We start from the raw sequence: 57,671 nt of genomic DNA on the forward strand, positions 1-57,671 counted from the left end.
TACCAGATCCTTTTTCCGTTCCGTTTCCGGTTCGGATTCTGTTTCCGGTGGCCGTTGGAGGGCCTTTGCCTTTCGGCTGATCCGACTTTATCAGAGATTCTGAGTCGGAATTCCCCGCTCTTCCTGGGCACCCTGCGCGGCACGCGAATGTGCCGGGTTCCCGATCTGGCGGAGCCGTAAACGTACTGGAGCGGGGCGCCTCGATGCAAATCGAGGGGCCCCGCTCCAGAAGCGACCTGGTGGGGCGTCAGACCTCGACGACCACCGGGAGGATCATCGGGCGCCGGCGGTAGGTGTCGGAGACCCACTTGCCGATGGTCCGGCGGATCAGCTGCTGGAGCTGGTGCGGCTCCGCGACCCCGTCGGCGGCCGACTTGGCGATGGCTTCGTGCACCTTGGGGAGGACCGCGTCGAACGCGCCGTCCTCGATGCCGGAGCCCCGGGCCTGGATGTGCGGGCCCCCGACGACCTTGCCGGTCGTGGAGTCCACCACCACGAAGACCGAGATGATGCCCTCGTCGCCCAGGATGCGGCGGTCCTTCAGATGCACCTCGGTGACGTCGCCCACCGAGAGGCCGTCGACGTACACGTACCCCGCCTGGACCTTGCCGACGATCTTGGCCTTGCCGTCGACGAGGTCGACCACGACGCCGTCCTCGGCGATGACGATGCGGTCCTTGGGGACGCCCGTCAGGGCGCCGAGCTCGGCGTTGGCGCGGAGGTGGCGCCACTCGCCGTGGACGGGCATCAGGTTCCTCGGCCGGCAGATGTTGTAGAAGTACAGCAGTTCGCCGGCCGAGGCGTGGCCCGAGACGTGGACCTTGGCGTTGCCCTTGTGGACCACGTGGGCGCCCCAGCGGGTGAGGCCGTTGATCACGCGGTAGACCGCGTTCTCGTTGCCCGGGATCAGCGAGGACGCCAGGATCACGGTGTCGCCCTGGACGATGCGGATCTGGTGGTCGCGGTTGGCCATGCGGGACAGGGCCGCCATCGGCTCGCCCTGCGACCCCGTGCAGACCAGCACGATCTCGTGGTCCGGGAGGTCGTCGAGGGTCTTGACGTCGACGACCAGCCCGGCCGGGACGCGCAGGTAGCCCAGGTCCCGGGCGATGCCCATGTTCCGGACCATCGATCGTCCGACGAAGGCGACTCGTCTGCCGTACTCGTGGGCCGCGTCGAGGATCTGCTGGATGCGGTGCACGTGGCTGGCGAAGCTGGCCACGATGATGCGCTTCTGGGCGCCGGCGAAGACCGAGCGCATGACGTTGGAGATGTCACGCTCGGGCGGGACGAAGCCCGGGACCTCGGCGTTCGTGGAGTCCGACAGGAGGAGGTCGATGCCCTCCTCGCTGAGCCGCGCGAAGGCGTGCAGGTCGGTCAGACGGTTGTCCAGCGGGAGCTGGTCCATCTTGAAGTCGCCGGTGTGCACGACCATGCCCGCGGGGGTGCGGATGGCGACGGCCAGGGCGTCCGGGATGGAGTGGTTGACCGCCACGAACTCGCAGTCGAAGGGGCCCAGGCGCTCACGGTCGCCCTCCGAGACCTCCAGGGTGTACGGACGGATCCGGTGCTCCTGGAGCTTGGCCTCGATCAGCGCGAGGGTCAGCTTGGAGCCGATGAGCGGGATGTCCGGCTTGAGCCGGAGCAGGAAGGGGACGCCACCGATGTGGTCCTCGTGACCGTGCGTGAGGACGATGCCCTCGATGTCGTCGAGGCGGTCCTTGAGGCTGGTGAAGTCCGGAAGGATCAGGTCGACGCCGGGCTGCTCCTCCTCGGGGAAGAGCACGCCGCAGTCGACGATCAGCAGGCGGCCGCCGTACTCGAAGACGGTCATGTTCCGGCCGATCTCGCCGAGACCGCCGAGCGGGGTGACGCGCAGGCCGCCCTCGGGCAGCTTCGGGGGCGCGCCCAGTTCAGGATGCGGATGACTCAAAAGACTCTCCTCACCACACGCGCCACGTACCAGTGAGGCACGTGGCGCGCATGACATTCGTGCACTTGCTGTTGTCGGATGGACATTCGTATTCAGTTATGAAGTCTGTGACTACAGCTCTACCCCGCCGGCGGCGAGGTCGACCTTGAGCTGGGCGGTTTCCTCCGGGGAGAGCTCCACCAGCGGCAGGCGCAGAGGCCCGGCGGGGAGGCCCTGGAGGGCGAGGGCGGCCTTGGTGGTGATCACGCCCTGGGTGCGGAACATGCCGGTGAAGACCGGGAGCAGTCGCTGGTGGACCTCGGTGGCCTTCTGGACGTCACCGGTGAGGTGGGCGTCGAGGAGGGCGCGGAGTTCCGGGGTGACGACGTGGCCGACGACGGAGACGAAGCCGCAGGCGCCGACGGAGAGCAGCGGCAGGTTGAGCATGTCGTCACCGGAGTACCAGGCGAGGCCGCTGCGGGCGATGGCCCAGCTGGCGCGGCCGAGGTCGCCCTTGGCGTCCTTGTTGGCGACGATCCGCGGGTGGGCGGCGAGGCGGACGATCGTCTCGGTGTCGATCGGGACGCCGCTGCGGCCGGGGATGTCGTAGAGCATCACCGGGAGGCCGGTGGCGTCCGCGATCGCGGTGAAGTGGCGGAAGAGACCCTCTTGCGGGGGCTTGTTGTAGTACGGGGTGACGGCGAGCAGGCCGTGGGCGCCGGCGCGCTCGGCGGCGCGGGCGAGCTCGACCGAGTGGTGCGTGTCGTTGGTCCCGATGCCGGCGACGACGTGGGCGCGGTCGCCCACCGCCTCCAGGACGGCCCGTACGAGCTGGTCTTTCTCCACGTCGCTGGTGGTCGGTGACTCGCCGGTGGTGCCGTTGACGACCAGGCCGTCGTTGCCTGCGTCGACCAGGTGGGCGGCGAGCCGCTGAGCGCCGTCGAGGTCGAGTGCGCCGTCCGCCGTGAAGGGCGTGACCATGGCGGTGAGGACCCGCCCGAAGGGGGTCTGCGGAGTGGAGATCGGAGCCATGGGTAACACGCTACTCGCTGCTCTGTCCGCCGGGTCCCCTCGGGGGACGTGAGGGAGGTGGAGCCCGGCACTGCCTGCTCGGGGGTTCAAGCAGTGCCGGGTCCGTTTGATCAGCCTAGATGAACTTCTCGAACCCCCGCAATACGGACACTTCGGGCGGATGATCCGCACATCTGTGCCGCGCCGCGATCCGCGGGGCTACGGGGCGACGCGACCGTTGGCGTTGAAGGCCGCGTACGTCAGCGGCATCAGCCGGGCCCACTCCTGCTCCATCTTCTCGCCGACCATCTCGATCTCCCGCTGCGGGAAGGACGGGACCTTGGCCAGTTCGTGCTGCGTGCGCAGGCCGAGGAAGTGCATCAGCGAGCGGGCGTTGCAGGTGGCGTACATCGACGAGAAGAGGCCGACGGGGAGGACCGAACGGGCCACCTCGCGGGCGACACCCGCGGCGAGCATCTCCTGGTACGCCTCGTACGCCTGGACGTACGACGTTTCCATCGTGCGCTCGACGAGGGCCTGCTGCTCCTCGGTGCCCTCGACGAAGACGTACTTGCCGGGGCGGCCCTGCTGGACGAGCCTGCGGTCGGCGCCCGGCACGTAGAAGACCGGCTGAAGCTCCCGGTAGCGGCCGGACTCCTCGTTGTACGACCAGCCCACCCGGTGCCGCATGAACTCGCGGAAGACGAAGATCGGAGCACTGATGAAGAACGTCATCGAATTGTGCTCGAAGGGGCTGCCGTGCCGGTCCCGCATCAGGTAGTTGATCAGCCCCTTGGAGCGCTCCGGGTCCTTCTGCAACTCCTCCAGGGACTGCTCGCCGACCGTGGAGACGCGGGCCGCGAACAGGACGTCGGCGTCGGCCGCGCTGTGCTTGACAAGCTCGACGGTCACATCGCTGCGGAAGCTGGGCTTGAGGTCTTCGGCGGGGGTGTCGCTCACCGGCGGGGTCCTTCCAATTGCATCGCTCGGGCGGCGCCCACTCTACGGCCCGGCACCGACAGCGGAGGACGGGGCGGCGGTGGCCGACATCGTTCGATCATCGCGGGGAAATCGGGCACCAAAGCGCCGCTTCGCGCGTCTGATCCAGTAGCAGTGTCCACCACGAGTTTCCCAGGAGGAGTTCTCCCATGTTCCGCCGGCGTGAGGCAGTCCCGTTCGCGTTCGTCGCCGAGTCCGACCGCTTCCGCAGTAACGTCACTCCCCCGGCTCGGCAGCGTCCCAGCATTTCCGAGGTCACCGGTCGTACGCTGATCGGGCTGACCGTCGTGGCCGGCCTGGTCGGGTCGCTGCTCTTCGGCCTGCCGGCGATGGAGGCGGGTCCCGCCGCCGGTCACGGTCAGCAGTCCGAGGCGTCCCACGGGCGTTGACGCGGGCCCTGCCCCGTACGGGCACCCTGGGGTGGCCGGTCGGCGGACCGCTGGGTAGCCTCACCCGGCACAGCCCCATCGAGCGTGCGTATGAGTGAGGATCAGCCGTGCCCCTGCCCTTCCTGACGGCCGACCGTGGTTTCGACACCGACGAGGACGTCGCGCTTCCGTTCGACGACCACGATCAATGGCGCCGTCCGTACCGTCCGGGGCCCTGGCGGGTCGCGGCGGCGGCGGTGGCCCTGCTGCTCGCCTCGTTCATTCTGCTGGCCACCATGATCATCGGCTTCGCGGGGGGGCTGCCGGCCGCCGCCGTGTGCTTCGCGCTGGCGTCCCTGGTGATCATCTGTGCGCTGCGGATGCTCCGCATGGGGGCCTGGGTGAGCCGGCACGGGCTGCGACGCGTCTCCTTCTTCCGGACGACGACGCTCCCGTGGTCGCAGTCCGGGGGCGTACACACCGTGCAGCAGCCCGTGCGGTGGCTGGGGCTGCCGCGGACGGTGCAGGGGCAGGCCCTCGTGGCCGTACGCAAGGGTGGTGAGCAGCTGGCGCTGCTCACCGACCACAACGCGGACTTCCTTGCCAGGGTCGAGGCGTTCGACCGTGCCGCCGACACCGTCGAGGCCTGGAGCTCGGAGTACGCGGTCAGTTCCTGACCGGCTGCCTGCCCTCGTGGAGGGCGATCGCGCGCTGCATGGCCTTGCGGGCGCGCGGGGTGTCGCGGGCGTCGTGGTAGGCGACCGCCAGCCGGAACCAGCAGCGCCAGTCGTCCGGCGCGTCCTCGGTCTCCTCGCGCCGCCTGGCGAAGACGGCGTCGGCCGAGTCGCGGTCGATGCGGCCGCCGGGGGTGCGCTCCAGCTCGTCGACGGGCAGGCCGCCCTCGGCTTCCAGCTCGGCGGCCAGGCGGTTGGCCCGGGTGACGAACCGGGTGTTCTTCCACAGGAACCAGACGCCGATGGCCGGCAGGACCAGCACCGCGCAGCCGAAGGTGACGGTGAGCGCGGTGCCGTGCTGGATGAGCAGCACGCCACGGCTGCCGACCAGGACGAAGTAGACGACCAGGACGGCTGCCGTGACGAAGTACGTGATCTTCGCGCGCATGGCGGTGATCAGCCCAGGTCCAGGAAGTGTTCCAGGCCGAAGGTCAGGCCGGGAGTGGTCACCACGCGGCGGGCGCCGAGGAGGATGCCCGGCATGAAGCTGCTGTGGTGCAGCGAGTCGTGGCGGACGGTGAGCGTCTCGCCCTCGCCGCCGAGGAGCACCTCCTGGTGGGCCAGCAGGCCCCTCAGGCGTACGGCGTGGACCGGGACGCCGTCCACGTCGGCGCCCCGCGCACCGTCCAGCGCCGTGGTCGTCGCGTCGGGCTGCGGGGCACAGCCGGCCTCGGCGCGGGCGGCGGCGATGAGCTGGGCGGTACGGGTGGCGGTGCCGGAGGGGGCGTCCACCTTGTTGGGGTGGTGCAGCTCGACGACCTCGACCGACTCGAAGTACGGGGCGGCGATCTGCGCGAACCTCATGGTGAGGACCGCGCCGATGGAGAAGTTCGGCGCGATCAGGACGCCGGTCCCGGGCGAGGCCTCCAGCCAGCCTTTCAGCCGGCCCAGGCGGTCCTCGGTCCAGCCCGTGGTGCCGACCACGGCGTGGATGCCGTGCCGGACGCAGAAGTCGAGGTTGCCCATGACGGAGGCGGGGGTGGTGAGCTCCACCGCCACCTGGGCGCCGTTCTCGGCGAGCGTCTCCAGCTTGTCGCCCCGGCCGAGGGCCGCGACCAGTTCCATGTCGTCGGCGGCTTCGACGGCGCGTACGGCTTCGGAGCCGATGCGTCCCTTGGCGCCGATGACCGCGACCCGCAGCTTGCTGCTCATGCTCGTACTTCCTTCGGTTCCGTCCAGGAGTGGCGTTACGCGACCGCGGTGTGGAGGCGGTCCGCCTGCTTGTCCTTCAGGGGGCCGATCACCGACAGCGACGGGCGCTGCCCCAGGAGCTCGGCGGCCACGTCTCGTACATCATCGGGGGTGACCGCGGCCATCCGGGCCAGCATGTCGTCGACCGACATCTGGTCGCCCCAGCACAGCTCGCTCTTGCCGATGCGGTTCATCAGCGCGCCGGTGTCCTCCAGGCCGAGGACGGTGGAGCCCTTCAGCTGGCCGATCGCCCGGGCGATCTCGTCGTCGGTGAGGCCCTCGCGGGCGACCCGGTCCAGCTCGTCGCGGCAGATGCTCAGGACGTCGTGGACCTGGCTGGGGCGGCAGCCCGCGTACACGCCGAACAGGCCGCAGTCGGCGAACCCGGACGTGTACGAGTAGACGCTGTAGGCCAGGCCGCGCTTCTCGCGGACCTCCTGGAAGAGGCGCGAGGACATGCCGCCGCCGAGGGCCGTGTTCAGCACGCCCAGGGCCCAGCGGCGGTCGTCGGTGCGGGCGAGGCCCGGGACGCCGAGGACCACGTGGGCCTGCTCGGTGCGGCGGCTGAGGACCTCGACGCGGCCCGCGGTGCGGATGGCGCGCCGGCCGTCGCGCGGGGCGACCGGGACGGCGTCCGTACGGGTGAGGGCGCCGGCCTTCTCGAAGGCGCGGCGGACCTGGCGTACGACCGTGGCGTGGTCGATGTTGCCGGCGGCGGCGACGACGAGGTGCGTCGGGTCGTAGTGCTTCTTGTAGAAGCGGCGGATCCGGTCGGCGGTGAGCGCCTCGACGGTGTCGACGGTGCCGAGGACCGGGCGGCCCAGCGGAGTGTCGCCGAACATCGTCTTCGCGAACAGGTCGTGGACGACGTCACCCGGGTCGTCCTCGGTCATCGCGATCTCTTCGAGGATGACGCCGCGCTCGGCGTCCACGTCCTCCTGGAGGATCAGCGAGCCGGTGAGCATGTCGCACACGACGTCGATCGCGAGTGGCAGGTCGGTGTCCAGCACGCGCGCGTAGTAGCAGGTGTACTCCTTCGCCGTGAAGGCGTTCATCTCGCCGCCGACCGCGTCGAGGGCGGAGGAGATGTCGAGGGCGCTGCGCCGGTGCGTGCCCTTGAAGAGGAGGTGCTCCAGGTAGTGCGTGGCGCCGCCCAGCGCGGGCGTCTCGTCGCGCGAGCCGACGTGCGCCCAGATGCCGAAGGTGGCGGAGCGTACGGAGGGCAGCGTCTCGGTGACGATGCGCAGGCCACCGGGAAGGGTCGTGCGGCGGACGGTGCCGATGCCGTCCTTGCCCTTGAGGAGCGTTTGGGTACGGGCGACGGCCCGCGCCTCCGAGGAGGTGCGGGCCGTCGTCTTCGAACTACGGGACGTCACTGGTCGGTGTCGTCCTTCTTCTCGCTCTCGGCGGCGGCGTCCTCGTCCGCGATCACGGGGATCAGGGAGAGCTTGCCGCGCTGGTCGATCTCGGCGATCTCGACCTGCACCTTGGAGCCGACCGCGAGCACGTCCTCGACGTTCTCCACGCGCTTGCCACCGGCGAGCTTGCGGATCTGCGAGATGTGCAGCAGGCCGTCCTTGCCGGGCATCAGGGACACGAACGCACCGAAGGTGGTGGTCTTGACGACCGTACCCAGGTAGCGCTCGCCGACCTCCGGCATGGTCGGGTTGGCGATGCCGTTGATCGTGGCGCGGGCGGCCTCTGCCTGCGAGCCGACCTGGGCACCGATGTAGATGGTGCCGTCGTCCTCGATCGTGATCTCGGCGCCGGTGTCCTCCTGGATCTGGTTGATCATCTTGCCCTTGGGGCCGATGACCTCACCGATCTTGTCCACGGGGATCTTGACGGTGATGATCCGCGGGGCGTTGGGGGACATCTCGTCCGGCGTGTCGATCGCTTCCATCATCACGTCGAGGATGTGGAGGCGGGCGTCGCGGGCCTGCTTGAGGGCCGCGGCCAGGACGGAGGCCGGGATGCCGTCCAGCTTGGTGTCGAGCTGGAGGGCGGTGACGAAGTCCTTCGTACCGGCGACCTTGAAGTCCATGTCGCCGAAGGCGTCCTCCGCACCGAGGATGTCGGTGAGGGCGACGTAGTGCGTCTTGCCGTCGATCTCCTCGGAGATCAGGCCCATGGCGATACCGGCGACGGGGGCCTTGAGGGGCACACCGGCGTTCAGCAGCGACATGGTGGAGGCGCAGACGGAGCCCATGGAGGTCGAGCCGTTGGAGCCGAGGGCCTCGGACACCTGACGGATCGCGTACGGGAACTCCTCGCGCGTCGGCAGCACCGGCACGATCGCGCGCTCGGCGAGCGCGCCGTGGCCGATCTCGCGACGCTTCGGCGAGCCGACGCGGCCGGTCTCACCGACGGAGTACGGCGGGAAGTTGTAGTTGTGCATGTAGCGCTTGCGGGTCACCGGGGAGAGGGTGTCCAGCTGCTGCTCCATGCGGAGCATGTTGAGGGTGGTGACGCCCAGGATCTGGGTCTCGCCACGCTCGAACAGCGCGGAGCCGTGCACGCGCGGGATGGCCTCGACCTCGGCGGCGAGCGTACGGATGTCCGTCAGGCCACGGCCGTCGATGCGGACCTTGTCCTTGATGACGCGCTCGCGGACCAGCTGCTTGGTCAGCGCGCGGTACGCGGCGGAGATCTCCTTCTCGCGGCCCTCGAACTGCGGGAGCAGCTTCTCGGCGGCGATCTCCTTGACGCGGTCCAGCTCGGCCTCGCGCTCCTGCTTGCCGGCGATGGTGAGCGCCTGCGAGAGCTCGTTCTTGACCGCGGTGGCCAGCGCCTCCAGGACGTCGTCCTGGTAGTCGAGGAAGACCGGGAACTCGCCGACCGGCTTGGCGGCCTTGGCGGCGAGGTCCGACTGGGCCTTGCAGAGGACCTTGATGAAGGGCTTCGCGGCCTCGAGACCGGCGGCGACAACCTCCTCGGTGGGGGCCTCGGCGCCGTCCTTGACGAGCTGGATCGTCTTCTCGGTGGCCTCGGCCTCGACCATCATGATCGCGACGTCGCCGTCCTCGAGGACGCGACCGGCGACCACCATGTCGAAGACGGCGTCCTCGAGCTCGGTGTGCGTCGGGAACGCGACCCACTGGCCGTTGATCAGGGCGACACGGGTGCCGCCGATCGGGCCGGAGAAGGGCAGGCCGGCCAGCTGCGTGGAGCAGGAGGCGGCGTTGATCGCGACCACGTCGTACAGGTGGTCGGGGTTGAGCGCCATGATCGTCTCGACGATCTGGATCTCGTTGCGCAGGCCCTTCTTGAAGGAGGGGCGCAGCGGCCGGTCGATCAGGCGGCAGGTGAGGACGGCGTCCTCGGAGGGGCGGCCCTCACGGCGGAAGAAGGAGCCGGGGATCTTGCCGGCCGCGTACATCCGCTCCTCGACGTCCACCGTCAGGGGGAAGAAGTCGAGCTGGTCCTTGGGCTTCTTGGAAGCGGTGGTGGCCGACAGCACCATGGTGTCGTCGTCCAGGTACGCCACGGCGGAGCCGGCGGCCTGCTTGGCCAGGCGGCCCGTCTCGAAGCGGATGGTGCGGGTGCCGAAGGTGCCGTTGTCGATGACGGCCTCGGCGTAGTGGGTCTCGTTCTCCACCAAAGCGAATTCTCCGTTGCTTGTCGTCTTTGCGTCCCGGTACGCCCGTGTGGCGGGGGACGGGGCGGAGAAGTGCGCCGTGTGTGCGGGGCCGGTCTTCGATCGAAGCGCCCGGGGTGATCTCTCCCGGGGGCCACTACCGAGGACCGGCGACGGCGCCGGGGCACCTCTCCAGTATGTGGTTGTCGCTTTTCCGTTATGGCGTTGTGTAAGCCAGCCTACAAAGGAGGGGCGACACTCCGCATGTACAGCAAAGGGAGCGGCCCCCTGTGCGTGGGAACCGCTCCCTTCACGGCGTCTTACTTGGCGCCGCCGGCCGCACCGCGGCGGATGCCGAGGCGGTCGACCAGCGCGCGGAAGCGCTGGATGTCCTTCTTGGCCAGGTACTGCAGCAGGCGGCGGCGCTGGCCCACCAGGATCAGCAGACCACGACGGGAGTGGTGGTCGTGCTTGTGGGTCTTGAGGTGCTCGGTCAGGTCCGAGATGCGGCGGGAGAGCATCGCGACCTGGACCTCGGGGGAGCCGGTGTCGCCCTCCTTGGTGCCGAACTCGGCCATGATCTGCTTCTTCGTAGCGGCGTCGAGAGACACTCGGTACTCCTCTTGGTGTTCGATGCGCCCGCGAGTGCCCCTGGTCTTGGTCTCAGGGGAGCTTCCGTGACTCGGAGGCGAAGGTCCGATGAGCGCTGCTTCCAGATCATCCGGAAGCGCGTACACAAACGGCCGTTACACAGCGTACCAGCCCGCTCAGGACGTCAGGGCCCGGATCGAGTGGTACACGTCGAAGACGGCGAGGCACAGCGGGATCGGCGTCAGCAGGACGAACGTCTCCGCGATCTCCAAGAAGCGGCCCCAGAAGGGGGTGACGCCCTTGCGCGGCACGATCAGGCCGATGGCGGTGATCAGCGCGGCGACCCCGGCGACCGCGGCGGCCAGCCACACCGTACGGATGTCCAGCGCCGTGGCGTCGCGCCACAGTCCGGCGGGCGGGCGGAGGCACAGCCCCAGCCCCAGCAGGACGAGGGCGCCGAGGCCCGCCGCGAGGGCGCAGCCGACCTGGGCGGTGTAGCGGAAGAGGTGGGCGCGCATCAGCATGGCGACGCCCGTGGCGAGGGCCAGCAGCTGCCCCCAGACGTCGTCGGAGAACCCGAGGACGGCGGCGGAGCACACCGCGAGGAGCGCGCAGCCGCCGACGAGGCCCACCAGCAGCTCGTGCCCTCGCCGGACCTGGGCGGCGATGCGCTCGGCGTCCACCGGCCCCTGCGGCTCGGGGTCGCCGCCGTAGCCGGTGACCGCGGTGCGGGGCGGCTCGAAGCCGATGGGGAGCCGGGCGAAGCGGGTGGACAGGCCCGGGAGGAAGGCCAGCGCGCCCACCGCGAGCGGCGCGCACACGGCGGCCATTTCGGTCGCGGACATCGTGGTGAGGATCGCGGCGAAGGTCACCAGGGCCCCGACGCCGGAGGCGAGGACGAACGCGACGAAGGGCCCGTCCCCGCCGGGTGAGACGAACGTGAGGATGACGGACACCACGAGCACGGCCCCGCAGGCCAGCAGGAACTGCAGCTTGCCGTTGCCCTGCCCGGCGGCCGGCGCCAGCAGCCCGGCACCGGCGACCCCGGCGTTCACCATCGCGCCGATGCCCAGCGCCACGGCGGAACCGCGGTCGTCGTACACCCGGGCCCGGACACCGGCGAGCGCCAGCAGCAGTACGCCGGCGACCGCGGCCAGGATGCCCGGCAGGCCGTGCATGTCGTGCCCCGGACCGGACGACCACAGCACGAAGGCCAGCAGGACCAGCAGGACCGAGCCGCCGAACAGGCCGGCGCCGCGCATCAGGTCGTCGGTCCACAGGGTGCGGTCACGGGCGACCGCCGAGGCTACGGCGTCGGACACGTCGTCGAAGACGGCGGGCGGCAGCGACTCGGCGAAGGGCCGCAGGGACAGCAGTTCGCCGTCGAGGATGCGCTGGGCGGCGAGGGAACGCGCGCTGTCGAGCACCGTGCCGTCACGGCGCACCAGGTGGTAGCCGACCGGGGCGCCGGGCGCGGGGCTCTGGCCGGACAGCCGGAGGATCTCCGGGTAGAGGTCGGCGACGGGGATGTCCTCGGGCAGTGCGACGTCGACACGGCCATCCGGTGCGACGACAGTGACACGGCAGAAACCCGTTCCGCCGGCGGACGGAGTCGCGGGTGCCGGGTGCCCGGTCCCGGTGGCCGCGGCTGGGGCCGTCATACTCACCTGCTGCATCCCCTCGTGGTGTTCGTGGATCGTCGGCCTGGCACGGTCGAGATGACCCGGAATTTGCGTTGGTTCATGCCCGCGCCCACACGTCGCGTCACCCTACCGCCCACCCGTCGCGCCCCCCGCCAGTAGGATCCCCAGCGCGGATGGAGCCCGTCGCCACGGGGGCGCCGATAGGAACATTTCCGTCCGGCAAGGGAATTGGTGAGCTGTGAGTCAGATCGTCGTCAAGCGCCCACCACGGGCCCTGCCCTCCGAAGTGCCGGGTGATCCGGTGCAGCTGCAACCGCCGCCCGAACTGCCGAGGGGACAGCAGGAAGGCGTTCTGATGCAGCTGTTGCCGACGCTCGGCATGGGCGGGTCGGTCGTCTTCTTCTTCATGACGCCGAACCCCGTCATGCGCATCATGGGCATGGTGATGATCGCGTCCACCGTCGCCATGGTCGTCGCGATGCTCGTGCGCTACCGGCGCGGGACCCAGGGGCAGCTCGCCGACCTGCGGCGTGACTACCTCAAGTACCTGACGCAGACCCGGCGTTCGGTGCTGCGGACCGCGCGTCTGCAGCGGGACGCGCAGTTCTACCTCCACCCGTCGCCCGAGCAGCTGTGGGCGCTGGTCGCCGAGGGCAGCCGTGTCTGGGAACGGCGCGTCGGCGACGACGACTTCGGGCAGGTACGCATCGGCCTGGGCGCCCAGCAGCTCGCCACACCGCTCGTGGCACCCGAAACCGCCCCCGTGGACGAGCTGGAGCCGCTCACGGCGGGCGCCATGCAGCAGTTCCTGTCGGCGCACGGCATGCTCGACGGCCTGCCGATGGCCGTGTCTCTGCGGGCCTTCTACCACCTGACCGTCAGCGGCGACCCCGACTCGGTGCGCTCGTCGACCCGGGCCGTGCTCGGCTCCCTCGCCGCCCTGCACTCCCCCGAGGACCTGGTCATCGCCGTGGCCGCCGACTCCGCCGCGGCACCGCACTGGGAGTGGGCCAAGTGGCTTCCGCACGTCCAGGCCCCCGGCCCCGGTGACGGCGCGGGCAGCCGGCGCCTGATCACCACGGACGCGCGGGACCTCCAGGACATGCTGGCCGTACGCCTGGAGGGGCGCCCCCGCTTCCAGGCCGGCGGCCAACCGCTGCTGGACCAGCCGCACATCGTGGTCGTCCTCGACGGCCAGTCGGTCCCCGCGACGTCCGCGCTCGCCACGCCCGAGGGCATCCAGGGCGTGACCATCATCGAGGTGGTGCCCGGTGAGCCGCACGGGCCGCGCGGCGGCCTGTCCGTGACCGTACGCCCCGACTCCCTGCAGCTGGAGTCCGGCCACGGCCTCGTGTACGACGGGACGCCCGACCACCTCGGGCTCGAGTCCGCGGAGGCCCTCGCCCGACAGCTCGCCCCGCTGCGCATCGCCTCCGGGTCGGACGACGACGAACCGCTGCTCGCCAACCTGGACTTCACCGACCTGCTGAACCTCGGCGACGCCGCGTCGGTCGACGTCAGCCGCACCTGGCGGCCGCGGTCGCAGTCGGAGCGGCTGCGGGTGCCGATCGGTGTGGGCGAGGACGGCTCGCCCGTCATGCTGGACCTGAAGGAGGCCGCGCAGGAGGGCATGGGCCCGCACGGCCTGTGCGTGGGCGCGACCGGCTCCGGCAAGTCCGAACTGCTGCGCACGCTGGTGCTGGGCCTGGCGGTCACGCACTCGTCGGAGACCCTCAACTTCGTCCTCGCGGACTTCAAGGGCGGCGCGACCTTCGCCGGCATGTCGCAGATGCCGCACGTCGCGGCGGTCATCACCAACCTGGCGGACGACCTGACGCTGGTGGACCGCATGGGCGACTCCATCCGCGGCGAGCTCAACCGGCGCCAGGAGATGCTGCGCGACGCGGGCAACTACGCCAACATCCACGACTACGAGAAGGCGCGCGCCGCGGGGGCCCCGCTGCAGCCGATCCCCTCGCTGGTCCTGGTCATCGACGAGTTCAGCGAACTCCTCACCGCCATGCCGGACTTCATCGAGATGTTCGTGCAGATCGGCCGCATCGGCCGGTCCCTCGGCGTCCACCTGCTGCTGGCGTCCCAGCGACTGGAGGAGGGCCGGCTGCGGGGCCTGGAGACGTACCTGTCGTACCGGATCGGTCTGCGGACGTTCTCCGCGGCCGAGTCCCGGGCCGCGATCGGCGTGCCCGACGCGTACTCGCTGCCGAACGTCCCCGGCTCCGGGTACCTCAAGTACGGCACCGACGAGATGGTGCGGTTCAAGGCGGCGTACGTCTCCGGCGTGTACCGCTCCCACCAGCACGCCGCCCTTCCGGGTGGCCCGCTCCCCGTGGACCGCCGGCCGGTTCCGTTCACCGCCGCGCCCGTCCCGGTGCGTTACGTCGAGCCGGCCGCCCGGGCGCAGGTGCCCGCGGCGCGTCCCGCGGAGGACGACGCGCTGGCCGACTCGGTGCTCGACGTGATCGTGCGGCGGTTGGAGGGACGCGGCGCCGAGGCGCACCAGGTGTGGCTGCCGCCGCTGGACAACCCGCCGCCGCTGGACGAGATCCTGCCCGGCCTCGCGGGCGTGGACGGCCGCGGGCTGACGCAGCCGGGGTACGAGGGCGCGGGCCGGCTGGTCGTGCCCCTCGGTGTGGTCGACAAGCCGTTCGAGCAGCGCCGGGACGTGCTGTACCGGGACTTCTCCGGTGCGGCCGGCCACATGCAGATCATCGGCGGCCCGCAGTCGGGCAAGTCGACGCTGCTGCGTACCCTCGTCGCCGGCTTCGCGCTGACGCACACACCGCAGGAGGTCCAGTTCTACGGCCTGGACTTCGGTGGCGGTGGTCTGTCGTCGATCGCGGAGCTGCCGCACGTGGGCGGGGTGGCGTCGCGGCTCGATCCGGAGAAGGTGCGGCGTACGGTCGCCGAGGTGTACGGCGTCCTGTCGCGGCGCGAGGAGTACTTCCGCAGCACCGGCATCGACTCGATCGCCACGTACCGCAGACTGCGGGCCCGCGGGGAGATCTCGGTGACGGACCAGCCCTGGGGCGACGTCTTCCTCGTCATCGACGGCTGGGGCAACTTCCGCGCCGACTACGAGGGCCTGGAACCGGCCGTCCTGGACATGGCGGCGCGTGGTCTCGGCTACGGCATCCACGTGATCCTCACGGCGTCGCGTTCGATGGAGGTGCGCTCCAACATCAAGGACCACCTGATGAACCGGCTCGAACTGCGGCTGGGCGACACCATGGACTCGGAGGTGGACCGCAAAATCGCCGTCAACGTCCCCAGCGGTGTGCCGGGCCGCGGTCTCATCCCCGAGAAGCTGCATTTCATGGCCGCCGTGCCGCGCATCGACGGCATCAACTCGGACAGCGACCTGGCCGAGGCCACGGCCGCGATGGTGAAGGAGATCAGCCGCCACTGGGCCGGCCCCGCCGCCCCGAAGGTACGTCTGCTGCCCCGCGAGCTGCCGGCGGGGAAGCTCCCGGCCGGGTACGCGGAGCCGCAGCGGGGTGTGGCGTTCGCCATCGACGAGAACAACCTGGAGCCGGTCTTCGTCAACTTCGACCGCGACCCGTTCTTCCTGGTGTTCGGTGAGAGCGAGTCGGGCAAGTCGAACATGCTGCGGCTGCTGATCAAGCAGGTGTGCGAGCGGTACGACGGGGACTCCGCGAAGTTCTTCGTCATCGACAACCGGCGTGCGCTGCTGGACGTGACCCCGGCCTCGCACCTGGCGGAGTACGTCCCCATGTCCAACAACATGGACCACCACGTGGACGCGCTGGCCGACCTGATGCAGCGCCGCACCCCGTCCGCCGACGTCACGGCCCAGCAGCTGCGGGACCGCAGCTGGTGGCGCGGCCCGTCGGTGTACGTGGTGGTCGACGACTACGACCTGGTGTCCACGTCGAGCGGCAACCCGCTGGCCAAGCTCACGGAGCACCTGCCGTTCGCGCGGGACGTGGGCGTCCGGTTCATCATCGCCCGCAGCGGGGCGGGCGCCAGCCGGGCCGCCTACGAGCCCTTCATGCAGCGGATGATGGAGCTCGGTGCCCAGGGCGTCCTCCTCTCCGGTGACCCGCAGGAGGGCGACGTGCTCGGCGGTGTGCGGATGCGGCCGATGCCGGCGGGCCGGGGCGTCTTCGTGTCGCGTCAGCGGGGGAACCCGCTGGTGCAGACGGGGCTCATGCCGGAGCTCTCCGGGTGATCGGCGCGGCGGTGTTCGCGGGCGCGTTCGCGGTGGCGTTCCTCGCCCTGGCGCTGTTCGTCGACCCGCGGGCGCTGTGGTGGCGCTTCCGGGCGCCGCACTTCGAGCACCCGGAGGCGCACGAGCCGTCGGCGGCGTCGTTCACGGGGCGGCGGATGGTGCTGGGTGCGCTCGCGGTGTTCCTGGGCTGGCAGGCGGTCGGCATGCTGCGGCTGGCGGGCGTCTTCGAGACGGAGCCGGACCATGCGGAGGTGCTGGAACGGGTGCGCTCGGTGGCCCGGTCGGTCGACGGCTCGATGAGGTCGCCGCTTCCGGGCAGGGAGGACGGGTCCTGGTCCGCATACCTGGACCCCCAGCTGCGCGGGCCGGAGAAGGACGACCCGACGGCGGTGCTGGCGTGGCGTTCCGGCGCACCGGAGCCGGACGGCAACGTGGAGCGCTACGACGTGAGCGGCGCGGAGGGCACCGTCTGCCTGACGGTGACGGCGACCCCCGCGGCGGAGCAACCGGTCCCGGCGTACATGACGCCCATCTGGTTCGACCTGCGGGCGGAGGCCGCGGACGGGGCCTGCGCGGAGGGGTGAGGCGGGGTCCAATGGGTCGCCGCATCCGGGGCACTGCGCCGAGCGGTACGAGGTCGACCGGATCCACCTGCGGACGCCGAGCATTCCCCTGTCGGGACGGCCCAGGAGACACGCAGCGATCGCCGGTCTGCTGTGAGGGGCCGCCACCGGTGTCGTGAACGGCCCTTGCAGCGGGTCACCAGGCACCACTTAGGTTGATGTGATCGAACCGTCCATCCTTATCGGGGGAGGAGCCCTGCAGATGGCTTGGGACGAGTGGGAACAATTGAAGGCGTCGGCGGCCGAGAGGGAATCGTCGCGGATGCAGTTGAACGGGCTGCCGCCCGAGGACAGACCCAATGCCGGCAACCCGCAGGGCGATCTCCAGGTACATCAGAAGGACCTGGCGGCGATCGGTGACCACGCCTTCAAGCTCTACAACCGGCTGTGGAAGGAAGCCCGCGTCACCAGTACGGATTCCGCGGGAACCGATCTGGCCTCGCAGGGCTTCGCCCTCGGCCAGGCGTTGCAGCACGTGTCAACACGGTGGGAGAAGCAGCTCGGCTCCGTCATGGACGCGTGTGCGTTGATCTCGAACCACATGGACTTCACGAAGAACGCGCACGCCGGTGACGAGATCTTCATCGAGCGGCATGTCAGCAGCATCCACACGCTCGACGCCGGGTTCGACGAGGACTGGGCGAAGCGGGGCGAGAAGAATGAGATCTACGGGACGAAACCCACGAAGGACAAGGACTGACCCTCATGGATTTCGACGCTCTGCACTCGGCCAACTTCAAGCTGCTCGACGACACGGTCAGCGACTGGACCAGCATGCTGACAAAACTGGAGGCCCTTGAGAAGGACGCCGAGGACGGCCTTCACAAGCAGGCGAACAAGGCCAACTGGGCGGGCTATAACGCCACGGTGTCGCGGGAGTTCATCGGCAAGACCGCCGGCGAGTTCGGTGACGCCGTCACCCAGGCGACTTCCATCCGGAACATCATGCGGGACACCCGGGACGAGTTGAAGACGCAGCAACGGCTGCTCAAGGAGGCCATCGAGCGTGGCCGGGGCAAGAACCTCACCGTCACCGTGAACGGTGGGGGCTTCACCGTGCGCGAGAACCCGGACCAGAAGGCCCCGGGCGGGCAGACGGACGTGGACGCTCTGCGGGACGAGCTGCAGGGGATCCTCAACAAGGCCACCGAGATCGACACCACGGCGTCGACCTCCCTCAAGGCGCTGGTCGACCTCACCGACCACGGCTTCTCGGACGCCGCGTACAAGAACAGGGACGAGGCGGCCAACGCGGTGAAGGAGGCGGAGCGGCTCGCCGCCGTGGCCAGGAAGAAGCCGGAGGACCTCACGGCTGCGGACTTCGACACCTTGAAGTCCGGTCTGGAGAAGTACTCGGGCGACGAGATCTTCGCCGAGCACTTCGCGACGTCTCTCGGTCCCAAGGGGACGCTCAACTTCTGGGCCGACATCAACAACCCTCACGCCGCGTACAAGGTCGGTAGTGAACGAGTGGACCAGTACGACGACCTCCAGAAGCACCTGAGCCTCACGCTGGCCACGGCCTCCCAGGCGGACACCCCCGAGATGTCTCGCTGGAAGTTCGACATGGTCGGCATGGGCGACCAGCCCATCTCCAGGAACAGCACCAGCATGGGCTTCCAAGTCATGAGCAACCTGATGCGCTGGGGTGACTACGACGACCAGTTCCTCAAGTCGTACGGCACCGAGCTGATCCGGGCGGAGAAGAAGTTCAGCGACAACGGTCGGCACGTGGCGTTGGCCTGGCAGCCCATGGGCATGGACCCGTACCTCAACCGGACAGGTACTGATTCCGGCTCCGACCCGATGACGGGCTTCCTCAAGGCGCTGTCCAACAGCCCGGACGCCGCGACGGTCTTCTTCAACGACCCCTTCGTCTCGAAGGACGAGGACCACGAGTTCACGACGAAGGACAAAGACGGCAAGGAAGTCAAGCGCGAGCTGTCGAACTTCGACTACCTCTTCGAGGAGCGCGACTGGCCGATCGACCGCGACAACGAGGGCAAGGACAGCATCGAGGGGCGAAACAACCTCGCTCTGGCGCTTGAGGCAGCGACGACCGGCCACCGTGCGGGTGAGATGCCCACAGCCGACACTCCCCCGCACACCGAGGAACAGGCGGAGCTCATGCAGAACATTGTCGCGTCCGTGTCGGACAGTCCCAAGCGCCTGACGGATCACGCCTACATGTCCGACAGCCTGGGGCAGATCGCATCGGAGTACCTGCCGGACATCAACAGGGCCATGTCCGACGACCCGCACGGAAAGACGCCGCAGCTATTCCCCATCGCCGGGACGGCGGCCGACCTCGATCACGCGGACATCACTCGGTTCCTTTTCACCGTGGGGCAGAACCCGGACGGCTACGCCGCCGTCGAAGTGGGACAAAAGGCTTACTTGGGCAACCTCATTGACTACCACACGAACCCGGACCTGCCGGCCGATCAGCGGTACTCGTCCTCACCGCAGGACACCATCACCGCCCTTTCCACCAAGTCCGCCGAAGTCAGCGGGACGCTGGCCCTGGGGCGTCAGGAGGCCGTCGTCGGTCCGGCGGCCAAGGAGGCCAAGGATTTCGCCGACTCCGTCGCCCAGCGGAAAAACGCCTGGTCCGGCGCGGTCGGAACCGGCATCGGTGTGGGTGTGAGCTTCATCGCCACGCCCGCGATCGGCGCCGTGGCCAGCGGCGTGGCCGGGACGGTCAGCAGTCTCGTCCTGGAGCACGTGTTCCAGCAGGCCGAGACGGACGTGCTCAATGCCGCCGGCAAGAGTTCCTCGACTCTGTGGGAAGACAGCAGAGAAACCGGCATCAGGGTCAGCCAGGAGGCCGCCATCGCGGCCGCTAAGGCCCACGGCTCTCCGTATGCGGACGAAGTGGCCAACTGGGCACGGACGGGAACCGATCAGGGTTTCACCGACGCCTCCGCGAACGTCGATGCCATGGCCGATGACCTCACGACTGAAATTCCGGCGAGCTGACCGCTCCCTCGCCCACTCTCGGACCGGCTGGATCCGACTCTACGAGTCGCCGCTTACAAAGGTACCCAATGCGACAATTCCGCTTCGCAGACGGCATGAACCGCGCCCTCCTCACAGCGGGCGCGATGATCTTTCTCGCCGCCATGTCCGGATGCAGCACCACTGAACCAGACCGCGAGTTCGAAACCCCCAGGGCTCTGTGCGGGACACCAGTTGCCCCGGAGCATCTGGAGACCGTACTTCCGAGCGCCGGAAAGAAAATCTCCACGCGGAGCTCCGACCTCGTGGGATATGACCGGTGCGTCGTGACGGTGGATGGAGTGGCAGTGCTTTCCGCGACACGTGAGTGGCTGCGGACGGACACCACGGTGACCAGCGTCGCCGACTCGGTGAGAGGGGTGAAAATCGATCACGTGAGCGAAGACCGCCGCTACGCCTGGGGCGAAAGGGGAGCGGTTAGCCACGTCTCGTGCCCGAAGCCCAAGGAGAAGCTTCAGGACACGCAGCTCTGGGCCAAGATCTTCACCGCGAATGGAGGCAGGCCCGACGAGGAGGGGATGCGGACGCTGGTCCTTGACTACGCGAGAGCCGTCTCGGAGTCCGACGAGTGCACCGCCGGCTGATCTCGGCGACGTCGTGATCGGCCGATCGCGGTCGCGGGGCGCAGGACCTTGACCCCCCGGTCGGCTGGAGGACAGGGTGGGCACCCCTCGCGCGTGCCCACCCCTTTCCTCCGCCCGTGTGGGCCGCTACGCGAAGTAGCTGGCGGCCTTCTTGTCGCCGCCCATGTAGTCACCGCCGGCACGCGCGACGACCTGGCCGATCTGCATCAGGGCCTGGTGGATGTCAGCGGCTTCCTTGTCCCACTTCATCTGCTCCTGGACATAGGCGGTGTGCGCCTCGCCCTCCCAGCCGGCGGCCACGGTGGCCATGGCCGTCTTGATGTCGCGCAGGTCCTCCTCAAGCTTCTTGGCCTGGTTTCCCAGCGTGGTCGCCGCCACATCGAGGCCGTCGTACTTGACGACGAGCTCGTCGCCGGAGTTCATGCCCATGATTCCCTCGTCTCACCTGTTGTTGTCATTCGGCTTGCGCTTGCCGCGGTCGAGTGCGGACAGCGCCTCTAGAAGCTGCTGATGCTCGACTTCGGAGCAGCGGTGCCGACGCCGAGGTCGACGTTGATGCTCTGCACGGCGGCGAGGACGTCGTCCTCCGTGCCGTCCTTGATCTTCCTGGAGGCACTCAGGCCCTCCAGGAAGTGCGCCAGGATGTTGCCGAGACGCACCATGGAGGTGTTGATCTCCTGCTGCTTCTTGTTGAAGGCCCCGGCGCCGATACCCTTCCACTGGCCCTCAAGGCTGTCGATCGTGCCCTGGATCTGCTGGAGCTGGCCCTTGATCGAGTTGAACTTCTCGAACAGGTGCTTCTCGAGCTGGATTACTTGGTGGTCTGAAAGCCGCTGGCCCTGTGACACGGTGGAGTTTCCCTTCCTGACTACGTTTTCAGGTGGCTGAGTTGCGCTTCACCAGGTGGTGAAAGGTGAAGTCTGATGCGCGTGGGTACGGATCACGCGCTGCGTCGCCGGCGCGCGACGGCGAAGGCCGCTCCCGCGAGGGCGACAACGGCCGCGGCACCGCCGATGACGAGCCCGGCGTTGCTCCCGCCGTCGGCCGCTCCCGCCTTCTCGCTGGAGCCTGCCACGGCGGCATCCGAGCCGGGCTTGCCCTTCGGGGCCGGTGACGAAGCTGGTGCAGAAGGTGCGGGTGAGGCGGCGGAGCCGGACGTGCCGCCACCGACTTTCTCGTTGGTGAGCGGGCTGATGTCCGGCGCACCGGGCTTGCCCAGGCCGCGGTTGATGTGGGCGCCGGGACGGACGATGCCGTGGCCGAGGTAGTTGCTCACGGTGCCGGGCTTCCAGTCCTCACCGCGGCCGGCGGACTCGAACATGACGCGGAGCACCTGGTTGCCGGTCCACTCGGGGTGCTTGGACCAGATGAGGGCGGCGGATGCGGAGGCGATGGCGGTGGCGGCGCTGGTTCCGCCGTTGCCGTCGCAGTAGACGTCGAGCTTCTCGTCGCACCAGCCGGGGATGTCGTCGGCCGGGGCGGCGATGTCGACGGACTCACCGTGCTGGGAGTACGTGGCCACTGTGCCGTCAGGAGCCGATCCGGCGACAGCGACAGCTTCCGGATAGCTGGCGGGATACTGCGGCTTATTGCCCTTTTTGGCGTTGTTACCGGCGCCCGCGAAAAGCAACTTGCCCTTGCTGCGAGCGTACTTGACAGCCTGACGTTCATCGGAGTTGTAGTAGTCACTCGCCATCGAGATGTTGATGATCTGTGCGTCGCTGTCCGCAGCGGCACGGATGGCCTCATGCATGTCGAAGGCGTTCACCTTCTCCTTGTTCTGCAGCTCGGTGTCGGACACTCGATAGGGGATGATCTTGACACCAGGTGCCAGGCCTTTGAGCCCCCCACCCTTCCCGGTGCCCGCAATGAGCTCGGCCATCGAAGTCCCGTGCCCGTCCAGGTCATCGGTGGCCTCCCCGGCCACCCCGGTGAAGTCCACTCCCTTGAGGACTTGACCCCTGAGTGACGGCGTGGAGGGATCGACACCACTGTCGATGACCGCGACCCTGACGCCTTCGCCGGTAGTGGTCTTCCAGATCTCCTCGGCGTTCATGGCGTCGAGGTACCACTGCTTGGACTGCGGATCCGTAATGGTCGCTGCTGTGGCCGTGCCGCTGATGACCATCGTCCAAGCTCCGGCCACCGCCCCGGCACCGACCAGGCCCCGCCGCACCGTGCACAGAGACCTGGACTTCCCGACCGGGCTCACTACTGGCGTCATCCTGACTTCCGAACCTTCCGAGTACCTAGTCGATCACCGGGGGCACAGCGCGCCGCTTGGCTGCCCACGTCTCTTCGTCCTCCGTCAGGTAGTCGGGACGGTTCGCTGCCGCCCGCTCCTGCTCCTCGACGCGAGGCTGACGCCCGCCGGCACGACCGCCTGCGGGAGCAGCACTTCCGGAGCCCGGCGTCGTCCCACGCGACGTGCCTACCACGCCGTTTGCGCTGGGAGTGCCACGACCCGAGGGGCGAGAAGTGCCATTGCCCTGACTTGCGCCGATGACACCGGACTGGCTGGGCCTCGCTGCGGAGGAACGCCCGGTCGTCGTGCCCTCCGCACCGATGACCGTCGCCCTCGGGATACGCGATCCCGCAGCACCGGTGGCCGCCCGCTGGGGCGTGCCCCCCACGATCCCGCTCGAAGGACTGGTACGCGGCTTGCTGGAGGAGCCCTGTCCGATCGCGGCCTGCCCGGGAAGGCCGGGGCGACCGGCCATCGGATGCTGTCCGGTGCCGCCGGTCACACCGGGCCGACCTGAGCTGGGTCCGGTGCCCATGGGACCTGGGCGTCCGGGCGAGGTGGCGGGGCCCGCGGCAGTGGGTCCGGACCGCCCGGCACCACCCACGGCACGCCCCGCTTGCGGGGAGCCGCCCGCAGGACTGGGACGACCGACACCTCCGGTGCCCGGGCCACCTCCTGTCCGTGGCATCCCCTTCGGACCCATGACTTGAGGCGCCTTGCTGCGCGGAGAGTTGCCGAAATTCGTCATCACCGGAGGAGCGGTGCCGGTGACCGAGGCGGGGGTCTGAGGAAGCGAGGTGGGTGGTGTGGGGCCCGGGGACGGTACCGGGGCGACAGGCGTGGTGACGCTGTCGATCTCCATCGACGCACGGGAACCGGGTACCTGCACGGGCTTGACGTCGATGTCCGCCCGGGACGGGCCTTCGCCGCCGGTCACCCCCATGCTACCGACGCTGTGCGGTGATGGCGGCGTTCGGTGCGACTCCGCCTGCGCCGTCCCGGCATCCGCCCCACGGACACGGTCCTCACCGACGCGCCCTGAAGGCTCCGGCACCGCCGCGTTCAGCGGCTTCGGCGGCGGCGGGGGGTCCTGGGCCGCCAGTGTGCTTCGCGAGACCGCGTAGAAGGACGCCAAACGGTTCATCTGGTTGATGGCTTCCTGGCGGTCCTTCTCGACCGCCAAGGCCTTCTGGTACTCGGGATTGTCCTGCGTGCGCTCGGGCAGGGCGAAGTCGTCGGGCTTCTTCTGTACGAAACGGCTGTCGCGAGGCGGCTTGGAGTTGCGCACCGAGGTCAGGCCTGTGCTGGCGACCTCCATCTGCGCGCCCACCGCGTTGGCGAAGGTAGACAGCTTGTAGGTGTAACTGACGATCTGGGCACCGTATGAGCGGAAGGCTTCGGCGCCGTCGCCCTTCCAGTCCGGTGCGGCCACGGCAGCGGCCAGATCCTTCGCCGCGTCGTTCAGGGCCTTCGTGGCCTTCTTGAGGCTTTCGGACGCGTGTTCCAGGTCGGCCGGGTTCGCGCTGTCGAGCAGATCGAGCATGTCGTTGAGCTTGGCGTTCTCGAAGCTCGTCGTACCGAAGAGGCTGTCACCCGCCTTGCCGCCGCGGAAGACGCCGTCGAAGATGTCGGTGGCCCGCTCCAGCATGTCCGTGGCGGCGAACTGGTTGTGAATGCCCTGCTGCTGCTCCTGCTGTTTCTGCTCGACCTGCTTCGCTTGCTGCTCAGGCGTCAGCGGCTTCGGCTGCTTCTCTTCACTCATCGGTGATCACCCCAGGTCCGTCGTACCGCTGGTGGCATCCTGGCGCTCCTGCTGGGCGCTCTTGTCCTGCGCCTTCGCCCGCTCCGCCGCCTCGCGCTCCCTGTCCAGGCGCGCCCGGATCTCGTGAAATCGCCGTCGTGCCTCTTCGTCCACGTTGTCGTAGCCGACGTCCGCCGCGTGCACGGCGATGCGCAGCAGCTCGATCTGGTCGCCGAGGGACTTGGAGAGCTGCACGAGGGCCGTGTGGACGCGGTTGTACTGGGTGTAGAAGCCGTCCGCCTCTTCGAAGGGCAGGCCGACACCGAGGGAACCACGGGTAACCCGCTCCAGGGCGACCTGGCGGCTGCCGCCGGCGCCTCCTTCGAGTTCCGTCAGGAGGGTGTCCACCCGGCTCCGGAACTTCTTCAGCGCGCCCACTCCGCGCTCGAGGTCACCCGCCATGGACGCCCCCGTACCGCACTACCTCGAGCACAGTGCTCAATCCTCCCCGTTTGCTTCAGCCGACACTCAGTGTCGTGGTCACTCTAGCCACTGGCTATGACAGTCCCAAGCGCCTTACCCGTCACGGCACTTCCGCCCGGTGCGGCTGCAACCGGGCCACCCGTCGCGCGCGGCGCCGGGAGTCGCGCAGGGCGACTGCCGTGCCGGTGATCGCCGCGACCAGGACGCCGGAGCCGATCATGACGTACGTCGCGAGGCGGGCGTTGCGCTGGTCCGGGGTCTCGCCGAGGTGCAGTTCGGCCGGGGTCGGGGCTTCGGCGCGGGTGACGCCCTCGTGGGCGACGGGGGCCTCGAGGGGCTTGTCGTCCTCGGTGAGGGCGCGTACCGGGTCGACGACGCCCCAGCCGACCAGGCGGTCGTGGCCGGCGACCGACCGTTCGGCGGTCTGCTGGATCTGGGCGACGATCTGCTTGCGCGTCCAGTCCTTGTGCTTGGCCTTGATGAGGGCGGCGAGGCCCGCGACGTACGGGGCGGAGAAGCTGGTGCCGTTGTCCGCGCAGTGGCCGCCCCCGGGGACGGTGGAGACCATGTCGACGCCCGGTGCGGCGACCCCGACGAATTCGCCGGACTGGGAGAAGGGCGCCCGCTCGTTGTTGCGGTCGGAGGACGCCACGGCGAGGACCCCGTCGTACGAGGCGGGATAGGTGCGCTTGACGTTGCCGCCCAGGCCGTCGTTGCCGGCCGAGGCCACCACGACGATCTGCTGGGCCAGGGCCTCGTTCACCGCCTCCTGCAGCGCGGGGTCGGGTTCCACGGCCTTGGCGGTGTCCTGCGAGATGTTGATGACGTCGGCTTCTTCGGCGATGGCGTGCCTGATGGCGGTCGCCAGCGTCTCGGCGGTGCCGTGGCCCTCGGCGTCGTTCTGCTGAATGGGGATGATCGTGGCGTCGGGCGCGAGGCCCACGAAACCGGTGCCCTTGGCGGGGCGGGCGGCGATGATGCCGGCGACCTTGGTGCCGTGGCCCACGGTGTCCGTGGTGCCGTCCTCCTTGCCGCGCTCGATCTTGTTCCCGTTGTCGTCCTTGATGTCCTTGGGGAGCAGGTTGACCCCGCTCCCGGTGTCCACGGCCTTGGTCAGCTGCGGGTTCTCGACGTCGACGCCGGTGTCGATGACGGCGACCCGCACCCCTTTGCCGGTCGACTGCTTCCACAGCTCGTCCAGCAGGACGCGCTGGAGGGACCAGGGCCGGCCTTCGTACGGCTTGCCCGGGAAGGTGCACTGGGTGCCGTCGGCCACGGCGGGGCCGGCGGGCACGGCGACGAGCGTGAGCGCGCCGGCGGCCGCGGCCGTCATCAGGCGTCGGTACGTGGAGGTCATGTGCGCACCGGTCCTCAGGAGCCCTGCGGCTGGCGCGCGGCGCCGGTGGACAGGCGGGGGCCGGTCGGCAGGAACGTCGACCATGCGGCGGGGACCGGCACGGGGTCGACGCCCTTGTAGCCGAGGCGGTTCTGGGCCTGCTGCGCCTCCAGCTGCCGGGCCCGCTTCTCCTCCGCGGAGCCGGACGAACCGATGCCGGAGTCGCCCGTGGCGGTGTCGCCGTTGGACTGCATCGCGTAGCGCAGTCCGGTGTCGGTGACGAGGAAGACGAAGCCCGAGTGCGTGGTGGACCCCTTGAACTGACGGAACAGCTGACCGGAGCCGGGGGTGACGTAGGCGCTGCTGGAGCCGGTCGGCAGGGTCGCGGGGAAGCCGGTGCCCGCCCAGGTGCTGAGCGTGGTGGTGCCGGTGTCCCGGTCCACCTCGCGCAGGACGTTGCACACGGTGTTGCGGCTGCCTTCGGCGATGCCGGCCTCGTTGACGGGCTTCGGGGCGGACCGGGGCCACTTCTTGTCCTTGCCGAACGCCTCGCCCGGCTCGAACGTTCCGGGGTGGACCGACTTGGCCTGGCCGGCCTGGCCCAGGTCGATCAGGGCCCGGCTGTTGAGCAGGAGCTTCGCCATGAAGTCGGAGACCGGGGCGACCCGTCCCTCCAGGACGACGTAGTGCTGCCGTCCCGTCCCGTCGTTGGAGGTGAGGACCATGCCGACCCTGTTGTCGTCGTCGTCCATGCGCCCGGGGACGCCGGCGGGTTCGCCGACCCGGCCGGGGACGGTGGGGAAGGTGATGGTGTCGCCCTTGTGGAGGGTGTCGAGCCAGGCCGAGGAGACCCGCTGCGCGGCCCGGCCCTGGCCGACGAGCTGGCGCAGGAGGAGTTCGTCCTTCTCCACCGGGTACGCGGTGCCGCCGGCGTCGACGACGTAACGGGCCTTGTCGGGGCCCTCGACGTAGAGCAGCTCTCCGCCGCGCAGGCGGTTCGCTCCCTCGGTGGAGTCCTTCTCGCGGTCGGCGAAGACGAACGCGGCCTTCTGGATGGCCCGGCCGCCCTCTCCCGGCCGTTCGCAGACCGCCCAGCGCTTGGCGGCACCGGCCTCTTTGGGGTCGGGCAGCCGGTCGGGGGCGTAGGGGATGCCGAGAGTGGCGCCGTGCGGGATCCTGCCGCTGTCGAGCACCGACTCGTCGACGTTGATGATGTTGTCCTTGTCGGGGTTGAGCAGGAGCCTCGCGGACGACATGTTCAGGACCGGGTGGAGCTGCGTCTTGCTGCCGGTCTTCAGCACGACGTAGCGGGTGGTCGACTTGCTGGCGATGATGACGTTCTCGCCCGGGGTGTCCCACTGCCGCGGCGCCACCGGCTTGAACATGCCCCAGGCGGCGAAGACGGCGAGGATCACCACCCCGGCGATGGCTCCCGGCAGCACCGCGCGCAGCGGGCGCGGGGCACCTTCCTCGGACCCGGTCGTGTTCGGCTGCACGAACTGCGCAACGAGCCTCCGCTTTGCGAAGGTGTAGGCGTTGAGTTCGTCCCGTCGTGATGCCATTTGTCCGCTGCCCCTCATCCCCTCTGGGCGCCCAGGTTCCCACACGCACTGAAACCCATCGCCGTCGCGCCGCGCACTACTATGCCTGGCGGCGCCCGCATCCCCCCGCTCAGGTAGGGTGATCGCCCGGTCAACGCCCATGGGATTTTGGCGAATGCGGACACGAGGGGGCAACGCGGCGATGGGTACGGCGACGCGCGCGCGCAATGGGCGGACGTCCGGACGAGCTGCCGACCGTTCCCGACGGCAACGGAGTAACGCCCGCCCCACGCCCCCGGTTCCGGAGGTCCCCGCGTCGGCGACCCTTCGCCCCCTGACCCGTACCGGCCGCGTCGGACCCGTCCAGCTGCGGCAGTTGGTGCTGGTGGAGGCGGCGCTGGCCCTTGCGGCGGTCGGGGTGGCGCTCGGCGGGCTCTGGCTCGTCCCCACGTGCGCCGTCGCCTGCCTGCTGGTGCTTTTCGCGGTGATCCGCCGCAGGGGACGGGCACTTCAGGACTGGCTGTCCACCGCTCTCGCCCTCCGCGCGCGCAGGCGCGGCGCCTCCGCTCCCCTCCCGGACGCCGACCCCTCGCTGGCCGGCGTCGCGGAGAGCGTGCCGGGCTTCGGTCCGTTCCCGTACGTCGACCGGGCCCGCCGTACCGTCGGCATGCTCGGCGACGGCACCTTCCTGACCGCGGTCGTACGGATCGAGACCCACGGCACCGGGCTGCGCCCCGCGTCCGGCGCCCGCGCGCTGCCGCTGTCCGTCCTGGGCGACGCCCTCAAGGTCGACGACATCGTCCTGGAGTCGGTGCAGGTGGTGCAGCAGGTGCGCCCTGCTCCCGCTCCGCACCTGCCGCAACAGGCCGTGGCGCGCCTCTCGTACGCCCCGTTGCACGAGCGGACCGGGGCCCCCGCGCTGCGCATGACGTGGGTGGCCGTGAAGCTCGACCCCGAGCTCTGTCCGGAGGCCGTCAAGGCGCGGGGCGGCGGCATGGAAGGAGCGCAGCGCTGCCTGGTGCGCGTGGCGGACCACGTGGCGAGCCGGCTGACCGGAGCGGGCTTCCAGGCGGTGGTCCTGGACCAGGAGGAGCTCAACTCCACGGTGGCCACGGCCTCCTGTGCGAACCCCCGCCTGGCGGCGCGGGCGTCCCAGCCGGGCGCGGCGCCTCAGCGCCGTACGGCCGAGACGTCCCGCGTCTGGCGGTGCGACGACCGGTGGCACACCTCGTACGCGGTAGGCCGCTGGCCCGAGCTGGGCCGGGGCGCGACTCCGCTGCCCAAGCTGGTGTCCCTCCTCACCTCCGTCCCCGCGTACGCGACCACCGTCAGCTTCACCCTCCGCCGGGGCACCCGCCAGGGAGCGTTGAACATCCTCAGCCACATCCGCATCACCGGCGGCTCCGACACCGAACTCGTCGGCGTGCGCCGGGCGTTGGAGCAGGCCGCCCGCTCGGCGAAGGTCGGCCTGCGCCGGCTGGACCGCGAGCAGCTGCCGGGTGTCCTGGCGACGCTGCCGCTGGGGGGTGCCCGCTGATGGCCCGCACTCCTTCCATACGCGGCCTGCGCGGGCTGTTCGGCCCGGATCACGCCGGCCACAGCGTGGCCGCCGACGACCTGGGCGTGCTGGCCCTGCCGGTCGGGGACGACGGCGTGGTGATCGGCGACGACGCGGAGGGCCGCCCGCAACTGATCGGCTTCCACCGGGCGACGCCCTACGACGTCCTCCTGATCGGCGGCCTGTGGACCGCGCAGGTACTGGCGCTGCGCGCGGCCGGCACCGGGGCGCGGGTGGCGGTGGAGACGGGGCGTCCCCACGAGTGGACGCCCCTCGCGCAGTCCGCGGGCGCCGGACTGGAGTGCGTCACCCTCCACGACGTGGGCCGCGTCCCGCCCCTGGGCGCGACCGTGGGCAGCCCGGTCGTCGTGGTGCGCGACTGCGGCATGCGACCGCCCCGCGGCCGGGTGGTGTCGTCGCCGTGGCAGTCCGTACTGACCCTGCTGCCCTATCTGAGCCCGGTGGCACCCCGGTTGATGCGGATGTCCACGCTCGTGGGCGTCCAGCGTGTCTCGCCCGAGGAGGCGCGGCAGATCGGCCGGATACTGGGCCTGCACCGGACCGAGACGGAGGCGCTGCCGACCCTGGCGGACGGCGTGACCCTCTGGTGCGCCGGGCGCGAGCGGCACTGGGTGATGACCACCCCCACGGACGCGGAGTCCGGCCTGCTGGGCGCGCCCCGCCGGATCGACTGAACCCTGCCGGGGCTCACTCCCCCGGGTGACGTACGTCCCCGGTGGGCGCGGCGGCCGGGACGTGACCCTGACGCTCGGCCCGATTCCGCGCGCGGACCCGCGCGCCGAGTGGTGCGCCGATCCGTGCGCCCGATCCGCGGAAGCGCTCCGTCCACCGGGGCCGAGCTGGCCTAGGATACGGATGGTGACGCTTGGGGCACATTCAACTACGCGCCGCCACAGGGCGTTTGGATGGCGCCCGTCGTTCCACCAGGCCGTGATCGAAGGGAACCGCGATGGGCACCGCTGAGGAGAAGGACGCGCTGTACGCACTCGACATCTCCGGGGTCGAGTGGCACGGCGCCCCGGGCACGAGCGCCGACGAGGAGCGCGTGGAGATCGCGTACCTGCCGGGCGGGGCCGTCGCCATGCGCTCGTCCCTGGACCCGGACACGGTCCTGCGGTACACGGAGGCCGAATGGCGGGCGTTCGTGCTCGGCGCGCGCGACGGTGAGTTCGACCTGCGCTGAGACCCGTCGCTCAGGGCGTCTGCCGGTACGGGGTGACAGGTGTCCGTACGGGGCGACGGGCGCCCGTCCGGGATGCCGGTCACGGGCGCCGGGCCGGCCCGGCCGACCCGGGGCGAGACCGGATCGTTGGGAACGCCCATCGACCGGGCGGGGCACGCCGGTTCCTGCGGATTGCGGCGGTTTGGCGGGCTCTGTTCCTCACACTCCGCCGTATCCGGGTCACCCGGGGGCCGCACGCGGGGTGCCTGGCGCAGGGCTGCGGCGGGCGGGCCTGCCGGGCGGGTGGTGTTGGCGATTAGGGTGGGTGGGGGCGCGGTGCGGACGTGCGGGCATGTCGCCGCGTCCCCGGGGGAGAGCCGGGCCGATCGGAACAGCGGTGGCCCCCACCCACGACGGCACAAGGGTGCTCGACCACACCAGGAGGCAAAGTGAACGGCGATCGGGACGACATCCACGGGGGCTGGAGCATTCCCGTCGAGGAGTCCGACGCGGATCCCGCCGAGATGACGGGTGAGTTCACCATCGACTACACCCCGCCCGCCTGGTACACGCAGAACGCGGGCGACACGTCGTCGGGGGGCGGGACACCGGCCGCTCCGCCGGCCGCCCCGCCGGTCACGCCTCCCCCGCCTCCGCACGGAGCGACGCCAGTGGCCGTGCCGGGCCCCGCCGCGCCGCCAAGCGGCGACTCCGAGCCGAACGGGAACCCGGGTACGCCGATCCCCGCTCAGGCGCCGGCTCCAGTACCGGCCGATCCGCCCGTTCCGCCGGCCGCCCCGGTGACTCCGCCGGTTCCCCCGGCTGCCGTCGAGGCCGAGCCGGTCGTCGCCGAGCCGGTCGTCGCCGAGCCGGCTCCGGTCGAGGCCGCGCCGGGCGAGCAGGGGGCGCCGGACGGGGCGCCGCAGCCGTTCGGGGGCGGCGATGTGGAGAGCGGCGCGACCATGCGCTTCTCCCCCGCCGCGTTGAAGCGGGAGATGGCCGAGATCGCGGAGCGGGAGGCGGCGAAGCCGGCGGACGGAACCGGCGTCGACCCCGAGGACGTACCGGCGGGCGAGGACCGGACCGCCGGGGACGGTGCCCCGGTGGGCGGCGCGGCCGCCACCGCCGGGACGGACGCCGCCGGTGAGGCCCCCGCGCCCGTGGCGGCGGCGGAACCCGGGGCCGAGGAGGCGCCGGCCGTGGCCCCGGACCCGGTGGCCGAAGCCGCGCCCCAGGACGCCCCGCCGCAGGACGGCGTCCCGCAGCACGTCGTCCCGCCCGCGCCCCAGTCGGCGCAGGCGTGGGCCCAGCCGCCGGCCCAGCCGGGCCCGGGGCTCCCGCCGCTGCCGCCCGCGTTCCAGCCTGCCGCGCCGACGGGTGCGCCGGCGGGTGCGCCGCAGTGGCCGGCCCACACGCCCACGGCCCATGCCCCGGAGCAGCCGGCTCCGCACGCGCCCGCCGCGCCCCTGCCGCCGCAGGCCCCGCAGGGCGGTTACGGCTTCCCCCACCCCGGGCAGCCCCAGCCGCAGGCGCAGCCCCAGCCGCAGGTGCCGGGACAGCAACCCCAGGGCGGGTACGGCTTCCCCCACCCGGGGCAGCCCCAGCCCCAGATGCCGGGACAGCACCCTCAGGGCGGCTACGGCTTCCCCCACCCCGGACAGCCCCAGCCCCAGCCCCTGCCCCACGCGCAGCCCCAGCCGAACGCTCCCGCGCCGCCGCAGGGCGGGTACGGGTTCCCCCAGCAGCCCGGGCAGCAACAGCCCCCGCAGCCCCACCCGCAGCCGCAGCACGAGCACCCGCAGCCGCCCCACCCTCAGCAGCAGCCCGTCGACCCCCGGACCGGTGGCGCCTGGCCCACCTCCGTCACGCACGACCAGCGCGAGCGGTCCGTGCCCGGGGCGCCGCTCGGCTACACGGCGGCCGTCGAGCTGTCGTCCGACCGCCTGCTGCGCAACAACAAGCAGAAGGCCAAGTCAAGCCGTAACCCCTCGGCCGCTGCGCGCTTCAAGCTGGGCGGGAAGAAGGAGGAGGCCGAGCGGCAGCGCAAGCTGGAGCTGATCCGTACGCCGGTGCTGTCCTGCTACCGGATCGCGGTCATCTCCCTCAAGGGCGGCGTCGGCAAGACCACGACGACCACCGCCCTCGGCGCCACCCTGGCCACCGAGCGGCAGGACAAGATCCTCGCGATCGACGCCAACCCGGACGCCGGTACGCTCGGCCGGCGCGTGCGCCGCGAGACCGGGGCCACCATCCGCGACCTCGTCCAGGCGATCCCGTACCTCCACTCGTACATGGACATCCGCCGCTTCACCTCGCAGGCGCCCTCCGGTCTGGAGATCATCGCCAACGACGTGGACCCGGCCGTCTCGACGACGTTCAACGACGAGGACTACCGGCGGGCGATCGACGTCCTGGGCAAGCAGTACCCGGTCATCCTCACCGACTCCGGGACCGGCCTGCTCTACAGCGCGATGCGCGGCGTACTGGACCTCGCCGACCAGCTCATCATCATCTCGACCCCGTCCGTCGACGGTGCGTCCAGCGCGTCGACGACGCTCGACTGGCTGTCCGCGCACGGCTACGCCGACCTGGTGCAGCGCTCGATCACGGTGATCTCGGGTGTCCGGGAGACCGGAAAGATGATCAAGGTCGACGACATCGTGCAGCACTTCGAGACGCGCTGCCGGGGGGTGATCGTGGTGCCGTTCGACGAGCACCTGGCGGCCGGTGCCGAGGTGGACCTCGACATGATGCGGCCGAAGACGCGGGAGGCCTACTTCAACCTGTCCGCGATGGTCGCCGAGGACTTCGCACGGGCGCAGCAGGCGCAGGGGCTGTGGACCGGTGGCGGCCAGGGCTCCCTGCCGCCGCAGATGGCACCGCCGGTACCGGGCCAGCCGATGCCCGGCCAGCCCCTGCCCAACCAGCCGTACCCGCCCCAGCAGCCGATGCCGGGCCAGCCCTACCCGCAGCAGGGGTGGCAGCCGTACCAGCAGCCAGGGCAGCCCATGCCCCCGGCACAGAACCCGCAGCCGGCCCCCCAGCAGGCTCCCCAGGCTCCCCCGGCCCAGCAGCCCCAACAGCCGCCTCACCCCCACCAGGCCCAGCACCCGCACAACCCGCAGGACCCGCAGCAGCCCCCGTACCCCCAGCAGCCGCAGCCCGGATGGCCGCAGCAACCGCCGCCGCAGCAGCCTCCGCAGGCGCCGCCAGCCCCTCAGCAGTAGCGCGACAGAGGACTGGACCAATGAGGGCCCGCCCCGTGACCACGGGGCGGGCCCTCGGCGAATTACCGCAGCGCACAACGGGTTTGACGGACCGTCGACGACTCGGTGACGCATCGTTGACGCGGCTCCGTCACCGCTGGTAGACCTTCGCTTCACCAGCTGGCGCCCCAAGATCGACGCGAGGTCAACCTCATGGTCACCACGGCTCCACACCGCTCCCTCCGTCTGCTCCTCGCCTCAGCCGTCGCCGTCACCCCACTCGCCCTCGGCCCCGCGGCACGGGCGGCCGGCGAGGCGGACGAGGGCGACGGCAGGACCGTCCTCACGGTCGCCGTCTCGCAGAGCGTGGACTCCCTGAGCCCCTTCCTCGCCCAGCGGCTGGTCTCCACCAGCATCCACCGGCTCACCTACGAGTACCTGACCAACTACGACGCCAAGGACGCGCACGTCATCCCCGGTCTCGCCACCGCGTGGAAGTCGTCGCCGGACAAGCTGACGTGGACGTACACGATCCGCTCCGACTCCACCTGGTCGGACGGCAAGCGGGCCACCGCCGAGGACGCCGCCTGGACCTTCACCAGGATGATGACGGACGAGAACGCCGCGACCGCCAACGGCAGCTTCACCGCCAACTTCGCGAAGGTCACCGCGCCCGACCCGCGGACACTGGTCATCAGGCTCAAGAAACCACAGGCCACCATGACGGCGCTCGACGTCCCGATCGTGCCCAAACACATCTGGGAGAAGGTCGGCGACTTCTCGAAGTTCAACAACGACAAGCAGTTCCCGATCGTCGGCAACGGCCCGTTCGTCGTCACCGACTACAAGGTCGACCAGTACGTGAAGCTCAAGCCGAACAAGACGTTCTGGCGCGGGGCGCCCAAGTTCGACGAGCTGGTGCTGCGCTACTACAAGGACGGTGACGCGGCGGTCGCCGCCCTGCGCAAGGGCGAGGTGTCCTTCGTGGCGAACCTCACGCCCGCCCAGGCCGCCGCCCTGAAGTCGGCCGGGGACATCAAGGTGAACGACGCGCCCGGGCGCCGGTTCTTCGCCCTCGCGACCAACCCAGGCGCACGCGCGAAGGACGGCAGGAAGTTCGGCAGCGGCCACCCCGCGCTGCTCGACCCCGCGGTCCGCAAGGCGCTGTTCCACGCCGTCGACCGCAGGACGATCGTGGACAGGGTCTTCCAGGGCCACGCCGTGGAGGGTGAGGGCTACATCCCGCCGCGCTTCGGCACGTACTTCTGGAAACCGACGGCCGCCCAGAGGATCGGCCACGACCCCGCCAAGGCGGAACAGCTCCTCGACCGGGCCGGATACCGCAAGAACGGCAGCGGCAAGCGCGTCGGCAGGGACGGCAGGCCGCTGGACTTCCGGATCCTGTGCCACGCCACCGACCCCAACGACAAGGCGGTCGGCAAGTACCTCCAGGAGTGGTGGGGCGAGCTCGGCATAGGACTGAAGGTCGACTGCCTCGACAACGTCTCCGACCCCTGGGAGAAGGGCGACTACGACCTCGCCTTCGACGGCTGGTCGGTCAACCCCGACCCCGACTTCGTTCTCTCCATCCACACCTGCGCCGCGCTCCCCGCCACCCCCAAGGACACCGGGGCCACCGACAACTTCATCTGCGACAAGCGGTACGACGAGCTGTACGCCAAGCAGGCGGTCGAGTACGACACCGCCGAACGGGCCAAGCTGGTCAAGCAGTTGCAGTCGCGGCTGTACGACACGGGATACATGAACGTCATGGCGTACCCCAACGCGGTCGAGGCCTACCGCACGGACCACATCAAGTCCATCACGACGATGCCCTCCGGCGGCGGCAACATCTACGGCCAGGACGGCTACTGGAGCTGGTGGTCGGCACAGCCGGCCGCGGCGAGCGGTGACGAGGACGCCGGCTCCGCCACGGGCGTGTGGCTGGTGCTCGGCCCGGTCGCGGCGGTCATCCTCGCGGTGGGCGTCTGGGCCGCGGTGCGCCGCCGCTCCACCGCGGACGACCGCGAGTAGCCGATGACGACGGTCAGTTCGCCCGCCGACGTGGCGCGGCGCCCGGACACGACGACGAGCGCCTATCCGCGCTACCTGGCGGGCAAGCTGGGCGGCGCGGCCGTCTCCCTCCTCGCCGTGCTCGTCACCAGCTTCTTCCTCTTCCGCATCCTCCCCGGCGACCCGGTCAAGGCCATGACGCACGGCGTACCGACGTCCGCCGAACAGATGGCCACGTTGCGGCGGCAGTTCGGGCTCGACCTGCCGCTGTGGCAGCAGTTCACGGACTACTGCGCCAAGGCACTGACCGGCGACCTCGGCATGTCGTACCAGTTCCGCGCCCCGGTCGGTGAGCTGATCGCGGACAAGGTGCCCGCGACCCTCCTCCTCACCGGTGTCGCCGTCGTCCTCTACTCGACGATCGGTCTGTGGCTCGGCACCCGTTCCGCGTGGCGCCACGGCGGCCTCGGCGACAGGCTGAACACGGGTGTCGCCCTCACCCTGTGGTCGGTGCCGTCGTTCTGGCTGGGACTGCTGCTCATCATCGTCTTCTCGGTGGGCGTCGGCCCGGTCCCCGGCCTGTTCCCGACCGGCGGCATGGAGTCGGGGGACGAGACGGGCGTCGCGTACGTCCTGGATGTCGCCCACCACATGGTGCTGCCCGTCCTCACGCTGGTCGCCGTCGGGTACGCGCAGACGCTGCTGGTGATGCGCGCCTCGCTGCTCGACGAGATGGGCGGCGACTACCTGACGACCGCGCGGGCGAAGGGCCTCCGTGACGACCTGGTGCGTCGCAGGCACGCCGTACCCAACGCGCTGCTGCCGACCGTCACCATGGTCTTCATCAACCTGGGGCACGTGGCCGCCGGGTCGATCCTCGTCGAGACGGTGTTCTCGTGGCCGGGCCTCGGCGGGCTGTTCTACCAGGCGCTGTCCGTACCCGATCTGCCGCTCGTGCAGGGCCTGTTCGTGGTTTTCGCTGGCGCGATGATCCTGATGAACCTCCTCGCCGACCTGCTGTACCCGATGCTCGACCCCCGGGTGGGCCGATGACTTCCCTGACGTGGACCAGGCGACGCGCGTCGGTGGCACGCTTCTGGCGCCAGTACCGGCGGCAGCGGGCCGGGACGTACGGGCTCGGCGCCCTCGCCCTGATCGCGCTCGTCGCGCTCGCGGCTCCGCTGCTCGTCGGCGGTGACGTGCTGAGCGTGACCGACGCGCCCGGTGCGGCGCTGGAGGCGCCGAGCGGTGAATTCCCGCTGGGTACCGACCAGTTCGGACGGTCACTGCTCGGGCTGCTGCTGTGGGGTGCCCGTGTCTCGCTCGTGGTGGGGCTGCTCGCGGCGGCGCTGTCCGTCGCCATCGGCACCCTGATCGGCATCCTCGCCGGGCACTACGGCGGCTGGTTCGCCACTCTCGCCATGCGGGTCACCGACTGGTTCCTGGTGATGCCGTCGCTGGTGCTGGCGATCGTGCTGGCCACGGTGATGTCGCGGAGCGTGTGGACGGTGATCCTCGCCATCGGTATCACCAGCTGGCCCACCACCGCCCGCCTGGTCCGCGCCCAGACGATCGCGGTGGAGTCCCGCCCGTACATCGAACGCGCCACGGCGCTCGGCGGCGGCCACGGGCACGTCATGAGCCGCCACGTGCTGCCCAACGTCATGCCGCTGGTGCTGTCGCAGACCACGCTGTGCATCTCCACCGCGATCCTCACCGAGGCGACGCTGGCCTTCCTCGGCCTGGGCGACCCGACGGTCGTCTCCTGGGGCGGCATGCTCCAGGACGCGCGGGAGGCGGGTGCGGTCTCGTCCGGGCACTGGTGGTACCTGACGCCGCCCGGGATCGCCATCGCGGTCGTCGCCCTCGCGTTCACGCTGTGCGGGCGGGCGATCGAGTCGGTACTCAACCCCAAGCTGGGAGCGGGCCGTTGAGTCTCCTCACGATAAGGGACCTGCGCGTCACCTACGGAACCGGCACCGCCGCCGTACGCGGTGTCGACCTGACCGTCGCGGCGGGTCGGAAGCTGGGCATCGCGGGCGAGTCGGGATGCGGCAAATCCACGCTGGCGCTCGCGCTGCTGCGGCTGCTGCCACCCTCCGCCCGGCTGGACGGCGAGATCCTGCTGGACGGCGAGGACGTCCTGACCATGAAGTGGGGGCGGCTGCGGGCCGTACGGTGGGCGGGCGCGTCGATCGTCTTCCAGGGCGCGATGCACTCGCTCAACGCCGTGCACCGGATCGGCGACCAGATCGCCGAACCGCTGCTCGTCCACCGCCGGGCCACCCCGGGCGCGGCCCGCGAACGGGTCGGCACCCTGCTGGAACAGGTGGGGCTGCCGGCCGCCCGGGCCTCCGCCTACCCCCACGAGCTGTCCGGCGGGCAGCGGCAGCGCGTGATGATCGCCATGGCGCTGGCGTGCGACCCGCGGCTGATCGTGGCCGACGAGCCGACCACCGCGCTCGACGTGATGATCCAGGCGCAGGTGCTGCGGCTGCTGGATCGCCTGGTCACCGAGCAGGACATCGCCCTCGTCATGATCAGCCACGACCTGGCGGTCCTGGCCGACACCTGCGACCGGCTGGCGGTGATGTACGCGGGACGGGTCGTCGAGGAGGGCCCGGCGCGGAACGTGTACGACGCGGCCCGCCACCCTTACGGCCGGGCGCTGTCCGCCGCCTTCCCGCGCATCGGCGACCCGGCGACCCGGCTCGCCCCGCGCGGCCTGCCCGGCGACCCGCCCGACCCGGCCGCGCTGCCGTCGGGCTGTACGTTCCACCCGCGCTGCCCGGTCGCGCTGGACACGTGCGCGACCCACGACCCGCCCCTCGCCCCGGCGGCACCGGGGCACCGCGCGGCCTGCGTCCTGACGACCTGGAGCCCCGCATGAACCCCCTGCTCACCGCCTCCGGCCTGCACGTCGTCTTCCCGGGCCGACGCGGCGGCCCCTCCGCCCGCGCCGTGGACGGGGTCCACCTGGAGATCGACGCCGGCGAGATCGTCGCGCTCGTCGGCGAGTCGGGCTGCGGCAAGACGACCCTGGCACGGTCGCTGCTGGGCCTGGTCCGCCCCACGTCCGGGTCGGTCGGCTTCGCCGGGTCGCCCCTCTCGTACACCTCACGCGACCTGAAGGCCTACCGGCGGCGCGTGCAGCTGGTGCTCCAGGACCCGAGCGGCTCGCTCAACCCCCGGCACACGGTGTACGACGCGGTCGCCGAGGGCCTGCGCATCCACCGGTACGCCGGTGACGAGCGCGCCGCCGTCGCCTCCGCCCTCTCCCGCGCCGGGCTGCGCCCCCCGGAGCGGTTCTTCCTGCGCTACCCGCACGAGCTGTCGGGCGGCCAGCGCCAGCGCGTGGTGATCGCCGGGGCGCTGGTCCTCGAACCGGAACTCATCGTCGCGGACGAGCCGGTGGCGTCCCTGGACGCGTCGGTACGCGGCGAGATCCTCGCCCTCCTGCTGCGCCTCCGCGACGAGCTGGGCCTCTCCGCGCTGGTGGTCACGCACGACCTGGGCCTGGCGTGGAACATCGCCGACCGGGTGGCGGTGATGTACCTGGGCCGCATCGTCGAGACGGGCACGGTGGAGGAGGTCCTCTCGGCGCCGCGCCACCCCTACACGCGGGCGCTGCTCTCGGTGCTGCCGGAATCCGGTGCGGAGCCGGTGGTCCTCGCGGGCGAGCCCCCGGACCCCTCCCGCATCCCGGCGGGGTGCCGCTTCCACGCGCGGTGCCAGGTCCTGGCCTCCGGGGAGGCGGACCGCGCCGGCCTGGCGGACGCCTGCCGCACGGTCCCGCTCCCGGTGCTGGACGGGCGCGGCCGGGCGGCGGCGTGCCACTGGGCGAACCGCACCTGACGGGTGCCCGCACCGGCATCGGGCGCGGGCGGCCGGCGCGGGGCAGGCACCGGGTCCAGGGCGCCGCCCCGAGCGCGCCTACCGGCCGGAGGTGAGCTCGCGGCAGCGCTGCACGTCCGCGCCGATCGCCTCCAGCAGCGCTTCGATGGAGGCGAACTTCTCCTGGCCCCGTACGTACGCCAGGAAGTCGACCGCCACGTGCAGCCCGTAAAGGTCGAGGCCGATCCGGTCGATCGCGTACGCCTCGACCGTCCGCTCCGTGCCGTCGAACTGCGGGTTGGTGCCGACGGAGATCGCGGCCGGCATCCGCTCCCCCGCCGCCGTGAGCCAGCCGGCGTAGACGCCGTCCGCCGGGATGGCCGTGTGCGGCAGGGTCTCGACGTTCGCCGTCGGGTAGCCGAGCTCACGGCCGCGCTGGGCGCCGCGCACGACGACACCCTCGACGCGGTGCGGGCGCCCCAGGATCTCGGCGGCGCCCTCGACGTCCCCCTCGGCGACCAGGCGCCGTGTCAGGGTGGAGGAGAACGGCTCGCCGCCGCCGGCCTCGCCGCGCACGTACAGGTCGACGACCTCGACCTCGTAGTCGTACGTCGCGCCCGTCTCCCGCAGGAACCGCACGTTCCCGGCCGCCTTGTGGCCGAAGCGGAAGTTCGGGCCCTCGATGACGGCGCGCGCGTGCAGCTTGTCGACGAGGACCTTCACGATGAAGTCGGCCGGCGACAGTTGCGAGAACTCGGCGGTGAACGGCAGCACGAGCACCGCGTCGACGCCCAGCTCGGCCATCAGCTCGGCGCGCCGGTGGTGCGGGGCGAGCAGCGGCGGGTGGCTGCCCGGCCGGACGACCTCGGAGGGGTGCGGGTCGAAGGTGACGACGACCGACGGGACGCCGAGTTCGCGCGCCCGCTCCACCGCCCGGCCGATGATCAGCTGGTGCCCGCGGTGCACCCCGTCGTAGGAGCCGATGGTGACGACGCTGCGCCCCCAGTCCTGGGGGATGTCCTCCAAGCCACGCCAGCGCTGCACTGTGACCGCTCCTCGCCCGAACCCGTGTACGTCATTGACCGATTACGCAGGTCTAAGACTGCCATGCCCACGGCTTCCGGCCCGCATCGGCATCGGATGGACCGGACCGGGCCGGGTGCCGCCCCGCTCGGCGCACAGCTCCGCGGCCGGCTCCCCGTCCCACTCCACGGTCGACTCCACCGCCGGCTCCGCGGCCACCTCCACTGTCGACTCCAGGACCGGCTCCAGGACCGGCTCCCCCGCCGGCTCGACGGCGGACTCGGCGCCCGGCCCGGCGGCCAGGTTCTCGACGGTCCGCCGGGTGCTGGGGCCGACGACGAACGCCCAGTCCGCCGGTGCCAGCCGCAGCCACCCGGCGACCAGGTCCGCGAAACCCGGCACCTCCCGGGCGAGCTCCACGAGGCGCCGGTCGAAGCAGGTGGCGCCCTCCGGGGTGCGGACGAACAGCAGTCCGGCGCGGTGGACCAGCTCACGGGTGCGTGCCCCGGGCCGCCGGCCGGCCCCCAGGGCGGCGGCCCGCAGCAGGGCGTCGAGCACGGCGAGGTCGCGGCGCTCGTGCCGCCCGTGCTCCAGGAGCACGTCGAGGAGTTCCTCCCGCAGCGGGCGGGACGCGCGCGTGCCCGGTGCCGCGAGGACGGGGGCCAGGGCGCTGCGGACCTCCGCGGGGCTGCCCCGCAGCAGTTCGCCGACCAGCGGGAAGAGCACGGCACGGGCGGCCGGGCCCTGCTCCAGGCGCCGGTCGACGTACGCGGCGGCGTGGGCGGCGCCACCGGGGTGGCGGTGGACGTAGGCGCGGACCAGCTCGGCGGCGCGGCGGGCGAGCGCGGGCGTGCGGACCCGGGCGAGCTCCGCCAGTACGGCGCCGGCGTCCGGGCCGCCGTCGAGGAGCCGGGCCCGCAGCGCGGCGACGACCGGCTCGGGGTGGGTGCGCAGGGCCTCGGCCACCGCGCCCGGCGGCACCCCGGGGTCGCCGGCGCGGAAGGCGGCCAGGGCCTCGCGGAGGTACCGGGGCCTGCTGTGCGGGTCGCGTACGAGGATGCCGAGCGCCGCTCCGCGCAGCGCCCGGCCGTCGGGGCGGGCGAGGAGCGCGAGGGCGGCGTACCGCAGGTGTTCGCGGTCGGCGTCGGCGGTGACCCGGGCGGCGAGCAGCCGGCCGTACACGGCGGCGGCCGTGCGCCGGCCGGGCCGGGTGTCGTCGTGCGCCCACCGGTCGACGGCCCGGCACAGCGCGGCCGGCTCGTCCTCGGCGAGGGCGGCGAGCAGCTCGTCGGCGCACGGGTGCGCGGTGGTGACGAGCGCCTCGCACAGGTCGTCGACGGCCAGGTCGCGGTGGGCGTGCAGCAGGGCCTGCGCGGCGCCGGCGACGGTGGGCCGCGTCAAGGCGCCGGGCCGGGCGGGCAGCGGCCGCTCGTCGGTGAACCAGCGGCACAGCAGGGGCTGCACGCCCCGGGGGTCGGCCGTCAGTCGTACGGCGACGGCGTCCAGGAAGCGCGGCGCGTCCCCGGTGCCGGGAGCGCCGTCGGCGGGGACGAGGCGCCGCAGCAGGTCGACGCGGTCGTCCTCGCCGATCCGGAGCCGCTCCCAGAACCAGGGGCCGAACTCGTCGGACGACCCGGCAGTGTCCGGGGCGGCGGCGAGGCGTTCCGCGAGCAGCCGCAGCACGCCCAGGTAGGACCGTACGTCCGGCACCCGGAGCAGGGTCTCGCCGAGCAGCCGGGCTCCCCACCAGGCGGCTTCCGCGCCGGCGGGCCGGTCCAGCGCGTCGGCCAGGGCCTCCAGTCGCCGGGCCAGGGCGGCCGGTCCCCGGGCGCGGTCCATGAGCAGCAGCGCCTGGATGACCGGGCCGATCCGGTGGCGGGGTACGGGCAGGTCCGCCGGGGTGCCTCCGAGAACCAGCGCGTCGAGCGCCGCGTCCAGGTCCAGGTGTGCGCCCTGGATCCAGTCGCCGACCTCCTCGTGGGCGAACCGGTAGCCGGCGCCCGCCGGGACGAGCAGGCCCTCCGTCAGGACGGCGGCGGCCCAGCCGGTGGACCAGGGGAACAGCTCCTCGAACGCCTCCCGGTCCAGTTGCCCCTGCCCGGGGCCCAGGCAGCGCCGTGCCGCCTCGTGGACGCGCCCCGCCACCCGGGCGGCGAGCCGCCGTACCGCGGTGCCGCGCGGGGCGGGCCGGGACGCGGCGGCGATCCGGCCGGCGACGCGCAGGCACATCAGGTCGAGGTGGGCGGCGAGGACCTCGCGCCGGCCGGGCCGCCCCGCCACGTCCCCGGGGACGGCGTCCCGCACCTCGGCGAGGAGCCGCAGGGCCAGGGGGTGCCGGGCGTCGTCCACCGCGAGGGCGTCATCGGGCAGCCCGTACCGTACGCGCGCCCGTGCCGCCTCGTCTCCGGACAGGTCCCCGACGCGCAGGGCGTCCGGCAGCCGCCACGCGGGCCGCACGGGCCGGTGGAGCGTCCCGGCGGGGTGGAGAGCGCCCGCCTGTTCCCAGTACTCGGGCCGGCAGGCGACGACGAGCCGGGCGCCTTGGGCGCGGAGCCAGCCCACGGTTTCGGCGGTCCAGGCGGTGAGCCGGTGGACGAGGACGGGCGGCATCTCCTCGGGGGCGTCCAGGACGACCAGCAGGGGCCGTCCGAGGTCACGGGCGAGCCGGGCCACCCGCGCGGGCGTGGCGGCGGCCGGGTCGCCGGGCTCGCCCGAGCAGGCCACGACGCGGGCGGCCTGCCGCAGTGCCCGCGCGGCGGCGTCGGCCAGGGAGGTGTCGTCCGCGTGCAGGTCGGCGCCGCGCAGCCAGAGTGTGGGGGCGGGCGCGCCGCCGCGCGCGCGGCGGGCGGCGAGGGCGCGCAGTTCGGTGGTCCGGCCGCTGCCCGGGTCGCCGACGAGGGCGAACACCGCGGCGTCCGAGGCGGTGAACGCGTCGAGCTCCCGGGCGACGGCACGCCGTTCCTCCACCGCGCCGGTCCCCGTGCCGGGGCCGCCGGGGGCGACGGTCGTGGCGGCGAGGTGGAGCGCGCCGGCGAGGTTGAGGTCGTCGCCGTACGCGGGGACGGTGGCGGCGTTGCGCCGCAGCAGGGCGGCCAGCGGGCCGTCGGGCGCCGCGGCGGCGATCCGCGCGAGCGGCACGGCGAGCCCGGCCGCCCGGTGCCCGGCGTGCAGGGCGGTACCGAGCACGCCCAGCACGGCGCCGGTCGAGGCGTCGAGGACAGGGCCGCCCGCGGCCTCGCCGCCCAGCCGGAGCGCCTCGCGGCCCTCCGTCCCGATGGCGAGCTCCAGCACGTCACCGAGCGGGTGGAACCGGTCGGAGGCGGTGTAGGTGACCCGGGCGGTGCCGAGCACCCGCGCCTCGCGCCAGCCGCGCGCGGCGATCCGTACGTACGTCCCGGCCTCGACGCGCTGCCGGGCCGCGACGGGCAGCGGGGCCACTCCCAGCCCCTCGGTGCGCACGAGTGCCAGGTCGGCCCCGGGCAGCGGGGTGATGGCGTCGCCCTCCGCGACCCAGGCGCGCCCGTCCTCCGCGCCGGGTGCGCGCACCACGACCCGTACGAGTCCGTCCACCGCTTCGTGGCTGGTCAGGACCGTGCCCTCGTCGTCGGCGACGAAGCCGACCCCGCGGGTCCGGCCCGCCGGATCACAGATCCGCACCAGCGTCGCCCGTTTCCCGCGTTCCATGGTCCGACGGTAGGGCGGTGTTGATCACCGGGAGAAGGAGCTGATGGGAAAGCGCCCCCGAGTGCTCCCGCCGTTCACTCCGAGCGCCTGGCCAACCGGGTGAATTCGGACCGTCGGACGGATAGACCGTCGGAGAGGGGGATCGTGGAGCGGGCCGCCGGCGCCGGGACGCCCGCAGCCCGCTCCACGGTGGGCCGTTGCGCCCTCACGGGGCGGGCCGGGCGGGTCAGCCGAAGACCGCGAGGCTCTTCGCCTTGCCGTTCTTCTCCTCCACCAGCGCCAGGAACCGGCCCTCCGGGCCGAAGACGGCCACCGGGGCGCTGTCGTACGCCGGCATGTCCAGCCGTACGCCGTTCAGCAGCAGCTTCGTCCGCCGCTCGTCCACGTCCCAGCGGGGGAACGCGGCGGCCGCGGCGTCGGCGATCGGCATGACGGCGATGTCCTCCTGGAGCTGGTCCAGGGTGCGGGCCGCGTCCAGTTTGTACGGGCCGACGCGGGTGCGCCGCAGGGCCGTCAGGTGGCCGCCGACGCCGAGCCCGGCGCCCAGGTCGCGGGCGAGGGCGCGGATGTACGTGCCGGAGGAGCAGACCACCGAGACGACCAGGTCCACGACGGGCGTGCCGTCCTCCGCGACGGCGTCGCGCATGTCGTACACCTGGAAGGACGACACGGTCACCGGGCGGGCCGGGATGTCGAACTCCTCGCCGCCCCGCACGCGCGCGTACGACCGTTTGCCGTCGATCTTGATGGCGCTGACCTTGGACGGCACCTGCATGATGGCGCCGGTCAGCTTGGCGACCTCGCCGTCGACGGCTTCACGGGTGACCCCGGAGGCGTCGGTGGACGAGGTGATCTCGCCCTCCGCGTCGTCGGTGACGGTGTCCTGCCCGAGCCGGACGGTGCCCAGGTACTCCTTCTCGGTCAGCGCGAGGTGACCGAGGAGCTTGGTGGCCTTCTCGACGCCGAGGACCAGCACGCCGGTCGCCATCGGGTCGAGCGTCCCCGCGTGTCCGACGCGGCGGGTCCTGGCGATCCCGCGCATCTTGGCGACGACGTCGTGCGAGGTGAAGCCCGACGGCTTGTCGACGATGACCAGGCCGTCGGGAGTCTTGGTGTGCTGTGTCATGCGGAGGCGTCGTCCTCGTCCTCGTCCTCCGGCTTGCGGTACGGGTCGGCCTCGCCGGCGTACGTCTTGCCGGTCGACACCTCACGCACCTCCTCGTCCTTGGCCCGCGCCTTGTGGAGGAGGTCCTCGATGGTGCGGGCGTTGTCCGGCAGGGCGTCCGGGACGAAGGTCAGGCTCGGCGTGAAGCGGACACCGGTCTGCCGGCCCACCTCGGAGCGCAGGACGCCCTTGGCGGACTCCAGCGCCGCCGCGGACGCCGCCCGCTCCTCCTCGTCGCCGTAGACCGTGTAGAAGACCGTGGCCTCCCGCAGGTCACCGGTGACACGGGCGTCCGTGATGGTCACGAAACCCAGTCGCGGATCCTTGATACGCCGGTCCAGGGTCTCCGCGACCACGACCTGGATGCGATCGGCCAGCTTGCGGGCCCGCGCGTTGTCGGCCACCGGTCCTTCTCCTCTTTCGTCCTACGTTCGTCGTACCGCAGTGCGGCACGTTCAGTCTTCATCGGTGTGCATGCGCCGTCGTACCGACAGCAGCTCCACCTCGGGCCGGCCCGCGACCATGCGTTCGCACCGGTCCAGCACGTCCGTCAGGTGTCCGACGTCCCCGGACACCACCGCGAGGCCGATCTGGGCCCTGCGGTGGAGGTTCTGGGAGCCGGTCTCCGCCACGCTCACCGCGAACTTGCGTTGCAGCTCCGCGATGATCGGGCGGACGACGGAGCGCTTCTCCTTCAGCGACCGTACGTCGCCGAGGAGCAGGTCGAAGGACAGAGTCCCCACATACATGTGTGCCCGGATGTCCCGCCGGTTCGGGTTCAGTGCCCCGCCAACCGCTTGGCAGGGACACCAAGAACCGTACACGGAACGGCCGGGGCCGATCGACGGAAATACTTCCGCCGACCGGCCCCGGCTGCCGCGGCTGGGATCAGCCGCGCGGCTTCTCGCGCATCTCGTACGTCGCGATGACGTCGTCGACCTTGATGTCGTTGAAGTTTCCGAGGTTGATACCACCCTCGAAGCCCTCGCGGATCTCGGTGACGTCGTCCTTGAAGCGACGCAGACCCTCGATGTTGAGGTTCTCCGCGATGACCTTGCCGTCGCGGATGAGGCGCGCCTTGGTGTTGCGTCGCACCTCGCCGGAGCGGATGAGGACACCGGCGATGTTGCCCAGCTTGGACGAGCGGAAGACCTCGCGGATCTCCGCCGTACCGAGCTCGACCTCTTCGTACTCCGGCTTGAGCATGCCCTTGAGGGCCGCCTCGATCTCCTCGATGGCCTGGTAGATCACCGAGTAGTACCGGACGTCGACGCCTTCGCGCTCCGCCATCTGCGCGGCACGGCCGGCCGCGCGGACGTTGAAGCCGATGACGATGGCGTCGGAGCCCATCGCCAGGTCGATGTCCGACTCCGTGACCGCACCGACACCGCGGTGCAGGACCCGGATGTCGACCTCTTCGCCGACGTCCAGCTGGAGCAGCGACGATTCGAGCGCCTCGACGGAACCGGAAGCGTCACCCTTGATGATGAGGTTGAGCTGCTGGATCTCGCCGGCCTTGAGCACCTTGTCCAGGTCCTCGAGGGAGACGCGGCGCACGCGCTTGGCGAACGCGGCGTTGCGCTCACGGGCGGCACGCTTCTCGGCGATCTGACGGGCCGTACGGTCCTCGTCGACCACCAGGAAGTTGTCGCCGGCGCCCGGGACGTTGGTGAGACCGAGGACGAGGACCGGGGTCGAGGGACCCGCCTCTTCCACGTTCTCGCCCTTGTCGTCGAGCATGGCGCGGACCCGGCCGTAGGCGTCGCCCGCGACCATCGTGTCGCCGACCCGCAGCGTGCCTCGCTGGACCAGGACGGTCGCGACGGCGCCGCGGCCCTTGTCCAGGTGGGCCTCGATGGCGATGCCCTGCGCGTCCTGCTCCGGGTTGGCCCGCAGGTCGAGCGAGGCGTCGGCCGTGAGGATCACGGCCTCCAGCAGCGAGTCGATGTGCAGACCCTGCTTGGCGGAGATGTCGACGAACATGGTGTCGCCGCCGTACTCCTCGGCCACCAGGCCGTACTCGGTCAGCTGACCGCGCACCTTGACCGGGTCGGCACCCTCGACGTCGATCTTGTTGACCGCGACCACGATCGGCACGTCGGCCGCCTTGGCGTGGTTCAGCGCCTCGATCGTCTGGGGCATCACACCGTCATTGGCCGCGACCACGAGGATCGCGATGTCGGTGGACTTCGCACCACGGGCACGCATGGCGGTGAACGCCTCGTGACCCGGGGTGTCGATGAAGGTGATCTTGCGGTCCTCGCCGTTGACCTCGGTGGCGACCTGGTACGCACCGATGTGCTGCGTGATGCCGCCGGCCTCGCCCGCGACGACGTTCGTCTTGCGGATCGCGTCCAGCAGTCGGGTCTTGCCGTGGTCGACGTGACCCATGACGGTCACGACCGGCGGACGGGACACGAGGTACTCCTCGCCGCCCTCGTCCTCGCCCCACTCGAGGTCGAAGGACTCGAGCAGCTCGCGGTCCTCCTCCTCGGGGCTGACGATCTGAACCTGGTAGTTCATCTCGTCGCCGAGCAGCTGCAGCGTCTCGTCGGAGACGGACTGCGTGGCGGTGACCATCTCGCCGAGGTTCATCATGACCGCGACGAGCGACGCCGGGTTGGCGTTGATCTTCTCCGCGAAGTCGGTGAGGGACGCACCACGCGACAGGCGAACGGTCTCGCCGTTGCCGCGGGGCAGCATCACGCCGCCGACCGACGGGGCCTGCATGGCCTCGTACTCCTGGCGCCTCTGCCGCTTCGACTTGCGGCCACGACGCGCCGGGCCGCCGGGACGGCCGAAGGCGCCCTGCGTGCCACCACGGCCACCGGGACCGCCGGGACGGCCACCGAAGCCGGGACGGCCGCCGAAGCCGCCGCCACCGCCACCGGGACCACCGGGACGACCGCCGCCACCGCCGCCGCCGGGACGGCCGGCGAAGCCGCCGCCACCGCCACCGGGGCCGGCCGGGCGACCGGCGAAACCGCCGCCGGGACGACCGGCGCCACCGGGACGGCCCGCGCCACCACCGGGACCGCGGCCACCGCCGCCGGGGCCACCGCCGGGGCGGGGACCGGCAGCCGGACGCTGCGGCATCATGCCCGGGTTCGGGCGGTTACCGGCGGGGCCGCCACCCGGGCGCGGAGCCTGGGGACGCGGCATGCCACCCGGAGTCGGGCGGGGACCACCGGGGCCGGCCTGCGGACGGGGACCGCCCTGACCGGCGCCCTGCGGACGCGGACCGCCCGGGGCACCGGGGCCACCGGGACGCGGGGCACCGCCCGGACGGGGCGCCTGCGGGCGCGCCATGCCGGTGGAGCCACCAGAGGTGAACGGGTTGTTGCCCGGACGCGGACCCGCGGGACGCGGGGCACCCGGACGGGGGGCCTGACGCTCGCCACCGGGACGCGCGGCGCCACCGGGGCGGCCGCCGCGCTCGCCGCCCTGACCGCGCTCGCCCTGCGGGCGGCCGGCGGGACGGGGACCGGGGGTGGCACCGGGCCGGGGACCGGCGGCCGGGGCCGACGGGGGCGCGGTGAACTCCGGGTTCGCCGGAGCCGGCGAGGCGGGCGCCGGCTTGGGCGCCGCCGCGGGCTTCGGGCCGGGACGCGGGCCGGAGGCCGGCGTGGCCGGCTTCTCCGCCACCGCGGGCTTCTCGGCCGCCGCGGGCCTCGGCGCGGGAGCGCCGGGCTTCGGGGCGGCGGGACGTGCCGCCTGCGCCGGGGAGGGCGCGGGGGCGGCGGGCTTGGCAGGCGCGGCCTTGCGGGGCGCGCCGGGCTTCGCTGCGGACTTGCCGGCGTTGCCGCCGGGCCCCTGCAGCGCGTCGGTCAGCTTGCGTACAACCGGCGCTTCGATGGTCGAAGACGCCGAACGGACGAATTCACCGAGTTCCTGGAGCTTGGCCATGACGACCTTGCTCTCCACACCGAACTCCTTGGCGAGTTCGTATACCCGGACCTTAGCCACATCGCTCCTTTTAGGTCCGGGTTACCGCCGGACCGTCGCTACTTCATGGGCGTACTCATCGCGTACTCATCGAGTGCTCATCGCAATCTCGACCTACTTCCAACTCGCGAGGTACCTGACCGCACGGTGTTTCCGTGCCGTGCTTCTTCTTACGGTGCCGACCGCTCGACGTACCGGCGGACGTCCGCGGCGTCGAGCGGCCCCTGGACCCTGAGGGCCCTGGAGAACGCCCGGCGGCGGACCGCCAGGTCGAGACAGACCGAGGCGGGATGCACATAAGCACCCCGGCCGGGCAGCGTACCGCGTGGATCGGGGGCGCACTCGCCCTTGATCAACACGATGCGCAGCAGATCGCGCTTGGCCGCTCGCTCCCGGCATCCCACACAGGTTCGCTCAGGGCAGGATCGGGCGTGCGTCCGGCCAGACACGGCTAAGTCTACCTCCCCGCACCGACCTCACCCCTTTGGGGCAAAAATCGAACGGTTGTTGTCGTGATCTCGCCACCGCACAACGTGACGACGGTGGTTTCTATTCCCCGGGCGGGCCGGGGAACACACGTCAGTCCTGGTCCGCTCCGGGCTGCTGCTGCTCGGTGTCCGGACGGATGTCGATGCGCCAGCCGGTCAGACGGGCGGCCAGACGGGCGTTCTGCCCCTCCTTGCCGATCGCCAGCGACAGCTGGTAGTCCGGCACGGTCACCCGGGCGGACCTGGCGCCGAGGTCGACGACCTCGACCTTGGAGACCCGGGCCGGGGACAGCGCGTTCGCCACCATCTCGGCCGGGTCGTCCGACCAGTCCACGATGTCGATCTTCTCACCGAGCAGTTCGGCCATCACGTTGCGCACCCGGCTGCCCATCGGGCCGATGCAGGCACCCTTGGCGTTCAGACCCGAACGGGTGGACCGGACCGCGATCTTGGTGCGGTGACCGGCCTCACGGGCGATCGCCGCGATCTCGACGGACCCGTCCGCGATCTCCGGGACCTCCAGCGCGAACAGCTTCTTCACCAGGTTGGGGTGCGTGCGCGAGAGGGTCACCGACGGACCGCGCACCCCCTTGGCCACGCGGACGACGTACGTGCGCAGGCGCAGCCCGTGCGTGTACTCCTCGCCGGGCACCTGCTCCTGCACCGGCAGGATGGCTTCCAGCTTGTCGTCCAGCCGCACCAGGACGTTCTTGGGGTCCTTGCCCTGCTGCACCATGCCGGCGACGATGTCGCCCTCACGGCGGGCGTACTCGCCGAAGGTGACGTCGTTCTCGGCGTCCCGCAGACGCTGCTGGATGACCTGACGGGCGGTGCTCGCCGCGATCCGGCCGAAGTCCGACGGCGTGTCGTCGAACTCCTTGGGCTCCTGCCCCTCCTCCAGGTCGGCCGGGTCCTCCTTCGCCCACACCGTCACATGACCGGTCTGCCGGTCCAGCACGACACGGGCGTGACGGCGGGCTCCCTCGGTGCGGTGGTAGGCGATGAGGAGGGCCGACTCGATGGCCTCGACCAACAGGTCGAAGGCAATCTCCTTCTCCTGTGCCAAGCCCCTCAGGAGCTTCACGTCGATGTCCACGGCTACGCCTCCTCTTCCTTCTTGTCCTTGCGGTTGAACTCGATCTCCACGCGCGCCTTCACGATGTCCGGGAACGCGACACGCCGGGCGGTGGGCTTGCGCCCCTTCACGCCCGGCACCTCGAGATCGAGGCCCTCGTCGTCCACGGAGAGGATGCGGGCCACCAGCTCGCCCTCCTCGCGCAGCTGGAGCTTCACCAGGCGGCCGGTGGCGCGTACGTAGTGGCGGTGCTCGGTCAGCGGGCGGTCCGCGCCCGGTGAGCCGACTTCGAGGACGTACTCCTCGTCGCCCATCGCGTCCGTCTCGTCGAGCTTGTCGGAGATGGCGCGGCTCAGCTCGGCGCAGGCGTCGAGTTCCACGCCCTCGTCCGAGTCGACGATGATCCTCAGCATCCGCCGCCGGCCCGCCCGGGACACCTCGATCTCCTCGAGGTCCAGGTCCTGCGCGCTGACCAGCGGTTCCAGCAGCCCGCGCAGCCTTTCGCTCTGGGTGGTGCTCATCCGGGTGACTCCTCGGCCGCGTGTGCTGTTGTGGGATCGTCGCGTGTCAGATCAAAGGGTATCCGGTCGCGAGGGGTGTTGCCGTCCACCTCGTGACGAGCCGCAGGTACGCTCGCCTGCGGTGATCTTCGGGACCGCTGGTCCGGCTGTTGAGGGAGTGACGCGTGAGGCGTACGGGAACGACACGCAGACGCGCGCTCATCGCGACCGGCGCGGTGGCGGCGGCCGGCGTGCTCGGCGCGTGCACGGCGGACGGCCCGGGCGGCTCGGCGTCCACCCCGACGGCCGAGGAGGCCGCGCGGACGGAGGCGGCGCTGCGGCGCCGGTCGGCCGCGACGAGTGCGACGCTGCTGGCCCGGTACGACGAGGTCCTCTCCGTGCACCCCACGCTGGCCGCCCGGCTGACCCCGTTGCGCGCGGCGGTGGCGGCCCACGTCGCCGCCCTCGCGCCCCCGGGCGCCTCCCCCGCCCCGAGCGGCGCGGCCACCCCGGGCGCACCCACCGCGCCGGACGCCCCGGCACGGGCGGCTGCCCCGGGCACCTCGACGGCCCCGGCGGCATCGGGTGCTCCGGCGGCTCCCGTGGGCACCGTGCCCGCCGATCCCCGTGTCGCGCTCGCCGAGCTGGCCGCCGCCGCGCGCCGGACCGCCGACGCGCACGCCGCCGCCCTGCTCACCGCCCCGCCCGAGTACGCCCGGCTGCTGGCGTCCGTCGCCGCCGCGGCCGCCGCGCACGGGTACCTGCTGACCAGTGAAGGGACCCCGTCATGAGCGAGGCCGCCCTGGAGGCCGCCCAGGCGGCGCTGGCCGCCGAGCACGCGGCCGTGTACGGGTACGGGGTCGTCGGCGGCCGGATCGGCGACGCACGGGCCGCGGAGGCGACCGCCGCGTACGCCGCGCACCGGGCCCGGCGGGACGCGCTGGCGCGCGCCGTGCGGGACCTTGGCGGCAGGCCCGCCGCGTCCGCCGCCGCGTACGCGCTGCCGTTCCCGGTGCCGGACGCGGCGGCGGCCGTCCGGCTGGCCTCGGAACTGGAGGACCGGGTGGCGGGCGTCTACTCCGACCTCGTACGGGCCGCCGAGGGGCAGTTGCGCCGCGAGGCGGCGAGCGCGCTGCGGGAGGCGGCGGTCCGGGCCGTGCGCTGGCGGGGCAGCGGCGTAGCCTTTCCTGGGCTCGCCGAGCGACCGGGCGGCTGAGCGGAGCCGCAGGACCGACGGCGGCACCCGCCCGCGGCGGTGGCGCGCGGGGGAACGCGCGCGAAGGACCGAACGCGAGCACAAGGACCGAGAGCCCCGGCTTCGAGAGGGAACGACGCACGCATGGGTTTTGAACCGCCGCAGCGACTGGTGCGGGCCCTCGGCGAGACGTACGGGGACGCGGCCGCGGCCGACTGGCTCGCCCGGCTTCCGGAGCTCGCCCGGCGGGCGGTCGGCGCGCGGCACCTGGACGTCGAACGGGTGGTCGCCCCGGGCGGCCGCAGCAGCCTCGTCGCCCTGGTGCGCCTGCCGGACGGCACGGCGGGCGCGCTGAAGGTAGCGCCGCCGTTCGCCGCGCCGGACCTGGAGCGGGCGGCGCTGGCCCACTGGAACGGCTGGGGGACGGTGCAGCTGCTGGACGCGGCGGGCGCGGAGGCGGCCGGGGCGGGCGGAGGCACGGACGCGGCGGGGGCTGGGTTGCTGCTGGAGCGGCTGCACACGGAGGTGAGCCTGCGGTCCCTGCCCGAGGCGAAGGCGCTGCTGGAGGCGGCCGGCATCGTACGGCGGCTGTGGGTGGCTCCGCCGGAGGCCCACGGCTTCGAGTCGGTCGCCGGGCGGACCGCGCGGCAGGCGGAGGCGATGCGGGCGGTGAAGGACGCCGAGGCGGCCGCGCTGGTGTCCGCCGCCCTGGAGGCCCGGGACGCGCTGGTGGCGGACGCCACCGAGGAGCTGCTGCTGCACGGGAACTTCCGGCAGGGCAAGGTGCTCGCCGGTGACCGGGCGCCCTGGCTGGCGGTCGGCCCGGAGCCCCTCGTGGGCGAGCGGGCGTACGACCTGGCGCGGCTGGTCCGCGACCGGGTCGAGGACCTCGTGGCGGCGGCCTCCGGCCCCACGTCGGGGCGCCGCCGGGTGAACAAGCTGGCCGACTCCCTGGACGTGGACCGCGAGCGGCTGCGCGGCTGGACGCTGTTCCGGGCCGTGGAGTCGGGGACGCGGGCCCTGGCGGTGGGGCGGCGGCAGGACGGGGAGCTGCTGCTGGAGTTCGCCGGCTGGCTCTAGAACTCCCCGAATGGCCCCATAGGTGCGATATTGGCATAAAGCACCCGTACCACCCCGCTCGGACGGGAGGGCCGTCATGGTCGTGGAAGTGCTGGCAGCGGTGGCGGCCACGGGTTCGGCCGCCGTGGTGTACGTGGCGGCCGCCGCCCGGGTCGTGAAGCAGTACGAGAAGGGCGTGGTGCTGCGCTTCGGGCGGCTCCGCAGCGGCGTCCGGGGCCCCGGGTTCACCATGGTGGTCCCGTTCATCGACCGCCTGCACAAGGTCAACATGCAGATCGTGACCATGCCGGTGCCCGCCCAGGACGGCATCACCCGCGACAACGTCACGGTCAGGGTCGACGCGGTGATCTACTTCAAGGTCGTCGACGCGGCGGCGGCGATCATCCGGGTCGAGGACTACCGGTTCGCGGTCTCGCAGATCGCCCAGACGTCCCTGCGCTCGATCATCGGCAAGAGCGACCTGGACGACCTGCTCTCCAACCGGGAGAAGCTCAACCAGGGGCTGGAGCTGATGATCGACAACCCGGCCGTCGAGTGGGGTGTGACCATCGACCGGGTCGAGATCAAGGACGTCTCGCTGCCGGAGACGATGAAGCGATCGATGGCCCGCCAGGCCGAGGCCGACCGTGAGCGGCGGGCCCGGGTCATCAACGCGGACGCCGAACTCCAGGCGTCGAAGAAGCTGGCCGAGGCGGCGGGCGTGATGTCGGAGACCCCCTCCGCGCTCCAGCTGCGGCTGCTCCAGACCATCGTCGCGGTCGCCGCCGAGAAGAACTCCACGCTGGTGCTGCCGTTCCCGGTGGAGCTGCTGCGCTTCCTGGAGCGGGCCGGCCAGAACCAGCCCCCGGCGGACCCCCGGCCCGCCGCCACCCCGCACCCCGCCTCCCTGCACGTCCACGACCCGCACCTGCACGAGCCGCTGGACGCGGTACCCGAACCGGCGCCGGCGCCCCAGGTGGTGCGGGACGACGACGCCGGTACGGCGGGCTGCATCTGAGCGCGCGCAGCGCCCGGACGCGCCCGCACGGGCGCGCGGAGGCGCTTCGGCACTGGGGGTGTCAGGCGCTGAGGCGGGCGATCGCCTCGTCGACCGTCAGCTCCTCGCGCTCACCGGTGCGGCGGTCCTTGAGCTCCAGGACGCCCTCGGCCGAGCGGCGGCCGGCGACGAGGATCTTCGGTACGCCGATGAGCTCGGCGTCCGTGAACTTCACACCCGGCGACACCCCGGCCCGGTCGTCGACCAGCACCCGCAGGCCGGCCACCTTCAGCTTCTCCGACACGTCCAGCGCCAGCTCGGTCTGGAGCGCCTTGCCGGCCGCGACGACGTGGACGTCGGCCGGGGCGATCTCGCGGGGCCAGCACAGGCCCTGCTCGTCGGCGTGCTGCTCGGCCAGGGCCGCGACCGCGCGGGAGACGCCGATGCCGTACGAGCCCATCGTGACGCGGACCGGCTTGCCGTTCTGGCCCAGGACGTCGAGCTGGAAGGCGTCGGCGTACTTGCGGCCGAGCTGGAAGATGTGGCCGATCTCGATGGCGCGGTCGATCTTGAGGTCGGAGCCGCAGTTCGGGCAGGGGTCGCCCTCCTCCACCACCACGACGTCCAGGTACTGCTCGACCTCGAAGTCACGGCCGGCGACGACGTTCTTCGCGTGCGTGCCGGGCTTGTTGGCGCCGGTGATCCAGGCCGTGCCGGGCGAGACGCGCGGGTCGGCGATGTACCGGACCTTGTCGAGGCCCTGCGGGCCGACGTAACCGCGCACGAGGTCGTCGCGGCCCTCGAAGTCCTCGGCGGTGACCAGCTCGACGGTGGCCGGGGCCAGGTGGTCCTCCAGCTTGCCGAGGTCCACCTCGCGGTCGCCGGGCACACCGACGGCGACGATCTCGCCGTCCACCTTGACCAGCAGGTTCTTCAGCGTGTGGGAGGCCGGCACGCCCAGGTGCGCCGCCAGCGTCTCGATGGTCGGCGTGTCCGGGGTGTCCAGCTCCTCGACCGGGCCGTGCCCGGTCGGGTCCTCCGGCTGCTGCTTGAACGTGACGGCCTCCGTGTTGGCGGCGTAGTCACAGTTCGGGCAGTAGACGAAGGTGTCCTCGCCCGCGGCGGCCGGGGCCAGGAACTCCTCGGAGGCCGAGCCGCCCATGGCGCCCGACACCGCGGAGACGATCTTGTGCCGCAGGCCGAGACGGTCGAAGATCCTGATGTACGCCTGGCGGTGCAGCGCGTACGACTCGGCCAGGCCCTCGTCCGTGGTGTCGAAGGAGTACGAGTCCTTCATCTGGAACTCGCGGCCGCGCAGGATGCCGGACCGGGGACGCGCCTCGTCGCGGTACTTCGTCTGGATCTGGTAGAGGATCACCGGCAGGTCCTTGTAGGACGTGCACTGGTCCTTGACCAGCTGAGTGAAGATCTCCTCGTGGGTCGGGCCGAGGAGGTAGTCGGCGCCCTTGCGGTCCTTGAGGCGGAACAGCTCGGCGCCGTACTCCTCCCAGCGGCCCGTCGCCTCGTACGGCTCCTTGGGCAGCAGCGCCGGCAGCAGCACCTCCTGCGCGCCGATCGCGTCCATCTCCTCGCGCACCACGCGGGAGACGTTCTCCAGGACCTTCCTGCCCAGCGGCAGCCAGGACCAGATGCCCGCGGCGTTGCGGCGGACGTAACCGGCGCGGACGAGCAGCTTGTGGCTGAGCGTCTCGGCGTCCGCCGGGTCGTCGCGCAGTGTCTTGACCATCAACCGGGACATGCGCTGGACCTGGGCCATGGGGAACTCTCCTGCGGTGAAAAGTGTGATGGCTAGGAGGTTAGCCGCGGGGCGGGTGCTGGCGGAAATCAGTTCCGCCCCGGGGACTCCTCCCGGCGCCGCAACGGCAGCGGCGCGCCCATCACCGCGTACGGCTTCGCGGCGCTCGGGAAGTGGACCCGGCGGGCCAGGTCGGTGTACCCGAGGGAGCGGTAGAGGAACCGGGCCGGGTTCTCCACGTCGATGGCGGACAGGATGGAGCGTGGCTGCTCGGCGGCGTCCGTGATGGTGGTGATCAGCCCGCGCCCGAGACCCAGGCCCTGGAAATCGGGGTGGACGTGGAGCTCGGTGATGACGAAGGAGTCGTCCAGCCAGGCGGCGTTGCCCTCGCGGACCAGGTACGGCTGGACGACCGTCGACCACCAGTGCGTGCGGTCGTTGGGCATCCCGTACACGAAGCCCACCAGCCGCCCCGCCGGGGTCGTCGCGCCGTAGGCGCGGGCGCCCGGGCTCCGGAGGTGGCGCAGCACGATGTGGCGACGTACCGCGACCTCGTCCTCGGACAGCCCGAAGGCGACGGCCTGTACGGCGAGGGCGGCGTCCACGCGTGCGGCGAGGTCGACCGGCCCGATCACGACGTCATCCATGCGACCGAACCTTACAAGTGGCTCCGAGCGGGTCAGAAGAGCACGCTCATGAAGGTGCCGACCTCCTCGAAGCCGACGCGGCGGTACGCGGCCCTGGCGGGGAGGTTGTAGTCGTTGACGTACAGCGAGACGACCGGTGCGATGTCGTCGAGGGCGTAGCGCAGCACGGCGGCCATCCCCGTCTCGGACAGGCCGCGGCCCCGGTACTCGGGGGCGACCCAGACGCCCTGGATCTGGCAGGCCTGGGAGGTGGCCGCGCCGATCTCCGCCTTGAAGACGACCTTGCCGTCCTCGACGCGGGCGAACGAGCGGCCGGTGCCGACGAGCTCGGCGACCCGGGCCTGGTAGAGCAGACCGCCGTCACCGGCCATCGGCGAGATGCCGACCTCCTCGGTGAACATCGCCACGCACGCCGGCATGATCACGTCCATCTCGTCCTTGCGCATCCGGCGGACGAGCGGGTCCGGTTCGACGTCCGGGGACGGCCGGTCGGCGACCATCAGCGGCTGGCGGGCGCGGACGTCCCGGGCCGGGCC

General features: G+C 71.7%; 48 protein-coding genes (1 of these 48 running past the window's edge). 20 read left to right on the top strand and 28 right to left on the bottom strand.

Features of this window, described 5'->3' with window-relative positions; genetic code table 11:
- Window positions 1-247: 247 nt before the first annotated feature.
- From AC07DW_RS26725 to thyX, 3 genes are all read right to left on the bottom strand, one after another.
- Entirely contained in the window at window positions 248-1,933 is a 1,686-nt protein-coding gene (locus AC07DW_RS26725) for a ribonuclease J (protein WP_478860241.1), read from the bottom strand.
- Window positions 1,934-2,044: 111 nt separating this feature from the next.
- A complete protein-coding gene (gene dapA, locus AC07DW_RS26730) occupies window positions 2,045-2,944 on the bottom strand; it encodes a 4-hydroxy-tetrahydrodipicolinate synthase (RefSeq protein ID WP_478860242.1) in 900 nt (299 codons plus the stop codon).
- A 198-nt stretch (window positions 2,945-3,142) separates the two neighbouring features.
- Window positions 3,143-3,883 (bottom strand): FAD-dependent thymidylate synthase, encoded by a 741-nt coding sequence (gene thyX / locus AC07DW_RS26735; RefSeq protein WP_478860243.1) that lies wholly within the window; start codon window positions 3,881-3,883, stop codon window positions 3,143-3,145.
- A 188-nt stretch (window positions 3,884-4,071) separates the two neighbouring features.
- On the opposite strand from thyX, the gene AC07DW_RS26740 reads away from it, so the two are divergent.
- Window positions 4,072-4,311 (top strand): hypothetical protein, encoded by a 240-nt coding sequence (locus tag AC07DW_RS26740; protein ID WP_478860244.1) that lies wholly within the window; start codon window positions 4,072-4,074, stop codon window positions 4,309-4,311.
- A 107-nt stretch (window positions 4,312-4,418) separates the two neighbouring features.
- Window positions 4,419-4,967, top strand: a complete 549-nt coding sequence (locus AC07DW_RS26745; RefSeq protein WP_478860245.1) for a hypothetical protein — start codon at window positions 4,419-4,421, stop codon at window positions 4,965-4,967.
- Here AC07DW_RS26745 and AC07DW_RS26750 read toward each other — a convergent pair.
- The 6 genes from AC07DW_RS26750 to eccD form a co-directional block, all read right to left on the bottom strand.
- Window positions 4,957-5,412, bottom strand: a complete 456-nt coding sequence (locus AC07DW_RS26750; protein ID WP_478860246.1) for a hypothetical protein — start codon at window positions 5,410-5,412, stop codon at window positions 4,957-4,959. The two genes, AC07DW_RS26745 and AC07DW_RS26750, sit on opposite strands and share 11 nt — an antisense overlap.
- An 8-nt stretch (window positions 5,413-5,420) precedes the next feature.
- The gene (gene dapB, locus AC07DW_RS26755) at window positions 5,421-6,176 is read right to left on the bottom strand and encodes a 4-hydroxy-tetrahydrodipicolinate reductase (protein WP_478860247.1); all 756 of its coding nucleotides are present in this window, start codon (window positions 6,174-6,176) and stop codon (window positions 5,421-5,423) included.
- Between the two features lie 35 nt (window positions 6,177-6,211).
- Entirely contained in the window at window positions 6,212-7,591 is a 1,380-nt protein-coding gene (locus AC07DW_RS26760) for a M16 family metallopeptidase (protein ID WP_478860248.1), read from the bottom strand.
- The gene (locus tag AC07DW_RS26765) at window positions 7,588-9,813 is read right to left on the bottom strand and encodes a polyribonucleotide nucleotidyltransferase (protein WP_478860249.1); all 2,226 of its coding nucleotides are present in this window, start codon (window positions 9,811-9,813) and stop codon (window positions 7,588-7,590) included. Before AC07DW_RS26765 ends, AC07DW_RS26760 begins: the two co-directional genes overlap by 4 nt.
- A 299-nt stretch (window positions 9,814-10,112) precedes the next feature.
- Window positions 10,113-10,403: a 30S ribosomal protein S15 gene (gene rpsO / locus AC07DW_RS26770; RefSeq protein ID WP_003958228.1), complete on the bottom strand. Its 291-nt coding sequence runs from the start codon at window positions 10,401-10,403 to the stop codon at window positions 10,113-10,115.
- Between the two features lie 156 nt (window positions 10,404-10,559).
- A complete protein-coding gene (gene eccD, locus AC07DW_RS26775; RefSeq protein WP_478860250.1) occupies window positions 10,560-12,044 on the bottom strand; it encodes a type VII secretion integral membrane protein EccD in 1,485 nt (494 codons plus the stop codon).
- A 220-nt stretch (window positions 12,045-12,264) separates the two neighbouring features.
- Here eccD and eccCa point away from each other — a divergent pair, with 220 nt between their 5' ends.
- The 5 genes from eccCa (at window position 12,265) to AC07DW_RS26800 (ending at window position 20,461) form a co-directional block, all read left to right on the top strand.
- On the top strand, window positions 12,265-16,236 hold the full coding sequence (gene eccCa, locus AC07DW_RS26780; RefSeq protein WP_478860251.1) for a type VII secretion protein EccCa: 3,972 nt from the start codon (window positions 12,265-12,267) through the stop codon (window positions 16,234-16,236).
- A complete protein-coding gene (locus tag AC07DW_RS26785; protein WP_478860252.1) occupies window positions 16,233-16,820 on the top strand; it encodes a hypothetical protein in 588 nt (195 codons plus the stop codon). Before eccCa ends, AC07DW_RS26785 begins: the two co-directional genes overlap by 4 nt.
- Before the next feature lie 241 nt (window positions 16,821-17,061).
- Window positions 17,062-17,559 (top strand): hypothetical protein, encoded by a 498-nt coding sequence (locus tag AC07DW_RS26790; protein ID WP_478860253.1) that lies wholly within the window; start codon window positions 17,062-17,064, stop codon window positions 17,557-17,559.
- A 5-nt stretch (window positions 17,560-17,564) separates the two neighbouring features.
- Entirely contained in the window at window positions 17,565-19,838 is a 2,274-nt protein-coding gene (locus AC07DW_RS26795; protein ID WP_478860254.1) for a hypothetical protein, read from the top strand.
- Window positions 19,839-19,933: 95 nt separating this feature from the next.
- Window positions 19,934-20,461 carry a hypothetical protein gene (locus AC07DW_RS26800; RefSeq protein WP_478860255.1) on the top strand — a complete coding sequence of 176 codons (528 nt, stop codon included), beginning with the start codon at window positions 19,934-19,936 and terminating at the stop codon, window positions 20,459-20,461.
- Between the two features lie 126 nt (window positions 20,462-20,587).
- Here the strand turns inward: AC07DW_RS26800 and AC07DW_RS26805 are convergent, their stop codons facing one another.
- The 7 genes from AC07DW_RS26805 to eccB form a co-directional block, all read right to left on the bottom strand.
- Entirely contained in the window at window positions 20,588-20,890 is a 303-nt protein-coding gene (locus tag AC07DW_RS26805) for a WXG100 family type VII secretion target (protein WP_189554609.1), read from the bottom strand.
- A 68-nt stretch (window positions 20,891-20,958) separates the two neighbouring features.
- Complete coding sequence (locus tag AC07DW_RS26810) at window positions 20,959-21,309, bottom strand: WXG100 family type VII secretion target (RefSeq protein ID WP_478860256.1); 351 nt, start codon at window positions 21,307-21,309, stop codon at window positions 20,959-20,961.
- Window positions 21,310-21,401: 92 nt separating this feature from the next.
- Entirely contained in the window at window positions 21,402-22,589 is a 1,188-nt protein-coding gene (locus tag AC07DW_RS26815) for a S8 family serine peptidase (protein ID WP_478860257.1), read from the bottom strand.
- 121 nt (window positions 22,590-22,710) lie between these two features.
- On the bottom strand, window positions 22,711-24,468 hold the full coding sequence (locus AC07DW_RS26820; RefSeq protein ID WP_478860258.1) for a hypothetical protein: 1,758 nt from the start codon (window positions 24,466-24,468) through the stop codon (window positions 22,711-22,713).
- A gap of 6 nt (window positions 24,469-24,474) precedes the next feature.
- Window positions 24,475-24,909: a hypothetical protein gene (locus tag AC07DW_RS26825; RefSeq protein WP_478860259.1), complete on the bottom strand. Its 435-nt coding sequence runs from the start codon at window positions 24,907-24,909 to the stop codon at window positions 24,475-24,477.
- 121 nt (window positions 24,910-25,030) lie between these two features.
- A complete protein-coding gene (gene mycP, locus AC07DW_RS26830) occupies window positions 25,031-26,287 on the bottom strand; it encodes a type VII secretion-associated serine protease mycosin (protein ID WP_478860260.1) in 1,257 nt (418 codons plus the stop codon).
- Window positions 26,288-26,301: 14 nt separating this feature from the next.
- Entirely contained in the window at window positions 26,302-27,828 is a 1,527-nt protein-coding gene (gene eccB, locus AC07DW_RS26835) for a type VII secretion protein EccB (protein WP_478860261.1), read from the bottom strand.
- A gap of 181 nt (window positions 27,829-28,009) precedes the next feature.
- On the opposite strand from eccB, the gene eccE reads away from it, so the two are divergent.
- The 9 genes from eccE (at window position 28,010) to AC07DW_RS26880 (ending at window position 39,622) form a co-directional block, all read left to right on the top strand.
- Window positions 28,010-29,344 carry a type VII secretion protein EccE gene (gene eccE, locus AC07DW_RS26840; RefSeq protein ID WP_478860283.1) on the top strand — a complete coding sequence of 445 codons (1,335 nt, stop codon included), beginning with the start codon at window positions 28,010-28,012 and terminating at the stop codon, window positions 29,342-29,344.
- Window positions 29,344-30,060: a hypothetical protein gene (locus tag AC07DW_RS26845; RefSeq protein ID WP_478860262.1), complete on the top strand. Its 717-nt coding sequence runs from the start codon at window positions 29,344-29,346 to the stop codon at window positions 30,058-30,060. The genes eccE and AC07DW_RS26845 overlap by 1 nt, the downstream gene beginning before the upstream one ends.
- Before the next feature lie 275 nt (window positions 30,061-30,335).
- Complete coding sequence (locus tag AC07DW_RS26850) at window positions 30,336-30,569, top strand: DUF397 domain-containing protein (RefSeq protein ID WP_189554601.1); 234 nt, start codon at window positions 30,336-30,338, stop codon at window positions 30,567-30,569.
- A 428-nt stretch (window positions 30,570-30,997) separates the two neighbouring features.
- Window positions 30,998-33,775, top strand: a complete 2,778-nt coding sequence (locus AC07DW_RS26855) for an SCO5717 family growth-regulating ATPase (protein WP_478860263.1) — start codon at window positions 30,998-31,000, stop codon at window positions 33,773-33,775.
- A gap of 192 nt (window positions 33,776-33,967) precedes the next feature.
- On the top strand, window positions 33,968-35,788 hold the full coding sequence (locus AC07DW_RS26860; protein ID WP_478860264.1) for an ABC transporter substrate-binding protein: 1,821 nt from the start codon (window positions 33,968-33,970) through the stop codon (window positions 35,786-35,788).
- A 3-nt stretch (window positions 35,789-35,791) separates the two neighbouring features.
- Window positions 35,792-36,820 (top strand): ABC transporter permease, encoded by a 1,029-nt coding sequence (locus tag AC07DW_RS26865; RefSeq protein ID WP_478860265.1) that lies wholly within the window; start codon window positions 35,792-35,794, stop codon window positions 36,818-36,820.
- Window positions 36,817-37,701 carry an ABC transporter permease gene (locus tag AC07DW_RS26870; protein WP_478860266.1) on the top strand — a complete coding sequence of 295 codons (885 nt, stop codon included), beginning with the start codon at window positions 36,817-36,819 and terminating at the stop codon, window positions 37,699-37,701. Before AC07DW_RS26865 ends, AC07DW_RS26870 begins: the two co-directional genes overlap by 4 nt.
- Window positions 37,698-38,657, top strand: coding sequence for an ABC transporter ATP-binding protein (locus tag AC07DW_RS26875; RefSeq protein ID WP_478860267.1), 960 nt, complete (start codon window positions 37,698-37,700; stop codon window positions 38,655-38,657). The genes AC07DW_RS26870 and AC07DW_RS26875 overlap by 4 nt, the downstream gene beginning before the upstream one ends.
- Entirely contained in the window at window positions 38,654-39,622 is a 969-nt protein-coding gene (locus AC07DW_RS26880; RefSeq protein WP_478860268.1) for an ABC transporter ATP-binding protein, read from the top strand. Before AC07DW_RS26875 ends, AC07DW_RS26880 begins: the two co-directional genes overlap by 4 nt.
- Before the next feature lie 78 nt (window positions 39,623-39,700).
- Here the strand turns inward: AC07DW_RS26880 and AC07DW_RS26885 are convergent, their stop codons facing one another.
- From AC07DW_RS26885 to rimP, 9 genes are all read right to left on the bottom strand, one after another.
- Entirely contained in the window at window positions 39,701-40,645 is a 945-nt protein-coding gene (locus AC07DW_RS26885) for a bifunctional riboflavin kinase/FAD synthetase (RefSeq protein ID WP_478860269.1), read from the bottom strand.
- Between the two features lie 42 nt (window positions 40,646-40,687).
- Complete coding sequence (locus AC07DW_RS26890; protein ID WP_478860270.1) at window positions 40,688-44,308, bottom strand: trypsin-like peptidase domain-containing protein; 3,621 nt, start codon at window positions 44,306-44,308, stop codon at window positions 40,688-40,690.
- Window positions 44,309-44,534: 226 nt separating this feature from the next.
- Entirely contained in the window at window positions 44,535-45,434 is a 900-nt protein-coding gene (gene truB / locus AC07DW_RS26895) for a tRNA pseudouridine(55) synthase TruB (RefSeq protein WP_478860271.1), read from the bottom strand.
- Window positions 45,431-45,877, bottom strand: a complete 447-nt coding sequence (gene rbfA, locus AC07DW_RS26900) for a 30S ribosome-binding factor RbfA (protein ID WP_344366662.1) — start codon at window positions 45,875-45,877, stop codon at window positions 45,431-45,433. The genes truB and rbfA overlap by 4 nt, the downstream gene beginning before the upstream one ends.
- A gap of 51 nt (window positions 45,878-45,928) precedes the next feature.
- Window positions 45,929-46,222: a DUF503 domain-containing protein gene (locus AC07DW_RS26905; protein ID WP_344366664.1), complete on the bottom strand. Its 294-nt coding sequence runs from the start codon at window positions 46,220-46,222 to the stop codon at window positions 45,929-45,931.
- Window positions 46,223-46,361: 139 nt separating this feature from the next.
- On the bottom strand, window positions 46,362-49,439 hold the full coding sequence (gene infB, locus AC07DW_RS26910; RefSeq protein ID WP_478860272.1) for a translation initiation factor IF-2: 3,078 nt from the start codon (window positions 49,437-49,439) through the stop codon (window positions 46,362-46,364).
- A 149-nt stretch (window positions 49,440-49,588) separates the two neighbouring features.
- Complete coding sequence (locus tag AC07DW_RS26915; protein WP_478860273.1) at window positions 49,589-49,867, bottom strand: YlxR family protein; 279 nt, start codon at window positions 49,865-49,867, stop codon at window positions 49,589-49,591.
- Window positions 49,868-49,997: 130 nt separating this feature from the next.
- The gene (gene nusA / locus AC07DW_RS26920; protein WP_478860274.1) at window positions 49,998-51,002 is read right to left on the bottom strand and encodes a transcription termination factor NusA; all 1,005 of its coding nucleotides are present in this window, start codon (window positions 51,000-51,002) and stop codon (window positions 49,998-50,000) included.
- Window positions 51,003-51,004: 2 nt separating this feature from the next.
- Entirely contained in the window at window positions 51,005-51,502 is a 498-nt protein-coding gene (rimP, locus tag AC07DW_RS26925; protein ID WP_478860275.1) for a ribosome maturation factor RimP, read from the bottom strand.
- Between the two features lie 164 nt (window positions 51,503-51,666).
- On the opposite strand from rimP, the gene AC07DW_RS26930 reads away from it, so the two are divergent.
- The 4 genes from AC07DW_RS26930 to AC07DW_RS26945 all read left to right on the top strand — a co-directional run bounded on the left by AC07DW_RS26930 (window position 51,667) and on the right by AC07DW_RS26945 (window position 54,753).
- Complete coding sequence (locus AC07DW_RS26930; protein ID WP_478860276.1) at window positions 51,667-52,272, top strand: hypothetical protein; 606 nt, start codon at window positions 51,667-51,669, stop codon at window positions 52,270-52,272.
- Window positions 52,269-52,697, top strand: a complete 429-nt coding sequence (locus AC07DW_RS26935) for a ferritin-like domain-containing protein (RefSeq protein WP_478860277.1) — start codon at window positions 52,269-52,271, stop codon at window positions 52,695-52,697. Before AC07DW_RS26930 ends, AC07DW_RS26935 begins: the two co-directional genes overlap by 4 nt.
- A 123-nt stretch (window positions 52,698-52,820) precedes the next feature.
- Window positions 52,821-53,756 (top strand): aminoglycoside phosphotransferase family protein, encoded by a 936-nt coding sequence (locus AC07DW_RS26940; protein WP_478860278.1) that lies wholly within the window; start codon window positions 52,821-52,823, stop codon window positions 53,754-53,756.
- A gap of 76 nt (window positions 53,757-53,832) precedes the next feature.
- Window positions 53,833-54,753 (top strand): slipin family protein, encoded by a 921-nt coding sequence (locus AC07DW_RS26945; RefSeq protein WP_478860279.1) that lies wholly within the window; start codon window positions 53,833-53,835, stop codon window positions 54,751-54,753.
- A gap of 61 nt (window positions 54,754-54,814) precedes the next feature.
- Here the strand turns inward: AC07DW_RS26945 and AC07DW_RS26950 are convergent, their stop codons facing one another.
- The 3 genes from AC07DW_RS26950 to AC07DW_RS26960 form a co-directional block, all read right to left on the bottom strand.
- A complete protein-coding gene (locus tag AC07DW_RS26950; protein WP_478860280.1) occupies window positions 54,815-56,509 on the bottom strand; it encodes a proline--tRNA ligase in 1,695 nt (564 codons plus the stop codon).
- A 68-nt stretch (window positions 56,510-56,577) separates the two neighbouring features.
- On the bottom strand, window positions 56,578-57,135 hold the full coding sequence (locus AC07DW_RS26955; RefSeq protein WP_478860281.1) for a GNAT family N-acetyltransferase: 558 nt from the start codon (window positions 57,133-57,135) through the stop codon (window positions 56,578-56,580).
- Window positions 57,136-57,167: 32 nt separating this feature from the next.
- On the bottom strand, window positions 57,168-57,671 hold the 3' portion of the coding sequence (locus AC07DW_RS26960) for a GNAT family N-acetyltransferase (protein ID WP_478860282.1). Its footprint extends 342 nt past the window's final position; the window shows 504 of its 846 coding nt (coding positions 343-846); its start codon lies beyond the right edge, outside the window; it ends in the stop codon at window positions 57,168-57,170.

The organism is Streptomyces sp. NPDC045701 (assembly GCF_056432045.1).

Coding starts and splice junctions, on each gene's coding strand:
- dapA (WP_478860242.1), bottom strand. CDS start 2,944: ATGGCTCCGATCTCCACTCCGCAGACCCCCTTCGGGCGGGTCCTCACC.
- AC07DW_RS26740 (WP_478860244.1), top strand. CDS start 4,072: ATGTTCCGCCGGCGTGAGGCAGTCCCGTTCGCGTTCGTCGCCGAGTCC.
- AC07DW_RS26750 (WP_478860246.1), bottom strand. CDS start 5,412: ATGCGCGCGAAGATCACGTACTTCGTCACGGCAGCCGTCCTGGTCGTC.
- dapB (WP_478860247.1), bottom strand. CDS start 6,176: ATGAGCAGCAAGCTGCGGGTCGCGGTCATCGGCGCCAAGGGACGCATC.
- eccD (WP_478860250.1), bottom strand. CDS start 12,044: ATGACGGCCCCAGCCGCGGCCACCGGGACCGGGCACCCGGCACCCGCG.
- AC07DW_RS26790 (WP_478860253.1), top strand. CDS start 17,062: ATGGCTTGGGACGAGTGGGAACAATTGAAGGCGTCGGCGGCCGAGAGG.
- AC07DW_RS26795 (WP_478860254.1), top strand. CDS start 17,565: ATGGATTTCGACGCTCTGCACTCGGCCAACTTCAAGCTGCTCGACGAC.
- AC07DW_RS26800 (WP_478860255.1), top strand. CDS start 19,934: ATGAACCGCGCCCTCCTCACAGCGGGCGCGATGATCTTTCTCGCCGCC.
- AC07DW_RS26805 (WP_189554609.1), bottom strand. CDS start 20,890: ATGGGCATGAACTCCGGCGACGAGCTCGTCGTCAAGTACGACGGCCTC.
- AC07DW_RS26815 (WP_478860257.1), bottom strand. CDS start 22,589: ATGGTCATCAGCGGCACGGCCACAGCAGCGACCATTACGGATCCGCAG.
- AC07DW_RS26820 (WP_478860258.1), bottom strand. CDS start 24,468: ATGAGTGAAGAGAAGCAGCCGAAGCCGCTGACGCCTGAGCAGCAAGCG.
- AC07DW_RS26825 (WP_478860259.1), bottom strand. CDS start 24,909: ATGGCGGGTGACCTCGAGCGCGGAGTGGGCGCGCTGAAGAAGTTCCGG.
- mycP (WP_478860260.1), bottom strand. CDS start 26,287: ATGACCTCCACGTACCGACGCCTGATGACGGCCGCGGCCGCCGGCGCG.
- eccB (WP_478860261.1), bottom strand. CDS start 27,828: ATGGCATCACGACGGGACGAACTCAACGCCTACACCTTCGCAAAGCGG.
- eccE (WP_478860283.1), top strand. CDS start 28,010: ATGGGTACGGCGACGCGCGCGCGCAATGGGCGGACGTCCGGACGAGCT.
- AC07DW_RS26845 (WP_478860262.1), top strand. CDS start 29,344: ATGGCCCGCACTCCTTCCATACGCGGCCTGCGCGGGCTGTTCGGCCCG.
- AC07DW_RS26850 (WP_189554601.1), top strand. CDS start 30,336: ATGGGCACCGCTGAGGAGAAGGACGCGCTGTACGCACTCGACATCTCC.
- AC07DW_RS26860 (WP_478860264.1), top strand. CDS start 33,968: ATGGTCACCACGGCTCCACACCGCTCCCTCCGTCTGCTCCTCGCCTCA.
- AC07DW_RS26865 (WP_478860265.1), top strand. CDS start 35,792: ATGACGACGGTCAGTTCGCCCGCCGACGTGGCGCGGCGCCCGGACACG.
- AC07DW_RS26870 (WP_478860266.1), top strand. CDS start 36,817: ATGACTTCCCTGACGTGGACCAGGCGACGCGCGTCGGTGGCACGCTTC.
- AC07DW_RS26880 (WP_478860268.1), top strand. CDS start 38,654: ATGAACCCCCTGCTCACCGCCTCCGGCCTGCACGTCGTCTTCCCGGGC.
- AC07DW_RS26890 (WP_478860270.1), bottom strand. CDS start 44,308: ATGGAACGCGGGAAACGGGCGACGCTGGTGCGGATCTGTGATCCGGCG.
- truB (WP_478860271.1), bottom strand. CDS start 45,434: ATGACACAGCACACCAAGACTCCCGACGGCCTGGTCATCGTCGACAAG.
- AC07DW_RS26905 (WP_344366664.1), bottom strand. CDS start 46,222: ATGTATGTGGGGACTCTGTCCTTCGACCTGCTCCTCGGCGACGTACGG.
- rimP (WP_478860275.1), bottom strand. CDS start 51,502: ATGAGCACCACCCAGAGCGAAAGGCTGCGCGGGCTGCTGGAACCGCTG.
- AC07DW_RS26935 (WP_478860277.1), top strand. CDS start 52,269: ATGAGCGAGGCCGCCCTGGAGGCCGCCCAGGCGGCGCTGGCCGCCGAG.
- AC07DW_RS26940 (WP_478860278.1), top strand. CDS start 52,821: ATGGGTTTTGAACCGCCGCAGCGACTGGTGCGGGCCCTCGGCGAGACG.
- AC07DW_RS26945 (WP_478860279.1), top strand. CDS start 53,833: ATGGTCGTGGAAGTGCTGGCAGCGGTGGCGGCCACGGGTTCGGCCGCC.
- AC07DW_RS26950 (WP_478860280.1), bottom strand. CDS start 56,509: ATGGCCCAGGTCCAGCGCATGTCCCGGTTGATGGTCAAGACACTGCGC.
- AC07DW_RS26955 (WP_478860281.1), bottom strand. CDS start 57,135: ATGGATGACGTCGTGATCGGGCCGGTCGACCTCGCCGCACGCGTGGAC.